The sequence below is a fragment of the Streptomyces sp. NPDC048636 genome (genome assembly GCF_040650655.1).
Classification (GTDB): Bacteria; Actinomycetota; Actinomycetes; order Streptomycetales; family Streptomycetaceae; genus Streptomyces.
Genome location: NZ_JBEZHR010000020.1, coordinates 57,672 through 115,342, shown reverse-complemented (window position 1 = coordinate 115,342; position 57,671 = coordinate 57,672). Strand labels below are relative to the sequence as shown.

Here is a 57,671-nt window from a genome sequence, read left to right as displayed (position 1 = left end):
CAAGGTGGCCGACTCGGTGACCGCGCACGAGGGCTGGGGCCTGGGCAGCTACTGCTACTACAACGTGGATCCCGCCATCCGCCAGGACCACGGCTTCGCCGCCCCGCGCCGGACCGGGGTGACCTTCCACCATCTGCTGGTGGTCTCGCTCGGCGGCAAGGGCCAGTACGAGCACGTCATCAACGACACCGGAGCCGCCACCTCGGGGTCCGCCACGGTGCCGTCGACCGTGGTGGCCTACCCCTGAGCCGCGGCGCCGTAGCCGCTCTCCGCGGCCGGGGCCGGGGCCGGGGCCGGGGCCGGGGCCGGGGCCGGGGCCGACAACCGTGAGGCCCGCCACAGTGATCAGAGCGCATGCGCCGGTGCCCGCCGGGTAGCGAAAGCCGAGCAGCGTCAGATCCTGATCAAGAAAGACTACCAACCATGACAACCGCGAACACATCCGGCCTCGTGCCCATTTACGACAGCATGGTCGCCGAGCACGGGGATGTGCCCACCGAGACCCGCCAGGCCGCGGAGGAGATCCAGCGGGAGGCCGCGGAGGTCCTGGACTGGAACCGGTTCCGCCCCGGCGATTGACGCCCGGCCCTCCCGCGTGCGGGGCGGTGGCACTGCCGCCCCCACGCGAACCCGGCATTCCCGGCCCTCTTCTTGGATAAGATCGCGACGACACACCGCACTTGATGTCGTTCGCCGCTTATCTCACGAGGGGAATCAGTGACTACAGGGATCGAAACCTTCGAGTTTCAGGTCGAGGCCCGCCAGCTGCTCCAGTTGATGATCCATTCGATTTACTCGAACAAGGACGTCTTTCTGCGGGAGCTCGTCTCCAACGCCTCCGACGCGTTGGACAAGCTGCGGCTGGAGTCGCTCCGCGACGGAAACCTGGAGGCGGACACCTCTGATCTCCACATCGCCATCGAGGTCGACAAGGAGCAGCGCACCCTGACGGTGCGCGACAACGGCATCGGCATGTCGTATGACGAGGTGGTGGGGCTGATCGGCACCATCGCCAACTCGGGTACCGCCACATTCCTCAAGGAATTGCGGGAGTCGAAGGACGCGGCGGCCTCGCAGGACCTCATCGGCCAGTTCGGCGTCGGCTTCTACTCCAGCTTCATGGTGGCCGACGGGGTCACCCTGCTGACCCGGCGCGCCGGGGAGGCCCAGGGCACCCGCTGGGAGTCCGGCGGCGAGGGCACCTACACCATCGCACCGGCAGACGACGCCCCGCAGGGCACCTCGGTCACCCTGCGGCTGAAGCCGGAGGACACCGAGGACGCCCTCTACGACTACGCCTCGCCCTGGAAGATCCGGGAGATCGTCAAGCGGTACTCGGACTTCATCACCTGGCCGATCCGGATGGTGGTCGAGACACCGCCGAAGGCCGCGGCGGACGCCGCGGAGGACGGCGAGGACGCTGGGGAGGACGCCGCCGCACAGGCCGCGCCGGAGGTCGAGACGGTCAACTCGATGAAGGCGCTGTGGGCACGCTCGAAGGGCGAGGTGACCGACGACGAGTACCACGAGTTCTACAAGCACATCAGCCACGACTGGAACAACCCGCTCGAGACCATCCGCATGCAGGCGGAGGGCACCTTCGAATACCAGTCGCTGCTGTTCATCCCGTCCCACGCCCCGCAGGACCTGTACATGCGGGACCGCAAGCGGGGCGTTCAGCTCTATGTGAAGCGCGTCTTCATCATGGACGACTGCGAAGCGCTCATGCCGGAGTATCTGCGCTTCGTGAAGGGTGTTGTCGACGCGGCGGACCTGTCGCTGAACGTCTCACGGGAAGCCCTCCAGCAGGACCGCCAGATTCAGCTGATGCGCCGGCGCCTGGTCAAGAAGGTGCTGTCGACGGTGAAGGACATGATGTCCGGCGCCCCGGAGCGGTACACCACGTTCTGGAAGGAGTTCGGCCCCGTCCTCAAGGAGGGTCTGCCCGGGGACTTCGAGAACCGCGAGACGATCCTCGAGCTCTGCTCGTTCGCCACCACCAGGGACGCGGAGGAGCCGGTCACGCTGCGCCAGTACGTGGAGCGGATGAAGGAGGGGCAGCAGCACATCTACTTCATGACGGGCGAGTCGCGCTCGATCGTGGAGAGTTCGCCCCATATGGAGGCGTTCCGGGACAAGGGTTTCGAGGTGCTCGTCCTCACCGACCCCATCGACGAGCTGTGGGTGGACGCGGTCCCCGAGTTCGACGGCAAGCAGCTGCGCTCCATCGCCAAGGGCCAGGTGGATCTGGACACCGACGGCGAGAAGGACGAGGAGGCGGAGGCCGAGCGGGAGCGGCGGCAGCAGGACTACGCCGATCTGCTCTCCTGGATGACCACGACGCTGAGCGACAGCGTCAAGGAGGTACGGCTCTCCACACGGCTCACCACCTCCCCGGCGTGTGTCGTGGGCGACACCCATGACATCACCCCGCAGCTCCAGAACATCTACAAGGCGATGGGGCAGGAGCTGCCCGAGGTCAAGCGGACCCTGGAGCTCAACCCCACCCATCCGCTGGTGAGCGGATTGCGCACGGCTTATGGCGAGCGCGAGGACAACACCGGGCTGGCCGAGACGGCGGAGCTGCTCTACGGGATGGCGCTGCTGGCCGAGGGCGGCGAGCTGACCGACCCCGCGCGCTTCATCAAGCTGGTGGCCGGGCGACTGGAGAAAACCCTGTAGGCCACTCGTAAGCCGCTACATCTCTACATTCCGGACATATCGCGAGGGGCGGGCCACGGCGGTCCGCCCCTCGCGGGCGTTCGCGCCTCCGAGGGCCCTCGAGAGGGAAGGGTCATGCGAAAAATATCTCGCACAATGTGTTAACTCTTGCTCGATCTTCTGCTAACAATGTCGTCCGTCAGAGTTCGCGCCGGCTCCCTCCCCGGGCCTGCCCCCACTCCAAGGGACGTACGACATGGCTTCTCCCCCACCCTCCTCCGCACCGCGGTCCTCGCCACCGCTCAGCCGCCGCTCCGTGCTGCGTGGCGGCGCCGGGGCGGGGGCCATGGGGCTGCTGGCCGCCTGCGGCGGCCGGGCGGACGCCGCCTTCCACGCCGACGCCGGGCCGTGGCGCCGGTACGCCGGGACCACGGTGAACTTCATCTCCGAGAACACCGCCCCCACCGCAGCCATCGCCGCCGATCTCAAGCCGTTCACCGAGCTCACCGGCATCCACGTCAATATCGTCACGCTCGAGCTCTCCGCCCTCGCACAGAAGGTCGCCCTCGATCTCGCCTCGGGCAACGGTGAGTACGACGTGGTGTACGCGGACCCGTACCAGGTGCTGGCCCCGTACGCCCCGGCCTTCGCCGACCTCAGGGAGTTCGCGGAGGACCCCGCGCTGCCCCGGCTGCCCGGTGGCTTCGGTGACTTCATCCCCACCCACCTGGACGCGGCGGGCCGCTTCGGCGGCGACGGCAAGGTGCTGGCGCTGCCGTACGACTGCCCGACGATGGTCTGGCAGTACCGTGCCGATCTCTTCACGCGGTACCGCGACCGGATGGCGGACGACCTCGGCTTCGACCCGATGCCCTCCGCGACCACCACATGGGAGCAGTACTACGCCATCGCCCGGTGGTTCAACGACAAGACCGACGCGGTGCGTTACGGCACCGGCCACCAGGCCAAGCAGCATGACGCGCTGATGTGCGACTTCTCCAACCTCCTCTGGGCCTACGGCGGTGACTACTTCGACACCGGAGGGCGGGTCGGCCGCGTCGGCACCCTCGATCCCGGGCCCTGCCGACTGGACGCGGACGCGGCCATCGCGGGCGCCGAGTTCTACCAGCGGCTGCTCAAGGTCGCCGACCCCGGCTCCCGCACCTGGGACTGGGACGGTCTGGGCGCCGCCTTCCGCGCCGGACGCATCGCCATGTGCCCCAACTGGCATGAGTACGCGGCGTCCAACGAGGCCGCCATGCCCGGCAAGGTCGGCTACGCACCGCTGCCGAAGGGCCCGGCCCGCTCGGCCGGAATGTACGGCGGCACCGGTATCGCCGTGTCCAACGTGATCCCCGAGCGGCGGCGACAGGCGGCCTGGCTCTTCGTCAACTGGGCCACCGCGCCCAAGACGCAAGCGGCCAATCTTGCCAGTGAGGTCGGCGGCGGCACACCGACCCGCACCTCCGTCTACGGACTGCCCCGGGTCACCGAGGCCCAGCACCGGCCCTCGAAGATGGCCAACATGCTCTCCGCGGCCGCGGTCAAGAGGACCTGGCGGCCCGACACCATCGGGCTGCGACCGAAGATCCCGATGTGGGCGGAGTGCGACACCGCCGTCTACACCCAGCTGTCCGGCATGCTCGCGGGCGACGCCTCCCCGGAGTCGGCCATGCGTGCCGCCACCGGCCGGATCGACCGTATCGTCGCCCGAGGGTGGGTGAACTGACCATGGCTTCCCCGACAACCGGCCTCCCCCGGGCCGAGCGCTCCTCCGGCCGCCGTTTCCGGCTGCCCCTCCCCGGTTTCCCCGGCCGCATGATGGCTCCCGGTCTGCTGGTGCTCGCCGGTGTCTCCCTGCTGCCGTTCGCGGCGGTGGTGATCATGAGCTTCTCGCGGGTGCACCTGCTCGGCGGGCTGCGGCTGGAGGGTGCCGGAGCGGACAACTGGACACGGCTGTTCACCGACCCCGACATGGCCTGGGCCTGGGCCAGGACCACCGGGTACTTCGTACTCACGGTGGGCGGGGAGATGGTGCTCGGCACCCTGCTGGCCATCTGTCTGTGGCGGCTGCGGCACGGCCGCAACGCGGCGCTGAGCCTGCTGCTGCTCCCGATGTTCGTGGCGCCCGTCATCGTGGGGCTGCTGGGCCGCTTCCTCACCGACTCCACCTTCGGGCTCTACTCCTGGCTGCTGGGCCAGGTCGGATACCACGGCGATCTGATGGGCGACAAGACAACCGCCTTCGCCTCGGTGGCCCTGATGGACATCTGGGAGTGGACACCCCTGGTCACCCTGATCGCACTGGCCGGGCTGACCTCCGTGCCCACCAGCGTGCTGGAGGCGGCGTCGCTCGACGGCGCAGGAATGCCACGCACCCTGCGCCATATCGTGCTGCCCGCCATCGCCCCGGTACTGCTGGTGGCGCTGCTCATCCGGTCGATGGACGCGTTGCGCTACTTCGACATCATCTGGAACACCACGGGAGGAGGGCCCGCCGACGCCACGAAGACGGCGTCCGTCCGGCTCTATGAAACCGCCTTCCGCTTCTTCGACTTCGGCTACGCCGCGGTGACCGGGCTGCTGATGCTGGCCGTCACCACCGTCGTGGCCCGCTACTTCGTCCGTCTCCTCGACCGGAAGGGGCTGGCCCGATGACCGCCTCCACCACCGGTGCCGCGCCGCTGGAGCGTGGCAGCCGCGGCTCACGCGCCCTGGTGCGCGTCCTCGTCCTGACGGCGCTGATATGGACGCTGGTCCCGCTGGTCTGGATGCTGCTGTCGTCCTTCAAGCCCACGGGCGAGGTCACCGCGGCCACCCCCGAGGTGTGGTTCGGCCCCACCCTGGACAACTACCGGAACCTGTTCACCGGCGGCAACAACCTGTGGCCGTATCTGCGCAACAGCGTGGTGGCCGCGGGCTGTTCGGCCCTGCTGGCCACCGCCCTCGGCGCGCTGGCGGGCTACGGGCTGGCCCGTACCACGGCGCGCGGTAAGCACCATCTGTCGTTCTGGATCATCTCCACCCGGATGGCGCCGATCGCCGCCGTGGTGCTGCCGATCTTCCTGATCTTCCGGATGCTGGGGCTGATCGACACCCTGCCCGGTCTGGTGCTCGCCTACCTCAGCTTCAATCTGCCGTTCGCGATCTGGCTGCTGAACGCCTTCTTCGCCCAACTCCCCCCGGCGCTGGAGGAGTCGGCCCAGGTGGCCGGGTGCACCGCGTGGCAGGCGTTCCGCCATGTGATCCTGCCGCTGACCCGCCCGGGTCTGGTCACCACCTTCGTCCTGTGCCTGGTCTTCTCCTGGAACGACTACGCCTTCGCCCTGGTCCTCAGCGGACCGCGCACCCAGACCCTGCCCATCGCCGCCAGCCAGCTGGTCACCCAGACCGGTATCGACTGGGGCCAGCTGACCGCCATCGGCACCGTCGTGGTGGTCCCGATGATGCTCGTCGGCCTTGCCGTACGCCGGTGGCTGGTCACCGGCCTGACCATGGGAGCCGTGACCGGAGAATGACCGCCGACGCCCTGCCCTCCGACATCCCCGACACCATGCGCGCCGCGGTGCTCCACGCCCCGAGGCAACTGGAGATCCAGCGGCGCCCGGTGCCCCGCCCCGGCCCCGGCCAGGTCCTGGTCCGCGTCGAAGCGGTCGGCATCTGCGGTTCGGATGTGCACTACTACGAACACGGCAGGATCGGCGACTTCGTCGTCCGCGCCCCCATGGTGCTGGGCCATGAGCCCAGCGGCACCGTGGTCGCCCTCGGCCCCGGGGCCAGGCGCCACGCACCGGGCCAACTGGTGTCCCTGGAACCGGGCGTCCCGTGCGGACGGTGCCCCCAGTGCCGCCACGGCCGCTACAACCTCTGCCCCGAGGTGTCCTTCTACGCGACTCCGCCGGTGGACGGCGCGCTGTGTGAATACGTGGCCGTCGACGAGGACTTCGCCCATCCGGTGCCGGACACCCTCGGCGTCGACGCGGCGGCCCTGCTGGAGCCGCTGTCGGTCGGGGTGTGGGCCTGCCGCAAGGGCCGTGTCGCCGTCGGTTCCCGGGTACTGGTCACCGGTGCCGGGCCGATCGGTCTGATCGCCGCCCAGACGGCGCGGGCGTTCGGCGCCACCGAGGTCGTGGTCACCGATGTGGAACCCCACCGCCTGGCCGCCGCCCGGGAGTTGGGCGCCACCGCCACCGTCGATGTACGCACCACCCCGCTCACCGACACCGGTTTCACCCCCGATGTGCTGGTGGAGTGCTCCGGGGTCCCGGCAGTGGCCGACGAGGCCATCCGCACCGTCGGCCGGGCCGGGCGGGCGGTGCTGGTCGGCATGGGCGGCGACTCCGTGCCGCTGCCGCTGGCGCATGTGCAGAACTTCGAGATCGAGGTCACCGGCACCTTCCGGTACGCCAACACCTGGCCGACCGCCATCGCGCTGGCGGCCTCCGGTGAGGTGCGGCTCGAACCGCTGGCCACCCATCACTACGACCTGGCGGAGGCGGAACGGGCACTGACCGTGGGCGCCCAGGACCCGACGGCGCTCAAGGCCGTGGTGCGTCCGCGGAGGTAGCCGAGCGCAGGTGGTCGGCGACCGCGGCGTCGATCAGCTGGCGCAGCCCGTCCGTATAGACGCGGTCGTCGGTCAGCGCCGGGAGGACCACGTCCAGCTGGCCGGTGAGCACGGGGAAGTCCTCGGGGTCCAGCGCGGCGAGCGCGGTGCGGGCGGTGGCCGCCGCTCGCCGGGTGTCGCGGTGGTCCACGAAGGCGACGGCGCCGAGGGTGAACAGATACAGCCGCCGGTAGGTGGCGATCGCGGCCTTCGGCGCCATCCCGGCGACGAGGCTGTGGGCGAGCTGCGGTTCGACGAGGCGGCCGAGCATCCGCAGGCCGAACCAGGCGTGGCCCGCGCGCAGCGCCGCCAGCCCCGGATGCGCGATGAGCACCTCGTAGAGGCCGTGGAACCGGGTCTCGGTGGCGGTGGCCCAGTCGGTGTCCGTGGCCACTTCGGGCAGCTCGGCGGCGAGCCGGTCCGCGCAGGCGGCCAGCAGTCCGTCCAGATCGCCACAGCGCCGGAAGACGGTGGCGTGGGAGGCGCCGAGGCGCTGGGCCACGGCACGGAAGCTCAGGGCCTCGGGCCCGTCCTCGTCGATGACCGCCAGGGCCGTGTCCGTGATCTCGTCCAGCGTGGGCCGGTCGTCTTCGGCGGGTCTTCTGCGCGCACTCCTCACGGAGACAGCGTAGCGAACACCTGGTACAGCGGAACATACACTGTTCGATACAGTGTTTCGGAGCCATGAGTCATGGGCCATGAGCCAGGAGGTGTTCCGGTGACCGTGACCTACAGGGACGTACGGGCGGCCGCGCGGCAGGTGGCGGGGCAGGTCCGGCCCGTCGTGCTCGCCCCGTTGGACGAGGGGGCCCTCGGCGCGGCCCGGTGCTGGCTGGCGCTGGAGTTCCTCCAGCACACCGGCTCCTTCAAGGCCCGTGGCGCGTTCACCTTCCTCCGTGGCCACGCCGACGCGGGCACCCTGCCGAAGGCGGGTGTGGTGATCGCCTCGGGTGGGAACGCCGGTCTGGCGTGTGCGTGGGCGGCCGCGCGCCACTCGGTGCCCGCCGCGGTGTTCGTACCCGAGACCGCCCCCGCGGTGAAGGTGGACAAGCTGCGCGGGCTGGGCGCGGATGTCCATCAGGTGGGCACCGAGTACGCGGACGCGCTGGACGCCTCGCGGAAGTACGCGGCCGAGACCGGCGCGCTCCCGTCCCATGCCTATGACCATCCGCTGATCGCCGCCGGAGCGGGCACGCTCATGGAGGAGATCCACCAGGCGCTGCCGGAGCTGGACACCGTGGTGGTGTCGGTCGGTGGCGGCGGTCTGTTCACCGGGGTCGCGGTGTCGGCGCTGGAGCACGGGGTCGGGGTGGTCGCGGTGGAGCCGGAGCGCTGCCGGGCGCTCAACGCGGCGCTGGAGGCCGGTGAGGTGGTCGACGTCCCGGTCGACTCGGTCGCGGCGGACTCCCTCGGGGCGCGGCGGGCGTCGGCGACGGCACTGGAATGGGCGCGCGCGGAGAGTGTGCGGTCCGTGCTGGTGCCCGATGAGGCGATCGTCGCGGCGCGGCAGGCGCTGTGGGACGACCGCAGGCTCGCGGTGGAACACGCCGCGGCCACCGCGCTCGCGGCCATCACCTCCGGTGCGTACGTCCCCCGCCCCGGGGAGCGGATCGCCGTGGTGCTGTGCGGCGCCAACACCGACCCGGGCGATCTCGTACACCGGCGCGCGCACTGACGGCACCCGGCTCCGCGCCGGTCTGTTGCCGGACCGACGCGGAGTCGAAAGGAGTGGGGCTAGAGGTGCGGGCCGAACGGGGTGGGCCTTCACGGCTACTCCCCCGCGTACGCCTTCCGCAGGGTGGCGATGTCCAGCTTCTTCATCGAGAGCATGGCCTCGGTGGCGCGCTTGGCCTTCTCCTGATCCTCGTCGGTGATCATGTCGAGCAGGACGGAGGGCACGACCTGCCATGACACTCCGAACTTGTCCCTGAGCCAGCCGCAGGCCACCTCCTCACCGCCGCCCTCGAGGAGCTTGTACCAGTAGTGGTCCACCTCCTCCTGGTCGGCACAGTGGATCTGGAGCGAGATGGCCTCGTTGAAGGTGAACTCGGGACCGCCGTTGAGCCCGACGAACTTCTGGCCGTTCGCCTCGAAGTCAACGGTCACCACCGAACCGGCGGGGCCGGGCCCGGCCTCGGTGTACCGGGCGACCCGGCCGATCCGGGAGTTCTTGAAGATCGAGACGTAGAACTGGGCCGCCTCTTCGGCCTGGCCGTCGAACCACAGGCATGTGGTGAATCCGTCAGTGGCCATGGGTGCCTCCTGCTCGTGGAGTGTTTACCCCTTCCGACCGCCGCCGCCCGGCAAACTCATCGGTCCTCGGACACCTGAGGTTCCGTGAGGTAGTCATGCAGCCGCCCGGAGCCCTCGAGCATGGCCGTGGCGCGCCGGGTCAGCTCCTCGTGGCGCCGGGCGATGGCGGCGCGCAGCGCCTCGCTGCTGCCCGTCCGGCGCAGCCCGTCCAGGACGAGCCGGATCTGGGGCAGCGGGTAGCGGCCCTGCCGCAGCAGGCTGACCATTCGCGCGTCCCGGACGTCGGCCGGGGTGTAGCGGCGGTATGCGGTGATCGGCTCGCGCTGTGGGGTGAGCAGTCCGAAGGACTCCCACACCCGCAGGGCGGAGGTGCGGACACCGAGCCGGGCGGCGACCTCCCCGATGCGCAGACCCGAGCGGGGCACCGACTCCGCGTCCGGGGACTGCCCGGCGATCGTCTCCAGCGCCTCGCCCGCGGCCTGGAGGGAGAGCCGTTGTTCATGGAGGGCGGCGTGGGAGGCGTTGACGAGGGTGAGGGCCCGCGGCAGATCGTCGTCGTGGACCGCGCGCATCACCGCGCGGGCGGTGTCCGTCCCGTACCCCTTCATCAGCGCCCGGTGGGTGAGCAGTGCCCGGCGGTGCCGGGTGTCGAGCCTGCGGTAGCCGGAGTCGGTGCGCCCGGCCGGGGGGAGGATGCCCGCGTCGACGTAGTTGCGGATCTGCTGGGTGGAGATGCCCACCAGACGTGCCAGATCGATCGGGCGCAGTGCGGTGTGCTGAGCGCTCATGGACACGGCCTCCCGGCGCGGCTCGGCTGTCAGGGCTTGATGGCTCGGGCTTCACGGTGAGTTGAAGGTTATCCCGCCACTTCCTTGAGGCGCACTGCGGGATGTACGGCCCCGCAACTGCCCAACCCTCCACGAGTAGTTCAATGAAACACTTGAAGCCATGGAGCTCAGCCACGACCACTCCGTCCCTTCCCCCTGCCCTCGGCCGACAGCGGCCCCGGTGCTCCCCGCCCCGGACCGCACCGACGCCGACAACCATGACCTGATCCAGGTACGCGGCGCCCGGGAGAACAACCTCACCGGTGTCTCCCTCGACCTCCCCAAGCGGCGGCTCACCGTGTTCACCGGGGTCTCCGGATCCGGTAAGTCCTCGCTGGTGTTCGACACCATCGCCGCGGAGTCGCGGCGGCTGATCAATGAGACCTACACGGCGTTCGTCCAGAACTTCATGCCGTCCCAGGCCCGTCCCGATGTGGACGCGCTGCGCAATCTGAGTGCCGCCATCATCGTGGACCAGGAACGGATGGGCGCCAACTCCCGTTCCACCGTGGGCACCGCCACCGACGCCCACACCCTGCTGCGGATCCTGTACAGCCGGATCGGCTCCCCCGCGGTCGGTCCGCCGATGGCCTTCAGCTTCAACACACCCGAGGGGATGTGTCCGGCGTGCGAGGGGCTGGGCCGGGTGTCCGACATCGACATCGCCCAACTGGTCGACCAGGAGCTGTCGTTGAAGGAGGGGGCGATCACCGTCCCCGGGTTCGCGGTGGACAGCTGGTACTGGCAGGTGATGGCACAGTCCGGCCTGTTCGACCCCGACCGCAAGCTCAAGGACTACACCCCCGGGGAATGGGAGGACTTCCTCCATAAGCCCGCCACCAAGATCAAGGCCGGTTCACAACAGCTCACCTACGAGGGCCTGGTCACCAAGGTGCGCAGGCTCTATCTGGCCAAGGACCGGGAGTCGATGCAGCCCCGGACGCGGGCGTTCGCCGACCGGGCGGTCGCGTTCACCGTGTGCCCGGACTGCCACGGCACCCGGCTGAACGAGACGGCCCGGTCCTGTCTGATCGACGGCCGTTCGATCGCGGACTGTTCGGCGCTCCAGATCAGCGATCTGGCCGTGTTCGTCCGGTCCCTCGCGGACACCTCCGTCGGACCGGTTCTGGAGACCCTGCGGGAGACGCTGGACTCCCTGGTGGAAATCGGTCTGGGCTATCTGAGCCTGGACCGGGAGTCCGGCACGCTCTCCGGCGGTGAGGCGCAGCGGGTCCGGATGGTCCGCCATCTCGGTTCCGCCCTCACCGATGTCACCTATGTGTTCGACGAGCCCACGGTGGGGCTGCATCCCCATGACATCGAGCGGATGAACGGGCTGCTGTTGCGGCTGCGCGACAAGGGCAACACGGTGCTCGTGGTGGAGCACAAACCGGAGACCATCCGGATAGCCGACCATGTGGTGGATCTCGGCCCCGGGGCGGGCGCCGCCGGAGGGCGTGTCACCTACGCGGGCGACCTGGCCGGACTGCGCGGCTCGGACACCCTGACCGGGCGCTGCCTGGACCGCCGGGTCCCGCTGCGGGAGAAGGCGCGGCAGCCGGCCGGACACCTCCCGATCCGGGGTGCGCGGACGCACAATCTGCGCGAGGTGAGTGTGGACATCCCGCTGGGGGTGCTCACCGTGGTCACCGGTGTCGCCGGATCCGGTAAGAGCTCGCTCATCCATGGCTCGCTGACCGGGCGCGAGGGCGTGGTCGTGGCGGACCAGTCGGCGATCCGTGGCTCCCGCCGCAGCAACCCTGCCACCTACACCGGGCTGCTGGATCCGGTCCGGGCGGCGTTCGCCAAGGCCAACCGGGTGCGGCCGGGCCTGTTCAGCGCCAACTCCGAGGGTGCGTGCCCCGCTTGCAAGGGCATCGGGCTGATCTACACCGATCTCGGCATGATGGCCGAGGTGGCGTCGGTGTGCGAGGAGTGCGGGGGCAAGCGGTTCCGGCCGGAGGTACTGGCGTACCGGCTGCGCGGGAAGGACATCAGCGAGGTCCTGGCGATGCCGGTGACCGAGGCCCGTGACTTCTTCACCACCGGCCACGCCCGGGTGATCCTGGACCGGCTGCTCGCGGTGGGGCTCGGCTATCTCGGGCTCGGCCAGCCGCTGTCCACCCTGTCCGGCGGCGAACGCCAGCGGCTCAAACTGGCCATCCACATGGCCAGGAACGGGACGACCTACATCCTGGACGAGCCGACCACCGGACTCCATCTGGCCGATGTGGACCAGCTGCTGGAACTGCTGGACCGGCTGGTGGACGACGGCAACACGGTCATCGTGATCGAGCACCACCAGGCCGTGATGGCCCACGCCGACTGGATCGTGGACCTCGGTCCGGGTGCCGGACACGACGGCGGCCAGGTGGTGTTCACCGGTACCCCGGCCGAGCTGGTCGACACCGGGACCACCCTGACCGCGCGCCATCTGCGCGCGTACACCGGGCGCGGCTAGCCACCGGTGGCATCGCCGTAGGCCACAGCGGCACCGAGGTGAAGAACTGCGGCACCGGCCCGATGGTGGCGCTCTGCCCAGAACAACGGTGCCCCCGAGCCGTGGGGGATTCCGCTCGGGGGCACCAGATCATGGAGAGGGCGTCACCTCGCGACGATGCCCTCCATACCGGACTCGCCGAACGCGGGGAGGTCCTTCGCGGTGGTGACCTTGGTGAGGGAGCCCTTCTCGCCCACCCGGAAGCCGTCCACCGTTCCGGAGGTGGCGTTCTGGACGTAGAGGAAGGAGCCGTCGCGGGTCACCGCGAGGTCGATGACACCTTGGGACTTCGCGGACGGCGGGGTGGCGATGCCGACGTCATTGGTGAGTTCGAGCTTGCCCCCGGCGCTCTCGCGGTAGCCGGAGACCGTCGAGTTGCCGGTGTTGCCACCGTAGAAGAACTTTCCCGCGCGCTCCAGCCAGCACAGGGTGTCCTGCCCGTTGGACAGGGGCCGTTGCACGGTCTTCAGGGTGCCGTCCTCACGTACCCGATAGGTGGTGACGGTCGACTTCTCGGCCTCCGCCACCAGCATCCGCCCGCCGGTGCCGAAGGTGAACGCGAACGGGACACCGCTGGCGGAGCGGTTGACCACCGGTTTCCGGCTGGGAACGCCACCGCGCCGCATCGGGAAGACCTCGATGGTGTTCGCGGCCTTGGTGGTGACGACCAGCGCCTTGCCGTCCGGGGTGAATCCGGCCTGCCCCGGGGAGCTGGTGAACAGCGGTACGTCCTCGTTGTCCAGACCCAGCGAACGCTTCGAGCCGTGCAGCGGGGTCAGGCCCCGCGCACCGATCCTGAACCCCTGGACACTGCCCTTCCCGCCCGCGTTCATCACATACGCCAGCCTGCCGGACACCGCGATACCGGACGGGAACTTCCCTCCGGAGCGCACCACCCGCCGGTCCATCAGCTTCTCGCCCTTGACCCGGAAGGACGTCACGGTGCCACTGCCCGCGTTGACCGCGAGCAGCAGTCCGGACCGGTCGTCGTAGACCAGGGAGCCCTGGGAGGCGAGCGAGTCGGTGGGCGCGTCGGTCTGGTTGCCGCCGCGGCCACCGGTGGCGTAGCGGCCCGCCGGGGTCAGGCCGCCGTCGTCGCCGCGCCGGAACACATGGATGGTGTTCCCGTCGAGTTCGTTGCCCTGTACGAAGACGGCGTGGTCGGCCCCGGCCCGTACCGTCCGGCCACTCCCGGACTCCGCCGATTCCCCTGCCGAGGCGATGGACATCGTGGTGGCCACGCCCGCCGTGGCGAGAAGTCCGGCGCCGACCGCCGTCAGCTTCGTCCTGAACCTTGACTTATGCCTGCTCACGCGGGACTCCTCGTTCTGCTCTCCAAGGCCACCGGGGGTAGTGGCACGCCCCGCCAGAGTGGCCGGACGGGGGTGCGGGACGGGGGTGAACGACGGCCATGTCAGGGTCTCGTAAGAACTTTCCGGCGCCTCCGCGCGTCCGGCGCGCCACCCGACCGGGAGCCACCGGACATCAAGGTGTGGACGAGGGCCGCGAGCACCCCGAATCCGGCGGCGGTCAGCAGCGCCCCGGAGAGGGACCGGACGGCGATCGGCCCGGCCAGCCCCGCCCCGAGGGCGAACCCGGTGATCTTCAGACTGGCCCCGGTGGTGACGATCCGGCCGCGCAGCCGCTCCGGCGCCTCCCGGTGGCGCACCGCGAACAGGGCCAGATGACGGCGTCGGGGCGCGGCTGTGTCACGCGGGAGCTCGCGGCGCACCGGCGGTCGCGTGGCTGAGTCCGTTCCGGGCCCGTGGGCAGGAGGTGGCCACCGGTCGCTCGCACCGGTAGTTCTACGGATGCGGTGGCCCCGGCGGTGGCAGAGGCTGATGGCTCTCTGGATAGTTCGAAAGAGGCAGCATGACTTCAGCCGTGCACGTGGCGGCGTCCCCGTTCTCCCCCGCTCCCGCACCCGCACCGGGACCGCTCGGCCCGGTGGTGTCCGGGCGTCCGCCCCTGGCCGGTCGTGAGCGCGAACTCGCCCTGGCACTGGGCGCGTTGAACGGTGCTTCCGGCGGCGGTGTCTGGATCACCGGTGGCCCCGGGGTGGGAAAGACCCGGCTGGCGCAGGAGATCGGCGCGATGGTGCCGGGGGTCGAATGGATCACGGCCGCCGACGCTCCGGACGAGCTGCCGCGGCTGCTGCGCCGGACCGCGCGCGGCCCACGGGTGGTGTGTATCGACGACGCCGCGCAGCTGTCCCGCGACGGGGTGGCCGCGGTGCTCCGGATCGCGGCGCGCGGCACGGTCGGACTGCTGGTCACCGGCGACACCGACCGGGCCGATCCCCGGCTGCACACGCTCTGGAAGGACGGGTGGCTGACCAGGCTGGAGCTGGCCCCGCTGGACGCGGTGGCGACCCGGCGGCTGGCGGCGGCGATGACGGGCGACCGGCTGACCCGGTCCAGTGTGATCCGGTTCGCCGCGATGTCGGCCGGGAATCCGCTGCTGCTGCGGGAGCTGCTGCGGGCCGCGATCGCACAGCGGCTGCTGACGCCGGAGGGCGACCACTGGCAGCTGGCCGAGGACGCGGTCCCGGTCTCCAGCGCCCTGCGCGAGCTGGTGGCCCAGGACCTCGACACCCTGGCCGATGCGCAGCGCGACACCCTTCGGTTGATCGCGCTCGCCGAACCGGCACGGCTGGAGGTCTTGGAGGACGTCGTCGGACTGCACGCCCTGCTCGCACTGGAGGACCGGGGGCTGATCCGGACGGTCGGCGACGGTGGCGGGCAGGCCGTGCGGCCGGTGTCCACGGTGACCGTCCGCCACCCCTATCTGGGCCATGTGCTGCGGCAGGAGGCGGCGCCGCTGCGCAGCGGACACTGGCTGGACATCTGGGCCGCGGCGCTCCAGGAACGCGGCGACGCCCGGCCCGCGGAGTGGGTGACGGTGGCCCGGTGGCAGCTGGACACCGGCCGCGTACCGGTGGAACGGGTGCTGCTGGACGCCGTCCGCCATGCCTCGCGCACCCATGAACTGCCCCTCGCCGCACGGCTGGCGCGCGCCGCGTGGCGCACCTACCGCACCGCGGACGCGGCCGAGTTGCTCGGCCGGGTGCTGCTGGCGGAGGCGGAGTTCGAGGCCCTCCGCCGACTGGGGGCCGAGGCGAAGGGCGGGCCCGGCGGTGAGGAGATCGGGGCCCGGCTGGAGCCGATCGCGGCCCGCGCGCTGATCCTCCAGGGCCGCTACCGCGAGGCCGAGTCGTTGACGGCGCGGCTGCCCGCGGGGCAGCGGGAGGCCGCCGAAGGGATGGCCGCGTACTTCCGGGGCCGGTTCCGCCGTACGCCCACCGCGGTGCCTCCGCACGACCGGCGCTCCCGCGCGCACACCACCGAGGCCGCGCTGCTGGCCATGGCCACGCTGTGCCGCCGGGGCCGCCCGCTGGACGCGCTCGCGCTCCACCACGAACTCTTCGGCGCCGGGACGGCCAAGCGGTGCGACCGTGGCTGGCTGGACGAGATGTACGCCATGGCGCTGCTGTACACGGGGCGTCTGGAGGAGGCCGAGTCCCTGCTCACCACGGCGTATCTGGCGGCGGCCAAGGGACACCAGGTCCGGGTCGACGCCCAGCTCGGACTGGCGCTGGGCTGGGCACTCCACGAGCGCGGCAGACTGCGCGAGGCCCTGCCCTACGTGAGCTTCACCGCCGCGTACCAGGTGGGCTGGCAGGCGTGGCAGGACCAGGCCCGTATCTGTGCCGCGCTGGTGCGTGGCGGTCTGCCCACCGTGCCCGGCCGCTCCGGGCCCGCACCGGCCCAGGACACGCTGTGCGATATGGAGCCGGGCCCGCATGCCAGCGCGCTGGCGCTGGCCCGGGCCCGGCTGGCACACCGCGACGGCGACCAGGTGGCGGCGGCACGGCTGCTGGCGGCCGCCGTCGACGAGGCACTGGCCGAATCCGCCTACGGGGACGCGGTGGTGGCACTGCACGAGAGCGCCCGGCTGGGCGTGGCCGCGCATCCGGCCATCCATGACGACCTTCCGGTGCAGGGTCCGTATCTGCACGCCCGGCTGCACTACGTCCGCGCGGTGTCCGCCGGCGACGAACGGACGCTGGGCCGGGTCTGCCGGGCCCTGGCCGACTGCGGGGCGCAGCTGTACGCGGCCGAGGGGTACGCGGAGCTGGCCCGGCTCCAGCGGCGCGCGGGCCGGGCCCGGGCGGCCACCGCGGCCACCACCGAGGCCCGTGCGCTGCTGCGCGGCTGCGGTGAGGTGATCACTCCCCCGTTGTACTTCCTGGGCGAGGGGCCGACGCTGTCGCCACGGGAGCGCACGGTGGCGGCGCTGGCCGCGCGGGGCCTCACGGACAAGGAGATCGCGGCCCGGCTGGTGGTCTCGCCGCGTACGGTCGGCAACACCCTGTACCGCGTGTATCAGAAGCTGGGGGTCGGCGACCGGCGTGAGCTGAGCACCCTGCTGCCCGCCTGACCCCCGTGGTGTCCGCGGTGTTCCCGGGGCGGAGACGCGATGGAGTAGCCGTTGCTCAGCGCCGCGCACCGCGCATCCCCTAGCGTGTGCTGATCGGCACGGCGGAGCAGGGAGACGGACAGGTATGACGGAGTTGGCGGTCACCTACCGGGGCACGGTGTACCCCTGGCACTGCGACCACATGGGACACATGAATGTCATGTGGTACGTGGGCAAGTTCGACGAGGCCACCTGGCAGTTGATGGCCTCCATCGGTCTGACCCCGGACTATCTGCGCTCCGAGGGCCGTGGCACCGCCGCGGTGGACCAGCGGATCTCCTACCGGCGGGAGCTGCGCGCCGGGGACACCGTGGTGGTCCGCTCGGCGTTCCTGGAGGTGAGGAGCAAGGTGGTGCGGTTCTGCCACCGGATGGAACACGCGGTCACCGGTGAGGTCTGCGCGGTGACCGTGCTGACGGGGGTGCATATGGACACCGTGGCGCGCAAGGCGGTCCCGATGCCGGATCCGCTACTGGAGGCGGCCCGGAAGGCGGTCGTGGACCTGGACCCCTGGGAGTGACGTACACCTTCCGGCGGATGGCCACGATGGAGTAGCGCTCACTCTTCGCCGTGGTGCGGGACGGTGGTCGACTGGACGTGGCGGCCGGGCCGTGGGGACGGAACCCGGGCCGCGAGCCCCGGCGGTGTCAGTCCGGCCAGGGGCATCCCGCTCCGCCCCCGAGCGGGGCCGAAGCGGAGGCTCCCGGGGGCGGACGCGGGTCCACACCGGATCAGCGTGCCGGTCCTTCGGGCCCGGCGCCCGCTCCTGTCGAAAGGCAATCCGCATGGCATCAGCACAACCGGCGCGCGGCGCGCGGACGGAGAAACGGACGGACCGGACATGGACGGCCGACGAGCTCAGGTCGGCCGTCCGCACCGTCGTCTCCGCCCATGACCCGGCCACGACCGACCCGGTGGAGTTCCTGGGCGCGCTGTTCGACGCCGGGCTCGCCTGGGTGCACTTCCCGCCCGGACACGGGGGGCTGAACGCACCGCGCGCCCTCCAGTCCGTGGTGGACGACGAGCTCACGGCCGCGGGCGCGCCGCCGCGTCCCCCGGGGCTGCACACCATCGGTCTCGGCATGGCCGCCCCGGTGCTGCTCGCCTTCGGCGACGAGGCGCAGCGGAAGCGGTTCCTGCGGCCGCTGTTCACCCGCCAGGAGGTGTGGTGTCAGCTCTTCAGCGAGCCGGGCGCCGGTTCCGATCTGGCGGCGCTTGCCACCCGCGCGGAGCGGGACGGGACCGACGGCGACTGGGTGGTCAACGGCCAGAAGGTGTGGACCTCGGTGGCGCATGAGGCGCACTGGGGGCTGCTGGTCGCCAGGACCCAACCCGAACTGCCCAAGCACCAGGGGCTGAGCTATTTCCTGCTCGATATGCGGGCCCCCGGGGTCGAGGTGCGGCCGCTGCGCCAGGCCACCGGTGAGGCGGAGTTCAACGAGGTGTTCCTCACCGATGTACGGATCCCGGACAGCCACCGGGTGGGTGCGGTCGGCGACGGCTGGAAGGTGGCGTCCGGCACGCTGATGAACGAGCGGGTCGCCATCGGCGCCGGGGCGATGCCACGCGAGGGCGGTCTGGCCGGCGGGCTTGCCCGGCTCTGGCGCGAGCGGCCCGAACTGCGCACCTCCGGACTGCACTCCTCGGTGCTGCGCGCCTGGGTGGACGCGGAGGCGCTGCGGCTGACCGCGGAGCGGCTGCGCCAGCAGCTGGCCGCCGGGCAGCCGGGCCCGGAGGGCTCCGCCGCGAAGATCGCGTTCGCCGGTCTCAACCAGCGGATGTCCGGGCTGGCCCTGGACCTCCTCGGGGAGGAGGGGCTCGGCTACGACGACTGGACCTTCCGGCGGCCGGAGCCCGACGACGACTTCTCCACCCGCTCGTTCGGCTTCTTCTATCTGCGGACGAAGGGGAATTCGATCGAGGGCGGCACCACGGAGGTGCTGCGCAATGTGATCGCCGAGCGGGTGCTCGGACTGCCCCCGGAGCCCCGCACCGACAAGACCATCCCGTGGAAGGAGCTCCCCAGGTGAGCACCGAGCCCGCAGCCGATCTGCTGTACAACGAGGTCGAGGACGAGCTGCGGCTGCCGCTGCGCGCCCTGCTCGCCGACCGCTGCCCGACCGATGCGCTGCTCACCCGGGTCGAGGGCGACGAGCCGTACGACACCAAGCTGTGGGGCGCGCTCGGCGCCGAGTTGGGGGTGACGGGGCTGAGCGTGCCCGAGGAGTGCGGCGGCGCGGGCGCGGGCTGGCGGGAGACTGCCGTGGTCCTCGAGGAGCTGGGCCGGGCGGTGGCACCGGTGCCGTACCTCGGCAGCAGTGTGCTGGTGACGGCCGCTCTGATGGCGGCGGACGAGGCCCGGGTGCTGCCCGAGGTGGCCGCGGGCCGGCGGGCCGCGGCACTGGCCGTGCCGTTCTCCACCGGCCCCGGGCTGCCCTTCCCCGACGCGGTGCGGCTCGGCGGTTCCACTCTCGACGGTACGGTGACCAGCGTCGCCGACGCCCTGCCCGCGCGGGTGCTGCTGGTTCCGGCCACCGGTGCGGCGGGCCCCGGTCTGTATCTGGTGGACCTCGCCGCCGCGGGCGACACCGTGGCGCTGACCCCGCGCCGTTCGCTGGACCTCACCCGGCCACTGGCGGATATCGCGCTGCGTTCGGCGCCCGCCACGCCGGTGGCCCTCGGGGACGAGGCGGTACGCGTACTGAAGGTGGCGCTCACCACCGGGGCGGCGCTGCTGGCGTCCGAGCAACTCGGGGTGGCCGAATGGTGTCTGACGACCACGGTGGCGTATGTGAAGGAGCGCCATCAGTTCGGCAGGCCGGTCGGTTCGTTCCAGGCGGTGAAGCACCGGCTGGCCGATCTGTACGGCCTGGTCTCGCAGGCGCGGGCGGTGGCCCGTAACGCGGTCGCCGCGCTGGACGCCGGTTCGCCGACGGTCGCGCTGGAGGCGTCACTGGCGCAGGCGTTCGTCTCGGAGGCGGTGGTGGAGACCGCCGAGGCCGCGCTGCAACTGCACGGCGGGATCGGCTTCACCTGGGAGCACCCGGTGCATCTGTATCTGAAGCGGGCCAAGAGCTCCGCGCTCGCGCTGGGCACGGCGGACCGGCACCGGTCGCTGCTGGCGCCGCTGGTGGATCTGCCGCCCGCCGTCTGAGGGCGAACGGACGACGACGGGCCGCCGCCGGTGAGGCGGCGGCCCGTCGTGGTGTCCGCGCCGGTGTCCCGTCAGTCGAAGAGCATCGGGTCCTCGAAGTACAGCCGGGCCAGATCGGTCCGGGAGGTGATGCCCAGCCGGGGGAAGATCTTGTACAGGTGGTACTCGACGGTCCGGGGGCTCAGGAAGAGCTGGGCGGCGATCTCCTTGTTGGTGCTGCCCTCCGCCGCGAGCCGGGCGATCCGGATCTCCTGCGGGGTGAGCCGCTCCCCGGTGCCGCGGGCGGTGGCGCCCGCGCGGGCGGACTCACCGGTGGCGCGCAGCTCCTGACGGGCGCGCCCGGCCCAGGGGGTGGCGCCGATCCGGTCGAACGTGGCCGCCGCCGAACGCAGATGGGCACGGGCGTCCCGGCGTCTTCGGGCCCGGCGCAGGGTCTCGCCGAAGTACAGCTCGGTACGGGCCTTCTCGATCGGCACAGTGCCGCTGTGCAGGGACAGCGCCTCCTCGAAACAGCCGATCGCGGTGGCGTCGTCGGGGGCCAGCAGCGCCCGGGAGCGCGCCAGCAGCGCCCGGGCCTCGCTGCGTGGGGAACGGGCCTGCCAGCGCTCCAGGGACGCCAGCGCCTCCTGGGCGGCCTGCCGCTCCCCGGAGCGCACGGCGGCCTCGATCCGGTCCGGCAGCGAGAAGAACGCCACGATGGGGTGGCCGGAGCCGGGTTCGGCCACCGCGACCTGTTCCAGCAGCCGCAGCGCCTCGGGGTAGGCACCGCGCATCAGCGCCAGACAGGCGAGGGCGTGCCGGGTGGTGGCGACGGCGAGGCCGATCCTCCGGCGCAGGGCGGTGCCCAGCGCCTCGTCGGCGGCCTCGCGGCAGGCCTGTTCGTCGCCGCGCAGGGCACACATGAAGGCGCGCCGGGCCAGGTGGATGGCGGCCAGGTTCTCCTGCCCGGATTCGCGGGCCAGCCGCAGCCCTTCGTCGGTGAGCGCCTCCGCGTTGGCCATCCGCCCGCTGAACATCTCCAGTTGGGCGGTGAACTCCAGGTTGCCCGGCAACACGCCCACATGGCCCGACGCCCGGGCCACCTCGGCCACCTGCCCGAACAGGGCGAAGGCGGTGGCGGCTTCGCCGAGGTAGAGCGAGCCGACGCCCGCCCAGCCCACCAGCAGCGGATCACCGGACCGCTGAGCGGCGTCGACGCCCGCGGTGATGAGTTCGGTGCCGCGCGCGAAGTCCTGTGCCACCACCCGCTCGATACCGGTCAGCAGCAGCCGGGTGGCCTCGGTCATCGGCGTTCCTCCGGCCAGCCGTTCGGCCGCCGCGGACAGCTCCCGGAAGCGGCCGGGGTCACCGGCGTGGGAGGCGGCCTCCGCCGCCTGGATCAGACAGTGGGCGGCCTCGTCGGGGACGTCCGCGGCGAGTGAGGTCGCCGCCGCGCGCAGTGCCCGGTAGGCGTCGGTGAGCACGCCGCCACGCATCCGGACGGCACCGCGCAGCTGGAGCAGCCGGCCGATGACCACCGGGTGGTCGGCGACGGCCAGGGCGTCGCGCACCAGGTGTTCGGTGCGCGCCGCCTGTCCCGCCTGCCAGGCGGCGCGGGCGGCGTCCAGGAGCCGTTCGGTGCCCCGGGCGGGGTCGGGGGTCAGCCGGGCGGCACGGTCCAACAGGTCCGCGGCGGTGGCGTACTGGGCCCGGGAGCGCGCGTACGCCGCGGCGCGTTGCAGCTCCCCGGCCACCTCCTCGTCCGGGCCGAGCGCGGCCGCCGCGCGGTGCCCGGCCCAGCGGCCGTCCCGCTCGTGCGAGCGCACCGCCTCGGCCAGGGCGAGATGGCAGCGTCGGCGGCGGGCGAGGCCGGCGCCGCTCTGCACGGCGGTCCGCAGCGCGGCGCTGGAGAAGGAGATCTTCCGTCCGACGACGGTGATGAGGCCGGTCTCCTCGGCGGCCTCCAGACAGGACGGTGGCAGCCCGAGGCGGTCGAGGGCCGCGGCCACGGTGGTCAGGTCGCCGGTCTCCTCGGCGGCGGCCACCAGGAGCGCCAGCCGGACCGGCTCGGGCAGGGTGCGCTCGATGCCGAGGAAGGCCCGGCGGGTCCGCGGACCGAGCGGCAGGGGTACGGGCAGGATCTCCTCACCCTGGATCTGACGCTTCGCCAGCAGGGTGCCGAGTTCGGCCAGGGACAGGGCGTTCCCGCCGGTGCGGGCGGTCAATTCGCGGGCGACGGCAGCCGCCGGACGCACTCCCGCGGCCGCGGCCAGCAGGTCGGTGGCGGCGTGTTCGTCGAGTCCTGGCAGCGCGAGCCGGGGCAGCACGGGGTCCTCGAGCACCTCGGGTCCGGGGTCCCGCTGGGCCAGCAGCAGCGCCACCCCGTCCGGGCGCAGTCTGCGGGCGGCGAACAGCAGGGTCTCCAGGGTGGGCCGGTCCACCCACTGGACGTCGTCCAGCAGACACACCAGACCGCGCGGCCCGACCGTGCCGCCCTCGGCCGCGGCCGAGGTGAGCAGGGTCAGGGCGGCCATCGAGACCAGCGCGGGGTCGGCGGGCGGGGCGCCGGTCAGCCGCAGCGCGGACGACAGCGCCTCGGACTGCTCCGCCGGGAGGGCGGGCAGCCGTGGCAGCAGCGGCCGCAGCAGCTGGTGCAGACCCGCGTAGGCGCGGCCGGACTCCTCCACCGCGCCGCACACCCCGAGAAGGACCGCGCCGAGACCGGTCGCTCGCCGCCGGGCGTGGTCCAGCAGGGCGCTCTTGCCGCTGCCCGGCTCGCCGCGCAGCAGGAGCATGCCACCGCGGCCCGCCGTGACGCCGTCGAGAACACGGTCGATCACGGCCAGCTCGGTGTCCCGGCCGTACAGCCCGTGATGCGTGTGGTTGATCCTCATCCTCCGGTCAGCGCGCTGTTCTCATCGTAGAACGTGCTGGTCAGCAGGGCGCGCCGCAGACCGGGTGCGGGTCTGGTCCACACCGCACCCGGTCGGGTCACGCACCCGCGCGGTTACTCGTAGAGCTCACCGCGCCCGGCCCGCTCCACCAGGGAGGCCGGGGGTTCGAACCGCTCGCCGTAGCGCTCCGCGAGCTCGTGGGCGCGGGCGACGAATCCGGCCGGACCGCCCTCGTACTGGTTGATGTACTGGAGCACACCGCCGGTCCAGGCGGGGAAGCCGATACCGAGGATCGAGCCGACGTTGGCGTCCGGCACCGAGCGCAGCACCCCCTCGTCCAGGCACTTGACCGACTCCAGCGCCTCGACGAAGAGCATCCGCTCCACCATGTCGGTCAGCGGGATGTCGGCCGTACCGGCCCCGAAGGCGTCGGCCAGGCCCGGCCACAGCCGCACCCGCTTGCCGTCGGCGTACTCGTGGAAACCGGCCCCGTCGAGACGACCGGGCCGGCCGAACTCGTCCACCATGCGGTCGATGACGTCGTAGGCGGGCTGGTGGGGCAGGGTGCGGCCGTCGGCCGTGAAGGCTTCTATGGCCTCCTTGCGCACCTTCTGCGACAGCTTCATATTGAGCTCGTCGCACAGGGCCAGCGGCGCGGTGGGGTATCCGGCCTGGAGTCCGGCCTGCTCCACGGAGGCCGGGGCGGCGCCCTCCGCGATCAGGTTCAGCGCCTCGTTGAGGAAGGTGCCGATCACCCGGCTGGTGAAGAAGCCACGGCTGTCACCGGCCACGATCGGGGTCTTGCCGAGCTGACGGGCGATGTCGTACGCCTTGGCCAAGGTGGCGTCGGTGGTCTTCTCGCCGACGATGATCTCCAGCAGGGCCATCTTGTCGACCGGGGAGAAGAAGTGCAGCCCGATGAAGTCCTCCGGGCGGCTCACCCCCTGCGCGAGACCGGTGATGGGCAGGGTGGAGGTGTTCGAGCCGAGCACGGCGCCGGCCGCCAGATGCGGTGCGACCTCGGCGAAGACCTTCTTCTTCAGCTCGGCGTCCTCGAAGACCGCCTCGATCACCAGATCGGCCCCGGCGGCGTCCTCGGCCCGGGTGGTGGGGGTGATCCGGCCCAGCACGGCGGTGCGCTCGCTCTCGCCGATCCTGCCCCGCTCCACGGCCTTGTCCAGGATCTTCCGCGAGTAGTCCTTGCCGCGCTCGGCCGCCCCCGGGTCCACGTCCTTGAGGATGACCTCCATCCCGGCCTTGGCACAGGAGTAGGCGATACCCGCGCCCATCATCCCGGCGCCCAGGACCACCACCTTGCGGGCCCGGTGGCGGGGGTGTCCTTCGGGACGGCCGCCGCCCTTGGCGATGTACTCGGAGTCGAAGTGGAAGGCCTTGATCATGTTCGACGAGATCTGGCCGCAGGCCAGCTCGGCGAGATAGCGGGTCTCGATGGCGAGCGCGGTGTCCACGTCCACCTGGATGCCCTCGACCGCCGCGGCCAGGATGTGGTGCGGGGCGTCCATGGGGGTGCCGCGGCCGCGGTTGCGGACGGTGGCCGAGAACGGCACCACGACCTGGTAGAGGAAGGTGTGGGAGGTGGCGGCGCCGCCGGGGATGCGGTAGCCCTTGATGTCCCACGGCTGCGCGGACTCCGGGTGGTCCAGGATCCAGCGGCGGGCCTGACCGAGCATGTCCTCGGGCGAGCCGGCCACCACATCGACCAGACCGTGCCGCTGGGCATCGCGCGGCGAGAACAGACGGCCCGTCAGCACGACATCCGAGAGCGCCTTGTGCAGGCCCAGCATGCGCACCGTACGGGTCAGCCCGCCGGCGCCGGGCAGCAGTCCGAGGGTGATCTCGGGCAGCCCGATCACGCTGCCCTCGGCGTCCAGGGCGATCCGGTGGTGGCAGGCCAGGGCGACTTCCAGACCACCCCCGATGGCCGCGCCGTTGACGGCGGCGACCACCGGCTTGCCGAGCGTCTCCAGCCGTCGCAGCAACCCCTTCAACTCATCGGAGACCCGGGTGAGTTCGGGGGCGAGCTCGGGGGCGGTGCGGCGCAGTACGCCGAGGTCGGCACCGGCGAAGAAGCTCTGCTTGGCGGAGGTGAGGATCACACCCGCCACCGACTCGCGCTCGGTCTCCAGCCGCTCCACGGTGCTCTTCAGCGACGCGGAGAAGGAGTTGTTCATCAGATTCACCGAGTGCGCCGGGTCGTCCATGGTGAGGACGACGACGCCGTCCTCGTCCCGGTCCCAGCGGATCATGGTGGTGGTCGTTTCGGCCCTGTCGGTCATATCGGCCCTGTCGGTCATACGAGAAGTCCTGTTCGTTCGCGGGTCGCGCGGGCGGAGGGAGCAGAGATCGGGAAGGGGCGGGCGGCGGTCACAGCCGCTCGATGACGGTGGCGATGCCCATACCGCCGCCGATGCACAGCGTCACCAGGGCGCGGTGGGCGCCACGGCGCTCCAACTCGTCGACGACGGTGCCGACGAGCATCGCGCCGGTGGCGCCCATGGGGTGGCCCATGGCGATGGCGCCGCCGTTGACGTTGACCTTCTCCATCGGCAGATCGAGCTCCTTGACGAACTTCAGCACCACCGAGGCGAACGCCTCGTTCAGCTCGAAGAGGTCGATGTCGTCCACGGTGAGCCCGGCCAGGTCGAGCGCCTTGCGGGTGGCGGGGGCGGGGCCGGTGAGCATGATGAGCGGGTCGGTGCCGGTGAGGGCGGCGGCCACGATCCGGGCGCGCGGGATCAGTCCGAGCTCGGCGCCGGCCCGTTCGCTGCCGACCAGGACCAGGGAGGCGCCGTCGACGATGCCGGAGGAGTTCCCGGCGGTGTGCACATGGTCGATCCGCTCCACCCAGTGGTAGCGCTGGAGGGCGATCGGGTCGTAGAGGGTGCCGGGCTCGGCGAACGAGGGCCGCAGCTTGCCCAGCCCCTCGAGGGTGGCCTCCGGGCGGACCAGCTCGTCGTGGTCCAGCACCGGGACACCGTGGTCCACCACCGGGACGACCGACTTGGCGAAGTAGCCGCCGGACCAGGCGGCCGCGGCCCGCCGCTGGGACTCGAGCGCGTAGGCGTCGACGTCCTCGCGGCTGAAGCCCTCCAGAGTGGCGATGAGGTCGGCGCTGACGCCCTGGGGGACGAACGCGCCCTTGCGGCTGGTCTCCGGGTCGAACGCCCAGGCGCCGCCGTCGGAGCCCATGGGCACCCGGGACATCGACTCCACTCCCCCGGCCACGATCAGGCGGTCCCAGCCCGAACGCACGCGCGCGGCGGCGGTGTTGACCGCCTCGAGACCCGAGGAGCAGTAGCGGTTGAGCTGCACACCGCAGACCGTGTCGGGCAGACCGGCGGCCAGCGCCGCGGTCTTGGCGATATTGCCGCCCTGGTCGCCGACGGGCATGACCGAGCCCAGGACGATGTCGTCGATCGCGGCCGGGTCGAGACCGGAGTGGCGGCCGAGCAGTTCGCCGATGAGTCCGGTGAGCAGGGTGATGGGCTTGGTGCCGTGGAGCGAGCCGGTCTTCTTGCCACGTCCGCGCGGGGTGCGGATCGCCTCGTAGATGAATGCTTCGGTGGTCACAGCGAGTCCTTCGGCTGGGGTGCGGATGTACTCATGGGTGGTCTGCGAGGGATGCGGCGGTCAGCCCGTACCGTCCGGGGCGGCGACCGCTCCGGTGGCGAGCAGGTCCGCGATCTCCTCGGGGGCGTAGCCGTATGCGGTGAGCACCGCTTCGGTGGCCTCGCCGGGCCGGGCGGCGCGGGTCGGTGGCGCGCAGGGTGTGTCGCCGAACCGGGGCGCGGGCGCGTGCTGGAGCAGCCCCTCGTGGGTGACGAAACTCCCGCGGGCCATGTGGTGCGGGTGGTACGGGACTTCGTCCAGTGTCAGGACGGGGGCGAAGCACGCCTCCACACCGTCGAACACCCGGCACCACTCCTCGCGGGTGCGCTGCCGGATCACCTCGGCGATCCGCTTCTTGTACTCCGGCCACCGGGTGGCGTCGTACGGCTCGGGGAAGTCGGCCGGGTCGAAGCCCAGCGTTTCCAGCAGCGCTTGCTGGAACTGCGGTTCCACGGCGCCGAAGGAGACATGACGGCCGTCGGCGGTCTCGTAGGTGTCGTAGAAGTGCGCACCGCCGTCGAGCCAGTTGGTGCCCGGCCGGGGCGACCAGCCGCCCTGCTGGGCCAGCGCGTAGAAGATGCCCATCAGCTGCGCCACACCGTCGGCCATCGCCGCGTCCACCACCTGGCCGCGGCCGGTGGTGGCGCGCGACTGGAGCGCGGCGAGGACGCCGACGGCCAGCAGCATGCCTCCGCCGCCGAAGTCCGCGAGCAGATTCAGCGGGATCACCGGACCGCTGCCGGGCCGTCCGATGGCCGCCAACGCGCCGGACAGCGCGATGTAGTTGATGTCGTGTCCGGCGGTATGGGCGAGCGGTCCGTCCTGGCCCCAGCCGGTCATCCGGCCGTAGACCAGCCGCGGGTTGTGCTCCAGACAGGCGTCGGGACCGAGGCCGAGGCGCTCCATGACGCCGGGGCGGAAGCCCTCGATGAGCACATCGGCATGGCCGATCAGCCGCATCGCCACCGCGGCGCCCCGCGGATCCTTGAGGTCGACGGCGACCGAGCGGCGGCTGCGGCCCAGGATCACATCGTTGAAGGCTTTGCCCACCAGCGCCGGGCGGTCGATCCGTACGACGTCGGCACCGAGGTCGGCCAGCACCGTCGCACAGAACGGACCGGGCCCCTGGGCACCGATTTCCACCACTTTCAGGCCGGTCAACGGCCCCATGTTCGCCTCCTTGCGCCACACCGCCGGGGCACACCCCACCGAGGTCGGAGGGTGGGGGCCGCGGGGTGCGCGGGACAGTGGATCTCCGTGTCGGCGGGTTCGCGGGGACACGGGTGGGAAGCGACCGCGGTTCCGGAAGGGCCCGGCCGGCCGGGGCGCCGAAGGGCGTACCGACAGCGGTGGGCGTGGTGTCCGGAGGGATTCCGCGGTGGGTGACCGCCCGCTCGGCGGGCGCCGCTGGGCCTCAGTGTGACGAGCCGGTGGCCACGGTGTCCAGCGGTCCGCGGCCCCCCGTTGCCGGACCAGTAGTCCTACGGATTCGCGGCCACGGCGGCGGACGTTGGATGGCGGAAGCGTCGACGGTGCCGCCCAGGGTGACGGCGCCACCGTCGAGGCGACGGGCCCCGGTACACCGGGCCGACAGACCCGCGTACCGGGCCGCACGCACACCGACACGTCGCTCCGCAGCGACCACACCGCTTCGCAGGAGGAACACCATGCCGGACTCCCCCCGCCGCGTCGCCATCGTCACCGGCGCCGCCCGTGGCATCGGCGCCGCCACCGCCAGACGACTGGCCGCCGACGGTATGGCGGTCGCGGTCTGGGACCTGGACGGCACCGCGTGCGCGTCCGTGGCGGACGAGATCACCGAGGCCGGTGGCACGGCCCTGGCGGTGAGCGCGGACGTCTCCGACAGCGCACAGGTGGAGGCGGCCGTCACCCGGGTGGCGACCGAGCTGGGCCCGCCGGTGGTGGCGGTCAACAACGCCGGAGTGCTGCGCGACAATCTGCTGTTCAAGATGTCCGAACCGGACTGGGAGACGGTGATGGATGTCCATCTGCGCGGAGCCTTCCTGGTGACCCGCGCGGCCCAGCGCCATATGACCGAGCAGCGCTGGGGCCGGGTGGTCAACCTGTCCTCGACCTCCGCGCTGGGCAACCGCGGTCAGGCCAACTACTCGGCCGCCAAGGCGGGTCTCCAGGGCTTCACCAAAACCCTCGCCATCGAACTGGGCAAGTTCGGCATCACGGCCAACGCGGTGGCGCCGGGGTTCGTGGAGACCGAGATGACCCGGGCGACCGTGGCCCGGATGGGCATGGACTTCGAGGAGGTGCGGCGGCAGATGTGCGAACAGATCCCGGTGGCCAGGATCGGACGTCCGGAGGACATCGCGCACACCGTGTCGTTCTTGGTGGGTGAGGACGCCGGGTATGTGTCCGGACAGGTCCTCTATGTGTCCGGCGGCCCTCAGGGATGAGAGCACCGGGTACGCGTATCACCGGCCCGCCACGCCGCCGTCCTGCTGAGAGGTGACCGTGAACCATCCGCCGTCCATCGACAACCGCCCGGTCTCCCTCGCCCACTTCTTTCTCGCCCGGGTGCGGACGACCCCCGACGCGGAGGCGTATCGCTTCCCGGTCCCCGCCGCGCCGGGCGACACCGCGCCCGAAGGCACCGCGCCGGGAGAGGAGGAGTGGCATGCGCTGACCTGGGCGCACACCGGAGAGCGCGCGGCGGCGATCGCCGCCGGGCTGATGTCCCTGGGCGTCCGTCCGCAGGAGCGGGTGGCGATCGCCTCCGGGACGCGGGTGGAGTGGATCCTGGCCGATCTGGGGACGATGTGCGCCGGTGCGGCGACCACCACCGTGTACCCCACAACCGACGCCGACGAGACGGCGTACATCCTCGCGGACTCCGGGAGCCGGGTGCTGTTCGCGGAGGACGCCGAACAGCTGGCCAAGGTGGTCCGGCACCGCGCCACGTTGCCCGCGCTCACCGCCGTGGTCACCTTCGAACCGGTGGACGGACCGGCGGAGGGCGGGGCGACGGCCGGGGACGGGCCGGAGGTGCTCTCGCTGGAGGAGCTGGAACGGCGGGGCACGGAGCTCTTGCGTGACCACCCCGACGCGGTCGAGGAGACGGTGGCGAAGATCGACCGGGAGGACCTTGCCACCCTCATCTACACCTCGGGCACCACCGGCCGCCCCAAAGGGGTACGGCTGGCCCATGACTGCTGGTCGTTCCAGGCGCAGACCGCGCTCGGGCTCGGTCTGCTGTCCCAGGAGGACCTGGAGTTCGCCTGGTTGCCGATGGCGCACGCCTTCGGCAAGAACCTGCTGTGCGCGCAGATCGCGGTGGGCTATCCGCTGGCGGTGGACGGCCGTCTGGAACGGCTTCCGGCCAATCTGCGGCTGCTGCGGCCGACGGTGATGGCCGCGGTCCCCCGCGTCTTCGAGAAGATCTACAACTCGCTCGCCGCGGAGGCCCGCCGGATGGGCGGGTCCAGGGAGCGGATCTTCGGCTGGGCGGCGCGGGTGGCCCGGGAGTACGCCCGTGCCGCCCAGACCAAAGGCGCCGAAACCGGGCAGGGCATGGAGAGCGGCAGGACACTGGTGCCGTTCTGGCTCTCGGTCCGGCATGTGATCGCCGACCGGCTGGTCTACGCCGGGGTGCGGGAGGTCTTCGGCGGCCGGATCCGCGGCTGCACCAGTGGCAGCGCACCGCTCGCCCCCGACATCGGGCTGTTCTTCAGCGGTGCGGGCATCCCGATCCTGGAGGGGTACGGGCTCACCGAGTCCTCGTGCGGCGCCTCGATGAGTCTGCTGGAGTACCGCACGGGGGTGGCGGGCCGTCCGCTGCCCGGGGTCGAGGTGCGGATCGCGGACAACGGGGAGATCCTGATGCGCGGTCCGAACATCATGCGCGGCTATCACCATCTCCCGGAGAAGACCGCCGAGGTGCTGGACTCCGACGGCTGGTTCCACACCGGCGATCTGGGCGAGCTGACCGAGGACGGCTATCTGCGGATCACCGGTCGGATCAAGGAGCTGATCAAGACCTCGGGCGGCAAATATGTGGCACCGCTGGAGATCGAGAGCCGGTTGAAGGGCGCCTGTCCCTTCATCAGCAATGTGGTGGTCGTCGGTGACCACCGCCATTACTGCGTCGCGCTCATCACCCTGGACGAACCGACACTCATGGCCTGGGCGCGGGAGCGGGGTCTGACCGGTCTCCCCTACCGCCAGTTGTGCGGTTCGGCGGAGGTGCGGGAGCTGGTGGCGGGCTATGTGGACGGTGTCAACGCGGGGCTCCAGCGCTGGCAGACGGTCAAGCGGTTCACGGTGCTGCCACGCGACTTCGACCAGGCACACGGTGAGGTGACGCCCAGTATGAAGGTCCGCAGGCCCCAGGTGCAGCGCAGCTTCGCCACGGAGATCGACGCCATGTACGACGAATCCCACTGAGCTCTCCGGCCGGACATGACGGTGGCCGTGCGGTTCTCCGCACGGCCACCTTCGTGTCCCGGGCGTGGTTCAGCCCGTGAGGCAGGTGTAGGCGGTGGCCAGCAGCCTCATACAGCGGTCGTCGGCTGCGGCGCCCTCGTCCACCATGCGGTTGGGGACGTAGGAGAACGCCATCCTGGCGTCGAGGTCGACCAGACAGCCGGAGCCGCCCGCGCCGCCCCAGAAACCCGCGCGCGGGTTGGGCGAGAGCGGGAAGGCCTCGGTGGGCAGCGCGAAGCCCAGGCCCCAGCGCACCGGGAACTGGAGGATGAGGTCGAGGCCGTCGGTGCGGGTGCGGAAGACGGAGTCACAGGTGGCCTCGGAGAGCAACCGCACTCCGCGGGCCTCGCCGCCGTTCGCCAGGACGGACTGGATGGCGGCGATCGACTCGGCGTTGCCCTGGCCGCCGAAGGCGGGAAGTTCCGCCTCGCGCCATTCGGGGGTCCACGCGACCTTATGGCCGGTTTCGAATATCGGCGGATTGTTGAGCGCCTGTGCCATGGGGTGATCCATGTCGATTCCACCCGCGATACGCGGTGGTGGAATCACCGGGGAGATCCGGTGGTGCTGTTCCCGCTCCAGTCCGAAGTGGAAGTCCGCGCCGAGCGGCCCGGCCATCTCCTCGGCCAGAAAGCGGCCGATGCTCACCCCGGTGACCCGCCGGACGATCTCGCCGATGAGATGCCCCTGGGTGTAGCCGTGATAGCCGCTGGCGCTGCCGGGCTTCCAGCGCGGGGTCTGCCGGGCCAGCAGCGAGGTCGACTTCTCCCAGTCGTAGACGTCCTCGAACGACACCTTCTCGTCCCAGGCGGGCAGCCCCGCGGAGTGCGCCAGCACATGCTCGACCAGCACATCCTCCTTCCCGGCCCGGGCGAACTCCGGCCAGTAGCGGGCCACCGGGGCGGCCAGGTCCAGCACTCCGCGGTCGACCAGGACCAGCGCGCACAGCACGGAGACCGTCTTGCTGCTGGAGAAGACATTGGTGAGGGTGTGGCGTTCCCAGGGCCGGGTGCGAGCGGCGTCGAAGGAGCCGCCCCACAGATTGATCACGGGCTCGCCGTCCAGGTACATGGCGACGGAGGCGCCCACATCCGTGCCGTTCTCCAGGTTTTCCTGGAACACTTTCTTGACAGCCTCGAAACGCCGGTCGCAAGAGCCATGAATTTCGGTCATGGCGGCCAATGTAGATCCGTCCCACGGCATGAACACCGGCCTCGGCCTGGGAATTCGGAATTGGAGTAGCCGCTACTCACCCTGCGGTCAGCCCGGGTACACCGCGTAGGGCTCAGGTTCCGGTGCGGGCTGTTGCATATGGCGCGGCCGTCGCCCGAACCGGGAGCCCGCCCAGCCGAGGGCGAAGCCCGCGGGGATGGTGAACAGACCCGGGTTGTGCAGCGGGAACCACTGGAAGTCATGGTTCGGGAAGACGGCGAGCGGGGCGCCGGAGACCGAGGGGGAGAAGGTCATGGTGACGAGGGTGAGGACCAGTCCGCCATACATCGACCAGCGTTGTCCGGTGACGGTGAACCCGGACCACATCGTGCCGTAGAACAGCGCGGGCAGCAGGGCCGAGGCGGCGGCCGCGAAGGTGAAGGAGAGCAGCACCTGACGGTTCCAGGACTGCGTCACCACCGCGAGCACGACGGCAAGCACACCGAGGACCACGATCGCCGTACGGGCGGCGGCCAGCTCACGGTCAGGGGAGAGCCGCCCGCGGAAGAACACCTTGGCGAGGCCGTCGTGGGCGACGGAGGCAGCGGCGGCGAGGGTGAGTCCGGCGACCGCCGCCAGGGTGGTGACGATGACCGCGCAGGCCACGACGGAGAAGAGCAGACTGCGGTGGGCCGATTCGGTCCCGGGGTCGAGCGCGCGGGTCAGCACCAGCAGCGTGTCGTTGCCGGTGGGGTCGGCGGTGCGCAGCCCCGCCCCGCCGACGATGGCGGCGGCCCCGGCTCCCACGATCACGATCAGCACCAGCAGGGCGGTGACCGCGCCGACGGCCCAGGTGGTGGCGGCACGGGCGGCCCGCAGACCACGGATCGGATGCAGCCGCATGGTGATGTGGGGCATACAGCAGGCACCCAGGGCGATGGTCAGCTGCACACTGAGCACGTCCAGCCGCCCGGCGGCGGAGTCGCCGTACTGCCGGCCGGACTGCCAGAAGGTGTCACCGAAGCCGCTGGCGTCCGCGGCGGTGCCGAAGAGGCTGACCGGGTTCCAGGAGAACCGTTTGAGCACCAGCACCGCGAGCAGGATGAACGCGGCGAACAGCACGAAGGTCTTCACGATCTGGATGAAGCCGGTGCCCTTCATCCCGCCGAGCGCCGCGTAGCAGACCATCAGCGATCCGATGAAGATGGTGCAGCCGGTGACCGCGGCGCTGCCGGGGATGCCGAGCATCAGGGCCATCATCGACCCCGCGCCGTTCAGCTGGACCAGCAGCAGGGGGAGGATGACCACCACACAGACAACGGCCATGTTGATACGGGCGGGCCGCTCGCTCAGCCGCTCCGAGAGCACATCGCCGAGGGTGAACCGGCCGTGGCCGCACAGCGGACCGGCCATCACCAGCATGAACATCAGGATCGACAACACGGTGGAGGAGGCGATGAGCACCCCGTCGAACCCGGCGAGCGCGATGGTGCCGGTGGTGCCGAGCACAGTGGCGGCGGAGATGTAGTCGCCCGCGATGGCCAGGCCGTTCTGCATCGGGCTGAGCCCGCTGGTGCCGAGGTAGAACTCGGTGGGGTCGTCATTGCCGGTGGCCGCGAGGATGCACAGCAGGAACGACACGGCGATGAAGCAGGCGAAGAGCACGAACGCCAGCGTCCTCGGGTCGAGGAAGCTCATCTGTCCGCCTCCCCGTCGGTGAGGGACTGCCGGCGGGTCCGGGCCAGCACGGTGAGCAGCACGGTCGCGTCCAGCACGACCAGCAGGGCGCCCAGGGTGAACCCACCGCCCTCCCCGATGTCGACCACACCCTCGGCGGCGCAGTTGACCACCACCGCTGCCACATGGCAGGTCAGTGCGGCGCAGGCGGCCCGCGCCGTCCACGGCCACGGCCGCTGCCAGGGCGTCCGCCGCACGGTGCGGAACGCCTTCGGGGGGTGGGTCGGCATCGGGGGGACGGGGGATGCCGAGCCCTCGGCGCGGGCCGGGGGCTCGGCCGGCGTCGGGAACACGGCCGTTGCCGGGGGTTTGGCCGTGATTCCCGACATGGCATAGATGGCGGGCATCGCCTGCCGGGCCGACATCGCCGTCATCGAGGACGGCGGTGGCGTGGCGGGACGTGCTGCCGCCTTACGACCTGCCGAGGCCGCGTGACGTCCGGGAGCAGCCGCGGGGGTGCGCATCGGACGGGGCCTGACGGGCGGCGCCCAGGGCTGATCGTGATCGGACATGTCGTTGGCTCCTCGTGGGGGTCCCGCCCCGGTACCCGGTGGGGCGGGAACGCCACGACAGCAGCTCACCAGGGAGCTCGTACACCCCGGCGCCGAACCGCGTGGCAGGGGCACATGATCCTTGCCGGTGGGTTGTGCACGCCCACATCACCGCCGGTGGCGGGGTGTGGATCAGAGGTTGAGCAGCCGGTGGGCGGAGAGCGCGAGGGACAACTCCACGACGTCGCGCGGGCGGTCCAGTGAGCGCCCGGTCAACTGCTCGTAGCGGCGCAGCCGGTTGAGCACCGTATTGCGGTGGCAGAACAGCAGCTCCCCGGCGCGGCGCGCCGATCCGTCGGCGTCCAGCCAGACGGCCAGGGTGGCCAGCAGTACGTCCCGGTCGGATGGTTCGAGGGCGAGGACGGGGCCGAGCATGCGCGTGGCCAGGGCCGAGCCCAGATCCGGGGTGGAGACCACCAGCGCCGCCGGGTAGTGGTCCTCCAGCAGCGCCGCCTGACCGATGCCCGGGCAGGCGCGCAGGGCCGTATCGGCCAGCCGCCGCGCCGTGTTCACCGCGGCCAGGCCGTGCACCTCGGGGCTGACCCCGGCCCGGCCGCCGGGTGGCACCACCAGCGTCCGGGCCAGCTCGGATGGGGTGGTCTCGTCGTCCAGCAACACGATGGCGTGGGCGGCACCCTCCCGGGTGTGCCACACCGTGCGGCTGCCGCCACGCACCGCGGGCGGTCGCGGCGCACGGGGCGAGGAGTCGCTGCCCTCCAACGCCACGACCACGTAGCGCCCCTGCTCGGGAAGGCCGAGGACGGCCTCCGCCTCCGGGAAGTCGCTCACCCGCGCGGTGCCGTCGAGCAGCGCGGCCACGATGATCCGGTAGCGGTTCTCGCGGTGCCAGGCCAGTTGCCTCCCGACCTCGTGGTACGCCTCGGCGACGAGGGTGCAGTGCTCGTCGACGAAGTTCCAGACGTCGGCCGCGACATGCACCAGCGACGGGGCGCCGAGCGGATCGTCGCGCGAGGCGATGTCCAGAAGGTGTTCCCAGACGACGGTGCAGCCGATGCGGTACGCGTGCAGCAGCGCGTCCAGCGGAAAGCCCTGGGCGGCGCGGTCGGCGCCGATCCGCCAGGACACCGAGCGGGCGTCTTCCCGGGCCTCCTTGGGGTTCAGCAGCGAACGGACGTTGTTGCTCAGCGAGTCATGGACCTCGCGCCACAGCTCATGCGGATCGACGCAGGTGGCCCGGTAGGCCGGCTCCCGCTCCTTCATCAGGGCGACGATCCGGTCCGTCAGCCGGGGCAGTTCATCGACCATCACCAGGGTGGTGCGGTGGAGCAGCGCGATGGTCTCCGCATCGGCCCGGGAGCGGATCGGCGGACGGGCGACAGGCATCCGGGGCAGCGCCCGGACCCGGTCGGTGGACAGGCGGGGAGCGGGGCGTCCCACGGCGGCGACGGAGGGGCGGGAACCGGAGACGGTGACTGGGTGCATGACGTTCCTCCACCTGTGACGTGCAGTGCCGCTCAGCGCGGCATGATGAGGCAGGGACCCGCTCCATGGCCCGAGCCTCACCGCTATTGCACCACCGGCATACCGCCTGGTCGGATTCATCCGCGATTTCGTTACGGGTCCGCCGCCCCACACCCACTATCGATCATGTCCCAGCACAGCGGAGCGCCCCCTCCCCTTAGCCCCCTCCCCTTGGTGAGCCTCCACGTCGGCGCCCCGCCGCTTGGCGAGCCTGTGGACGCGCGACGGCGGGGGCACCGCTCCACGATGCCCCCGCCGCCGGCCCGATGAGAGGCCACCGGGACCGTGAATCACCAGCCCTTGGTGACGCGGTGCGCTGTCAGCGAGCCGCAGTTCGAGCCGTAGGTCCAGGTGGACTGGTTGTCAATGCCCCCGGCCCAGTCGACGCACTTGCCACGCCCGTAGGTGTAGACCGGCCCTGCGTACGAGCGGTACAGGCCACCGTCCTCCACCGACTCGGAGGCGCCCTGTGCGTAGAGGTAGGCGAACATCGAAACCGGTGAGCCCGCCGCGTTGCGCACGGTGACCACGCAGTTCTTGCCCTTGGCGGAGTTGTAGGTGAGGAAGACGGTGCCCTTCGACCCGATCGGCGCCGAGTTGACCACCTTGTAGCCGCTGCCACAGGCCCCGTTGTACGCGGCCTTGGCGGCGGCTGACGCCTGCGGGGCGAGGGCCGCGGTGCCGGCGATGGCGGATGCCAGGACGGCGGTCGCGGCGATGCCTCGAGAAATCTTCATTTATCCCCCTTGTCTCCTAGACGCTTTTTGCGTCTGAAACAAGTGACATGTAGCGGCCGAAGAAGGTTGTACTGCCTTGAACCGCTTCTCCGTTCGACCGTTGGCCCGGTCCCGCCACGGCCCCGTTCCGGAATGAACGCCGGACCCCCGCGCCCCGTACGGAACGGGGAGGCGGGGCCCGCCCCCGCCGTGAACCGGAGCCTGGAGGGCCGTATCGGATGACCTCGTACCGCACCGCCGCCGCGGCCGCCCTGCTCGGGGCCGTCCCCTGTCTGCTGACGGCGCTGGCCGCCGGGCCCGCCGCGGCGCACGGCGCCCCCACGGACCCCGTCAGCCGGACGGTGGCCTGCTCCCCCGAGGGCGGTGCGGACGCGCGGTCGGCCGCGTGCGCGGCGGCGGGCAGGGCCAGCGGTCCGGGCGCGGAACACTGGGACAATCTGCGGGTCGCGGGGGTGAACGGCGAGGACCGGCGGAGGATCCCGGACGGCAAGCTGTGCAGCGCGGGGCTCGACGCCTACCGGGGTCTCGATCTGCCGCGCGACGACTGGCCGTCCACGCGGCTGACGGCCGGGAAGGAGCTCACGCTCACCTACCGGTCGACCATCCCCCACACCGGGACCTTCGAGCTGTACCTCAGCAAGAAGGGCTATGACCCGAAGCAGCCGCTCACCTGGTCGGATCTGGAGGCGAAGCCGTTCGCGAAGGCCACCGACCCGGCGCTGGTGGACAACGCGTACCGGATCAAGGCGAAGCTGCCGTCCGACCGGACGGGCCGTCAGATGCTGTACACGGTCTGGCGCAACACCAGCACACCCGACACCTACTACTCCTGTTCGGACGTGGTGCTGACCGCCCCCTCCGACGGAAAGACCTCCCCGGCACGACAGCCGGAGCGGCCACCGCGGAGCTCACCGGCCGGGCAGACCCCCGCCGCGCGTCACGCGGCCGCCGACGCGAGTCCCGACGCGGGCACCGACGGCGACGACGGGGACTCCACCACCCCGGTGCTGCTGACGAGCGGGGCCGCGGTGCTGGTCCTCGGCGCGGCGGTGGCGGCGACCGTACGACGGCGGCGGCCGAACCGCTGAACCAGAAGCATGGTGCCGCTAGCGGCCCTTGGGCGCCGCCGACCCGGCGCCCAGATCACCGTGGCGCGGCAGCCGGAGCAGGGTGAGGGTGGCCAGCAGCGCCACACATCCGGTGAAGACCAGCCCGGCGGTCCGTACCCCGACGACGACGGACAGCGCTCCGACGCCGATCACCGGGATCGAGATCGCCAGGTACATCAGCACGAAGAGCGCGGAGGTGACCTCGGCGCGCCGCGCGGCCGGGCTGTGCTCGGTCACCGCCCGCACGGCGGCGTAGAACGACAGCCCCTGGCCGGTGCCCGCGACCACCGCCCCGAGCACCAGCAGCGGCAGTGAGGCGGCGGCCAGCGAGCCCGCGATGGCGGCCATCCCCGCCACCAGCACGGCACACCCCGAGGGCAGTGCCCGCCGGATACCGAGGCGTTGGGCCAGCAGCTGGCCGCCGAGGGAGGCGGCGAACACCGAGAACACCACACCACCGGCGACCGCGAGATCCCGTTCGCCCTCCACGTCGAGCAGGAAGGTCGGGGTGACGGAGGTGAACAGCCCCAGGGTGGCGAAGCCCGCGAACCCGGCCATGGCCGCGGCCACGAAGGTGGAGCGCATCTCCCGGGGCACCCGCAGCCGTTCCGGCCGCAGCGGTGAACGGCCGGTGCACCGTACGGTCTCGGGGAGTCCTAGTACCCCGGCGGCGGCGACGGCCACCAGGATGAGGTCCACCACGAACACCAGCCGCAGCGGCGCGGGGGCCCACTGCGCGAGCGTGCCCGCCAGCAGGGAACCCAGGCCCAGCCCGCCCAGATTGGCGACGGTGGCGACGAGGGCGGCCGAATCCCGCAGCCGCGGCGGCGCGAGTTCGATGACGGTCACCGTGGCGGTGCCGGTGACCAGCCCGGCCGAGAGCCCCGACAGCGTACGGCCCGCGAACAGCTCGGGCAGTCCGTCCGCGTCGAGGAAGCACAGGGCGCTGGCGGCCGACAGCACCAGGGCGGCCAGCATGACGGGGCGTCGGCCGATGGCGTCGGACAGATGGCCGAACAGCAGCAGGGCGGCGATGACACCGAGGGCGTAGACGGCGAAGATCACCGTGGCCATGAACGGGGAGAAGCCCAGCCACCGCTGGTAGAGGTCGTAGAGCGGGGTCGGCAGGGTGGTGCCGACCATAGTGGCCACAAAGGCGTAGGCGGCCACGACGAACGGCCAGGTCCGGTCCGCTTCGTACGGCTGAGTCCCCATGCTGCGTCATTTCACCACAAAGGGCCGGGATTCCAACGGCCCTGGCGGGACGCCCGGCCCGGCGCCGGAGAACCCGGGCACCGGGCACGGCCATCGACCGCATGGGGCAGGATGGGCACCTTGGGCCGGGGCCGAACGAATGTGCCCCGGCCCGGCCCGTAGTTCCCGGCTCGAGCAGGTGACAGCGTGACAGAAAAGCACTCCGGACAGCGGTCCGCCCAGGCGGCGGCGGGGGGTGATGGCCGATGAACCGCGCGCTCACCCTGCATGACGTCATCGTGGTCGGCGCGGCGCTGCTCGGCAGCGTGGCGATCGGTCTGCTGCTGCGGGTGACCCTGCGCTGGCTGGGGGTGCGGGCCCGAAGAACCCGGTGGAGCGGCGACGACATCATCGTCGACACCCTGTGCACCCTGGCGCCGTGGGCCGCACTGGCCGCCGGCGCCTCGGCGGCGGCCGCGGCGCTGCCGCTCACCCCGTCGGTGGGCCACGAGGTGAACCAGGTGCTGATCGGGGTGCTGATCCTGGTCACCACGGTCACAGCGGCGCGGGTGGTGGCCGATCTGGTGCGGACGCTGGCGCTGTCCCGTTCAGGGGTGGCCGGAACCGCCACCATCTTCGTCAACATCACCCGGATCGCGGTGCTGGCGATGGGTGTGCTGGTGCTGCTGGAGACGCTGGGCGTCTCGATCGCGCCCTTGCTGACGGCGCTGGGCGTGGGCGGCCTGGCGGTGGCCCTGGCCCTTCAGGACACCCTGGCCAACCTGTTCGCGGGGGTGCACATCCTGGCCTCCAAGACGGTGCAGCCGGGGCACTACATCCAGCTCAGCAGCGGGGAGGAGGGGTATGTCGTGGACATCAACTGGCGGAACACCGCGGTGCGTCAGCTCTCCGACAACCTCGTCATCATCCCCAACGCCAAACTGGGCAATACCATTATGACCAACTATCACCAGCCGGAAGAGCAGATGTCCGTCATGGTGCAGGGCAGGGTCGGCTACGGAAGCGATCTGGCCCATGTGGAGCGGGTGACGCTGGAGGTCGCCGCGAAGGTCATGGCCGCCGTCTCGGGCGGGGTCGCCGACCACGAGACGACCGTACGGTTCCACACCTTCGGGGAGTCGGGGATCGACTTCTCGGTGTTCCTGCGTGCCCTGGAGTTCAGCGACCAGTACCTGATCAGGCATGAGTTCATGAAGGAACTCCACAGCAGGTTCCGCGTGGAGGGCATCGAGATCCCGCTGCCGACCCGCACCCTCATCCTGCCTCAACAGGAACAACCGCTGCCCGGACCGGGGTTCATCTCCTCTTCCTCACTCTGAGTCGCCGCTTCACCTCATACGTACTCCAGATGACTTCCCGTCCGGAGATGAAGTGGTCATGACCGGGTGTACCCGAATGAGCACAGGGTTCCCCTTGTGACGTATTTCATACCGGCATAGAAATGACATAACAGTTCGTAGAGAGTCTCCTACACTTTTGGTGCGTACTGTTGCGTGACGGTTGGAACAATTCATGGAGCACCAGAGGTCACTCATGCAGCCCTTTGCACTGAGCCACGCAATCCCGGTCGACCAATCGCCGGCGATTGTTCCCTACTCGTATAACGTCGCCCTCCAGTTGAATGTCCTTTCTGACGGGCGTCCGGCCATCGCCGACCGTGCGGTGCTACTTGCCACTGGCACAACCACCTCAACGGCTGGTTCGAAGACGCACTTCGACGACTGACCGATAAGAACTTCGATGACAGTACTCATCCTGACCTGCCGCCAGGATGTGACGGCGGACCTGGTGGTGGCGGAGCTGCGCGAACGCGGCGTCCCCCTGGTGCGCTTCGATCCCGCGGACCTGCCCGGTGACGCCGCCATGTCGGCCGATTTCGACCGCGGCGACTTCACCGGCTATCTGTCGACCGGCGGACGGCTGATGAGCATGCACGGCCTGCGCTCCATCTGGGTGCGCAGGCCGGGACAGCCCGCGGCACACGCCAAGGAGCCCTCGGAGTGGCTGACCGCCGAGTGCGGCCAGGCCCTGTACGGGATGCTCTACTCCACGACGGCACGCTGGATGAACCACCCCGGCGCCGCCGTGCTGGCCCGTTGCAAACCCTTCCAGTTAAGGATTGCCCAGCGGAGCGGTTTCGCCGTTCCGGCCACCCTGGTCACCACGTATCCCCGGGCGGCCCATGAGTTCGCGGCCGAGTTCCGCGACATCGTCGTGAAATCCACTTCCGGTCCGCCGAGCGTCGATCCTCCTGTCACCCTCCCGACCACCCGAATCGGGCCCGAAACGGATTTCTCGGACGTCGCTGCGGGGGCCACCCTTCTCCAGCGGTTCATTCCCAAGCAAGCCGACATCCGGCTGATCTGTGTCGGTGACCAGTTGTTCGCAGCGCGTAAGGTCTCCGCCGCCGACCAGGTGGATGGCCGCTTCGGCTCCCATGGACATCTCTGGGAGCCGGTGGAAGTCCCGGACAGAATCGTCCGCTCGGTCTACGAGTACATGTCACTCACCAATCTCGCGTACGGAGCCTTCGACTTCGCCGAGGACGACGAGGGCGTCTGGTGGTTCCTCGAGTGCAATCAAGGTGGCCAGTTCGGCTTTATCGAGCTGGAGACCGGCCAGCCGATCGCGGCGGCCGTGGCGTCCTGGCTCGCCGCGCCCCGCAATAGCGAAGGCCGCTGATCCGCACCGCCGAAGGCCGCTGATCCGTACCGCCGAAGGCCGCCGGTCAGCCGCCGCCGGGGACTGACCCGCGCGGCCCGGCGGCGGCTGATTCGTGGCCCCGGCCGGCCGGTCGTACCCTGAGAAAAAGAGCTCCTGGCCCCTGAAGCGCGGGAGGTCCGGATGACCGCGTTCGAAGGACTCGGCCGCCCCAGCAAGGCGGATGCCCCGCGCTATCTCCCGATCGCCGAGCACGGGCTGATCGGCGACCTGCGGACGGCCGCGCTCGTCGGCACCAACGGCACCATCGACTGGTACTGCGCCGGCAGGTTCGACGCCCCCAGCGTCTTCGCCGCCATCCTGGACGCGGAGCGCGGCGGATCCTTCGAGCTCGCCCCGGACGTGCCGGTGCGCAACAAGCAGTTCTACTTCCCCGACACCAACATCCTGATCAGCCGCTTCTTCGCGGACGACGGGGTCGCCGAGGTCCAGGACTTCATGCCGATCGTGGACGACTCCCGGGAGGCCGACCGGCACCGGCTGATCCGCCGGGTGCTGTGCGTCCGCGGCTCGATGCCGTTCACCGCGCGGGTGGCCCCCCGCTTCGACTACGGCCGGAAGACCCACACCCTGGACATCGGACCCGACCACGCCGTCTTCACCTGCCCCGGCCTCTCGCTCGCGCTGACCTCCAGCGTCACGGTCGAGGCCGACGGCCGGGACGCGGTGTCCACCTTCAAACTGGTCGAGGGCGAGAGCGCGGTCTTCGCGCTGGACCGGATCGGCGACTCGGTCCTGCCCCGGTCCTGTCCGCTGGGCGAGGCCGAGGAGCAGTTCGAAGCCACCGTGCGGTACTGGCGCCGCTGGCTGTCCCAGTCCCGCTACCGCGGCCGCTGGCGCGAGATGGTGCACCGCTCGGCGCTCACCCTCAAGCTGCTCACCTACGCCCCGACCGGCGCCATCGTGGCCGCGCCCACCACCAGCCTGCCGGAGCTGATCGGCGGCACCCGCAACTGGGACTACCGGTACGTCTGGATCCGCGACGCCGCGTTCTGCATCTACGCGATGCTGCGGCTGGGCTTCACCGAGGAGGCCGAGGACTTCGTCCGCTTCCTGTCCGAGAACATCCGCCTCCACGACGGTCCGCGCGGACCACTCCAGATCATGTACGGCATCGACGGCCGCAGCGACCTCGCCGAGGAGGAACTGACCCATCTGGAGGGCTATCTGGGCTCGGCGCCGGTCCGCGTCGGCAACAAGGCCGTGGAACAGCTCCAACTGGACATCTACGGCGCCCTGGTGGACTCCCTCTACCTCTATGACAAATGGGGCCAGCCGCTGTCCAGCGAGCACTGGGACACCATCGGCCACCTGGTCGGCTGGGTCTGCGACCACTGGGACCAGCCGGACCGCGGGATCTGGGAGGCCCGCAGCGGCGACCAGCGGTTCCTGTACTCGCAACTGATGTGCTGGGTCGCGATCGAACGGGCCATGCGGCTGGCCGCCCGCCGCGGACTGCCCGCGGACACCCTCCGCTGGGCGCGCACCCGCGACACCATCTACCGCCGGATCATGCGCGACGGCTGGTCCCCGGAGCGGCGGGCGTTCGTCCAGCACGAGGGCGAGGACGTGCTCGACGCCTCGGTGCTGATGATGCCGCTCGCCAAGTTCATCTCCCCCACCGACCCCAAATGGCTTTCCACTCTGGACGCGCTGGGCGAGGAGCTGGTGTCCGACTCGCTCGTCTACCGCTACGACCCGCAGCGCAGCCCGGACGGGCTGCCCGGCGAGGAGGGCACCTTCTCGATCTGCTCGTTCTGGTACGTGGAGGCACTGGCACGGGCGGGCCGGGTCGACGACGCCCGGCTGGCCTTCGAGAAGATGCTGACGTACGCCAACCACCTCGGGCTGTACGCCGAGGAGATCGGGCGCACCGGTGAACAGAGCGGCAACTTCCCGCAGGCGTTCACCCATCTCGCCCTGATCAGTGCGGCTTTCAACCTCGACCGGGCGCTGGGCTGAGCGGATCGCCTGGACGGTAGGTTTGACCTGTTCATGCGTAAGTCTTTTCAAGGGACGTTCATGTCACAGCCACCACCGTCCGGAAATCCCTATGGCGCGGTCCCCGGTGTCGGATACGGCGCGCCCCAGGCTCCGGCGGCCCCGCAGGTGCAGCAGGCGCCGCCGCAGCCGGTGCCCGGTATCCCGGCCCAGCCGGGTGGGTACGGCCAGCCGGGTCCGTACGGGCAGCCCGGGGGCTTTCCCCAGCCGGGGGCATACCCGCAGCCCGGGGCGTATCCCCAGGCCGGTGTCCAGGGTCAGCACACCTGCCGGATCTGCGGTGGGTTCCCCGCCGCAGATGTCACCCTGCGCAGCCACCAGGGGCTGGTGGTGCTGATGACCTTCCGCAAGGTGCAGGGGCCGTTCTGCCGGACCTGCGGCACCTCGGTGTTCCGCGACATGATGAGCAGGACGCTGTGGCAGGGGTGGTGGAGCCCGTTCTCGGCGGCGCTGTTCAACCCGTTCACGATCGTTGTCGACCTGGTGGCGCGCTCGAAGATCAACAAGCTGCCGGAGCCGGGCCACGACCAGTTCGGCGCGCGTCCGGGCGTCGGTAAGCCCGTTTTCGAGCGCCCTGCCTCGTTCGTGGTCCTCGTGCCGGTGTTGTGGCTGCTGTCCCTGTTCGTGCTCGCCGCGCTCGCCTAGATAGAGTTGGCCGTCATGGGGAACGGGGAGGGGCTCGCCGCCGGGCCGGAACAACACGGCGGTCACGGGACGGCGGCGGGATGGCAGGGACCGAGCCGGGTCGAGCGGGAGCTGTACGAGGCGAAGAGCCGCGGTGACTGGCCCGCGTACTTCGATGTGCTGGCCCGCACCGATCTGTTCGTGGCCGACTCGTACACCCGGCTCCAGGCCCATCCGCGGACCGTGCGTTTCACCCCGTACTGGTACCACCAGGTCCGGGCGGAGTGTCTGCCCGTGTTCACCGAGGGCATGCTCCCCGCTCCCCATCCGGAGACGGTCTTCCTCTCCCAGTCCCTGGGCTGGTTCGCCGACGAGTGGCGGCATGACGATCCGCCGTGGATCGTCATCAACCCCGGCACCCCGTGCGAGACGTTCTTCCCCGCGGGCCCCGCTCAGCGTGGACTGTGGAAGCAGCACGCCGAGAACGCCCCGGGCTGCGGCCACTCCCACCTCGAGCTGCGCGCGCTGGAGTCCGGCGGGGCCTCGGAGGGGCCGGTGGCCCATGGACTGGCCTGCGCCGCGCTGCTGTTCGTGAAGAACGGCGAGCTGTGGAACGCCATGGCCTACCACGGTGGTGGCTACACCAGCGAGCGCAACAGGCTCAAGGAGTGGTGGGGGGTCACCAGCCGCGAGGAGTGGCAGCGCACCCAGGAGGTGTTGCTCGCCGCCGAAATGATCAGCGGTGTCTGGGAGTTCGCGCTCGGTGTCCGCCGCTCGCTCGCCCTGGACTTCGCCGGGCCGGTCGGGGTGGACCAGTGGCGGGCGGTGGCCGAGCGGGTGTTGCGGCGCAATGCCACCGAGGCCGAGTTCCGGATCACCCCCGACGGTGTCACCAAGGCCGAGCCCCGGGGAAACGCGGAGGTCGAGGCACAGGTCGCGGGTGTCCAGCGGCTGATCGGACGGATCGCCCGGTACGAGGCCCGGTTCCGGGCGGACGGACTGCTGGCGGAGGGGAAGTTCATCCGCACCGTGGAGGCCTGGGACTACGGCCGGGCCTCGGGGATGGCCCGCTGGGGGCTGGCCGCGCGGTTCTGCACCCTGCCGGAGGCCGAGCACGCGGTGTTGCGGGCGAGTCGGGCGGCACAGGCCAACTACCGCTCCTGGGAGGAGTTCTCCGCCGCGTACATCCTCGGGCGCTGTCTCCACTTCGACGAGGAGGAGTTCGGCAGCTGGTACGAGGACATGCTCACGGCGCACCGCATCCTGACCACCGACCCGGCCAGCCCCTGGCTGACCCTCCCGTTCACCTAGGACGCCACGCGGGCGGCGGGGGCCAGCGCCGGTACGGCCGGACGGTGGCTACCGGCCCACATCGTCCTCGGTCAGCACCCGGGCCATGGTGCGTTCCGCCAGGGCCGTGATGGTGACGAACGGGTTGACCCCGATGGACCCCGGGACGAGCGAGCCGTCGGTGACGTACAGCCGCTCGTACCCGGCCGCGCGGCCGTAGGTGTCGGTGGCGCGGCCCAGGACACAGCCGCCGAGCGGGTGGTAGCAGAAGTCGTCGGCGAAGGCCCGGGTGTCACCGAAGAGGTCGTACCGGTAGATGGTGACGTTGGCGAGGTTCATCCGGTCGAAGAGGGCCTTGGCGGCGGCCACCGAGGGGGCGCTCTGGCCGCGGCTCCAGTTCAGCACGGCGGTGTCGCGCGTGGCGTCGTAGCTGAAGGTGCCGCGTTCGGGGTTCTTGGTGATGGCCAGGTAGAGGCTGACCCAGGTCTCGAGACCGGCGGGCAGCGGGGCGATCTCGGCGAAAACCGGGTTCTTGCTGTCGGACCAGGCGTCGATCGCCATCACCGGGATGGTGGACTGCTTCGAACCGGTCGGGTTCCAGACGTGGTTGGCGCGGCCGAGCATCACATTGCCGTTGCCGCCCCAACCCCGGCCCACCTCCGCGTTCAGCCGGGGCAGCGTCCCGGTCTCGCGGGCGCGCAGCAGCAGTTCGGTGGTGCCGAGGCTGCCCGCGCCGAGGAAGAGCGAACGACAGGAGATCTCGTCGGTGGCGGTGACGGCGCCGGTGTAATCGATGCGGTCCACGGTGAGGACGTAGGAGCCGTCGGTGTCCTGCCGGATCGCCCTGACGCGGCTGAGGGTTTCGAGGGTGACGTTGCCGGTGCCGAGCGCGGCGGCGAGATAGCTCTTGTCGAGGCTGCGCTTGCCGAAGTTGTTGCCGTAGATGACCTCCTGGCCCAGGGCGGACTTGGTGGCGGTCCCGGCGGCCTCGCGCTGCATGTAGTCGAAGTCGTACACATTGGGCACGAACACGGTCTTCAGCCCCGCGCGCTGTGCCTGGGAGCGCGCGACCCGGGCGTAGGCGTACCACTCGGTGGACTCGAACCAGGCGGACGGGACGGTGGAGGTGCCGAGCATCCGGTTGGCGAGTGGGAAGTAGGTGCCGTACATGGTGTCGGCGTCGACGCCCGGCAGCACCTCCTCGAAGTACGGGCGGGGCGGGGTGACCGCGATTCCGCCGTTGACCAGCGAACCCCCGCCGACCCCGCGCCCGACGTAGACGGACATCCCGGGGTAGCGGACCCGGTCCAGCACACCGGGGTAGGGGGCGATTTCCCGGTTGATGACGTCCAGCCACAGAAAGGTGGACAGGGGTGCCTCGGTGCGGTTCTTGAACCACATGGAGCGCCCGTCGGGGGAGGTCATCGGGCAGTACACCCGGCCGTCCCCACCGGGGGCGTCCCACAGCCGCCCCATCTCGAGGACCAGGGTGCGGATGCCGGCCTCACCGAGCCGCAGCGCGGCGACCGCGGCGCCGTAGCCGGAGCCGATCACCACGGCGGGGACATGGTCGGCCCTCGAGGCGGCTGCCGCCGGGGTGAGGCCGATACGGGTGAGCCCGAGGGCGGCGGCGCTCTGGAGCGCGGCCAGCCCAAGAATGTGACGACGCGTCAGATTCGCTGCCATGGCGGCATGATGAGCGGAGAATCTTGAATAGGCCATGACCGGGCACATGGTCGTTTCCGCCGCTTGTCGCGACGGTCTTCCCGGTACATGGAATAATTGATAATTAATGATAACTAGGGGGGCCGCCCGAAGAAACCACCGGGACCACCGGCGAGAGGGGACGGTGTCCATGAAGATCACCCGCATTGAGACCTTCCTGGCCCCGCCGCGCTGGATGTTCGTCCGGGTGGCCACCGACGAGGGGATCACCGGCTGGGGCGAACCGGTGGTCGAGGGGCGCGCCGAACCGGTCCGGGCCGCCGTCGAGGTGCTGGCCGAGTATCTGACCGGCCGGGATCCGATGCGGATCGAGGACCACTGGCAGGTGATGACCAAGGGCGGCTTCTACCGGGGCGGTCCGGTCCTCTCCAGCGCCGTCGCCGGACTCGACCAGGCGCTGTGGGACATCAAGGGCAAGCACTACGGCGTCCCCGTGTACCAGCTGCTCGGCGGCCCGGTGCGGGACCGGGTCCGGGCCTACTCCTGGGTCGGCGGTGACGAGCCGAGCGAGATCCGGGACGCGGTCGCCGCCCAGCTGGAGGCGGGGTTCACCGCCGTGAAGATGAACGCGTGCGGGCGGATGACACCGGTGGCCACCCGCGCGGAGATCCACGCCGTGGTCCGGCGCGCCGAGACCGCCCGTGAAGTGCTGGGCGACGACCGCGACTTCGGGCTCGACTTCCACGGCAGGGTCTCCCCCGCCAACGCCCGCCGGCTGCTGCCGCCGCTCGCCGAGAGCGCGCCTCTGTTCGTGGAGGAACCGGTGCTCCCCGAGCATATGGACGCGCTGCCCGGTCTGGTGAACGCCTCCGCCATCCCGCTCGCCCTCGGGGAACGCCTCTACGGACGTGGCGCGTTCATGGCTCCGCTGCGTGCCGGGGTGGCGGTGGTCCAGCCGGATGTCTCCCACGCGGGCGGCATCTCCGAGCTGCGCCGGATCGCCGCGCTCGCCGAGGTGTACGGGGCGCAGCTGGCCCCGCACTGCCCGCTCGGGCCGGTGGCGCTGGCCGCGTGCCTCCAGATCGCCTTCACCACGCCCAACTTCCTGATCCAGGAGCAGAGCATCGGCATCCACTACCACCGCGGTGCCGAGCTGCTGGACTACGTGGCCGATCCGGAGCCGTTCCGCTGCACCGCCGGACAGCTGTCGCGCACCACGCTCCCCGGCCTCGGCGTCGAGGTGGACGAGGCCGCGGTGCGCGCCGCGGACCGCCGTGGCCACGCGTGGCGCAATCCCCTCTGGCGCCACCCGGACGGCGCGTTCGCCGAGTGGTGAGCTCCGGCCGTGCCGGGTGTCAGTCCTCGGCCCGCTGGGTGATGGGCGCCCCGGTGCATTCGCCCAGGAACTCGTACCACCGGCGCCGGAGGCAGCCGTAGCGGCTGTCCGCCTCGACCAGGCTGAGGAAGCCGGAGACGGTGTCGGAGAGCCGCTTTTGCAGTCCGGGGTCGGCGAGATCCCCGTTCTCGGCGAACGCCTCGTACGCCTTGGGGAGGCTGAACATATCCGGGTAGACGCGGGTGCCCAAGTGTTCCAGCGGAACCCGCAGCACCCACAGCCCGCGGTTGCCGCCCGCCATCGACGGGGAGGCGGACACCAGCAGCGCGTGTTTGGTCTTGAACGGCTGCGGCCGCACCCGGGAGACCCAGTCGATGGCGTTCTTCAGCACCCCGGGCACCGAGGCGTTGTACTCGGGGGACGAGATCACGAAGCCGTCGCTCGCCGCCAGCCGGTCCCGCAGGGCCACCGCCCCCGGCGGCAGCCCGTGGGCCTCCTCCACATCGCCGTTGTACAGCGGCATGTCGAACTCGTGCAGCGGGGCGAGGTCGGCGGTGGCGCCGGTGTCGTTGATCAGCCGCGCCACCAGCGAGGCCAGCCGGATATTGGTCGACCCCTGCCGCAGCGCGGCGCCGATGACCAGGAGACGCAGCGGGCCGTGGGGTTCGGTGGGCATGGCGGTGTCCTTCCGGCGTCCGGACCCTTCCCTACGGTGTCCGGGCGGGGCCGGACACCCCCGCGGACCAGTCTGGTGCCCGCCCGGCCGTCCCGCCATCGGACCGGCCGGGCGCGGTGCGGGGCTCAGGCCGGATGGCGCGTCGGCGCGGGCGGCTGGCCACCGGCCCCCAGCCGGGCCTCCCGGGAGACGATCATCGTGATCCGCCCGTCCCGGTAGACCGCGGGGTACGCCGGGAGCCCCGCGGGCTCCCGTACCCGCCGCAGCGGCTCGGCCGTACCGGGGCGGGCCCCGGGGGCCACGGGGAGGAGCGGTGCGGTGCGACGGCGCTCGGCCCGGGCACCTGGCCGTCACCGGTCCGGAGCAGCTGGCCACGGCAGGTCAGCGGGGCCAGCAGGTGGTGGACGGAGCGCGGACCGAGGGCGGGGGCGGGCGTGCGCAGTGGTCCTCGCGTGGCGCGGACGACGGCATACCACCGGGGAGGGCCCCGCGCAGCGTGACGGCCGCCACCCATGCGTCTCACATAGCGGCGGGATGTTTCCGGTCGGCTGGGTAGGAGCACGGCATACGTCACGAGAAGTGGATCACACGAGGGCGGCCGGTGTGCAACTCGGCAGTAGTGTCGCCCGCGAGCTCATGCCCGTACCGGGCGGGCTTGTGGTCGTACCGCGCAGGTAGAAGGGATCGGGCATGTTCCGCAAGGTGCTGGTCGCCAACCGTGGAGAAATCGCCATTCGCGCCTTCCGCGCCGGCTATGAGCTGGGGGCGAGGACGGTCGCGGTCTTCCCCCATGAGGATCGCAATTCGCTGCACCGGCTCAAGGCGGACGAGGCGTATGAGATCGGTGAGCCCGGGCATCCGGTGCGCGCCTATCTGTCCGTCGAGGAGATCGTCGCCGCCGCCCGCGAGGCCGGGGCGGACGCGGTCTACCCGGGATACGGCTTCCTCTCCGAGAACCCCGACCTCGCCCGGGCGTGCGAGGAGGCCGGGATCACCTTCGTCGGCCCCAGCGCGGACATCCTCGAGCTGACCGGCAACAAGGCGCGGGCGGTGGCCGCGGCCCGCGCGGCCGGGGTCCCGGTGCTCGGTTCGTCCGAGCCCTCCACCGATGTCGACGAGCTGGTGCGGGCCGCCGATGAGCTCGGCTTCCCGGTCTTCGTCAAGGCGGTGGCCGGTGGCGGCGGGCGCGGTATGCGCCGGGTCGAGGACGCCTCGACGCTGCGCGAGTCCATCGAGGCGGCGTCCCGCGAGGCCGACGCGGCCTTCGGCGACGCCACGGTGTTCCTGGAGAAGGCCGTCGTCGAACCGCGCCATATCGAGGTGCAGATCCTTGCCGACGGCGAGGGCAATGTGATCCACCTCTTCGAGCGCGACTGTTCGGTGCAGCGCCGCCACCAGAAGGTCATCGAGCTCGCGCCCGCGCCCAACCTCGACCCCGATCTGCGCGACCGGATCTGCGCCGACGCGGTGAAGTTCGCCCGGCAGATCGGCTACCGCAACGCGGGCACCGTGGAGTTCCTGCTCGACCGCGACGGCCGGCATGTGTTCATCGAGATGAACCCGCGCATCCAGGTCGAGCACACGGTGACCGAGGAGATCACCGACGTCGATCTGGTCCAGTCACAGCTGCGGATCGCGTCCGGGCAGACCCTGGCCGACCTCGGGCTGGCCCAGGAGTCGGTGTACACCCGCGGCGCCGCCCTCCAGTGCCGGATCACCACCGAGGACCCGGCCAACGGGTTCCGCCCGGACACCGGCATGATCAGCGCCTACCGCTCGCCCGGCGGTTCGGGCATCCGTCTCGACGGCGGCACCGCCCACGCCGGTACCGAGATCAGCGCCCACTTCGACTCGATGCTGGTCAAGCTCTCCTGCCGGGGCCGTGACCTCACCACCGCGATCGGCCGCGCCCGGCGCGCCGTGGCCGAGTTCCGGATCCGCGGGGTGTCCACCAACATCCCGTTCCTCCAGGCGGTGCTGGATGACCCGGACTTCCAGGCCGGGCGGGTGACCACCTCGTTCATCGAGCAGCGGCCGCACCTGCTGACCGCGCGCCACTCCGCCGACCGCGGCACCAAGCTGCTCACCTATCTCGCCGATGTCACGGTGAACAAGCCGCACGGTGAGCGGCCCCGTCTCCTCGACGCCACCGACAAGCTGCCGCGGCCGCCCGCCACCGAGCCGCCCGCCGGGTCCAAGCAGCGGCTCACCGAGCTGGGCCCGGACGGCTTCGCGCGGTGGCTGCGCGAGTCGCCGACGATCGGGGTCACCGACACCACCTTCCGCGACGCCCACCAGTCGTTGCTGGCCACCCGGGTGCGCACCAAGGACCTGCTGGCCGTGGCTCCGGTGGTGGCGCGGACCACGCCCGAGCTGCTGTCCCTGGAGTGCTGGGGCGGCGCCACCTACGACGTGGCGCTGCGCTTCCTGGCCGAGGACCCCTGGGAGCGGCTGGCCGCGCTGCGCGAGGCGGTGCCCAACATCTGTCTCCAGATGCTGCTGCGCGGCCGGAACACGGTGGGATACACGCCCTACCCGACCGAGGTGACCAACGCCTTCGTCCAGGAGGCCACGGCCACCGGTATCGATATCTTCCGCATCTTCGACGCGCTCAACGACGTCGGGCAGATGCGGCCCGCCATCGAAGCCGTACGGGAGACGGGCACCGCGGTGGCCGAGGTCGCGCTCTGCTACACCTCGGACCTGTCCGACCCGTCGGAGCAGCTGTACACGCTGGACTACTACCTCCGGCTGGCCGAGCAGATCGTGGACGCGGGCGCCCATGTGCTGGCCATCAAGGACATGGCGGGGCTGCTGCGCGCCCCGGCCGCGGGGAAGCTGGTGTCCGCGCTGCGCCGGGAGTTCGACCTGCCGGTGCACATCCACACCCATGACACCGCGGGCGGCCAGCTGGCCACCTACCTGGCGGCGGTCCAGGCCGGTGCGGACGCGGTGGACGGGGCGGTGGCGTCGATGGCGGGCACCACCTCGCAGCCGTCGCTGTCGGCGATCGTGGCCGCCACCGACCACTCCGAGCGGCCCACCGGGCTCAGCCTGGAGGCGATCGGCGCGCTGGAGCCGTACTGGGAGGCCGTACGCAAGATCTACGCACCGTTCGAGGCGGGGCTCGCCTCGCCGACCGGGCGGGTGTACCACCACGAGATCCCCGGCGGGCAGCTGTCCAATCTGCGCACCCAGGCCATCGCGCTCGGACTCGGGGACCGCTTCGAGGAGATCGAGGCCATGTACAGCGCCGCGGACCGGATCCTCGGCCATCTGGTGAAGGTCACCCCGTCCTCGAAGGTCGTCGGCGACCTGGCCCTGCACCTGGTCGGCGCTGGGGTGTCGCCGGAGGACTTCGAGGCCGAGCCGAACCGCTTCGACATCCCCGACTCGGTCATCGGATTCCTCCGCGGTGAGCTGGGCAACCCGCCCGGCGGCTGGCCGGAGCCGTTCCGCAGCCGGGCGCTGGAGGGCCGTGGCGCGTCGAAGCCGACGGACGGGGAGCTGTCCGCGGAGGACCGTGAGCGGCTCGCGAAGGAGCCGCGGGCCACGCTCAACCGGCTGCTGTTCCCCGGTCCGACCAAGGAGTTCGAGGCGCACCGCGAGGCGTACGGCGACACCAGCGTGCTGGACAGCAAGGACTTCTTCTACGGGCTGCGCCCGCGGCAGGAGTACACGGTGGACCTCGACCCCGGTGTCCGGCTGCTCATCGAGCTGGAGGCGGTGGGCGACGCCGACGAGCGCGGGATGCGCACGGTGATGTCCACGCTCAACGGCCAGCTCCGTCCGATCCAGGTCCGCGACACCTCGGCGGCGAGCGATGTGCCGGTCACCGAGAAGGCCGACCGGTCCAACCCCGGCCATGTCGCGGCCCCGTTCGCGGGTGTGGTGACGCTGACGGTGTCGGAGGGCGACGAGGTGGAGGCCGGTGCCACGGTGGCGACCATCGAGGCGATGAAGATGGAGGCCACCATCGCCGCGCCGAAGGCCGGAACGGTCTCCCGGATCGCCATCAACACGATCCAGCAGGTGGAGGGCGGAGATCTGCTCGTCGCCCTGGACTGAGACACTTCCTCCGACGGCCAGCCGGACGGAAGGAAGCGGCATCACATGGGGGCACGGAGCAGGCTGCGCGGGATCGGTGACGCGGTGACATCCGCCGCGGGCACGGTGACCTCGGCCGCGGGGACGGCGACGTCCGCCGCGGCCGGGGCGGGCAGAAGTGTGCTGAACCGCGGTGCCGCCGCGGGCCGTTCGGGGATGGCGGCGTCCGGGGACTGGGTGGTCGGTGTGCTCGGCGCGCTGCCCGCCCCGGCCGCTCCGGCCACCGAGGAGTGGGAGTTCTCCCTCGGCGCCCTGGTCTGCCGCCATCCGCGGGTGCCCGCCCTCACCGCGCGGGCCCTGCGGCCCCTCGACTCGATCGGCGCGCTGCGCTTCGGTCCGGAGTCGGTCGGGTTCGACGGGGAGGACATCCCGTGGAAGCAGGTGGTGCGGCTCCAACTGCACGACGCCTTCACCTCGATGACCACGGACGGGTTCGACGCGGAGATCGACCGCGTGCGTGATCTGCTGCCTCCGCTGCCCGGTCGCAAGTGGGCGGTGACCAAGGTGGTCGAGGGGCTGGGCGCGGTGGCCCTCGCCGCGCTGGAGCAGTCCGGGGAGCAGCGGCTGGACACCCGGGAGGTGGCCTGCGAGATCGTCTACCGGGGGGCGTTCGGCCGGGAGAAGTCGCTGACGGCCCAGCTGTTCACCACCGCGCTGCTGGCCCAGCAGCCCCAGGTGGCACACAGTCTGGTCGTGACGGCCGAGTCCATGGGGGTGCCTGTCTTCCCGGCGGAGCCGGGGCGGCTGGAGGTCGAGGCGGCCGAGCGCGTCCGCGCCCTGCGACGCCGTACGGACGCGGTGGCGGCGCAGCTGGGCGCGGCGTCCGAGGACGCGGTGGGGTCCGATGACGCGGTGGGGTCCGATGACGCCCCCGCGCTCCCCCGTACGGATCCGCGGCTGGACACCGGGGTGTAGCCCCTCCCCCGCCGGGCGGGAGGTCCCTTCGGCAGCCCCGGTGGACGGTGTCGCGGCCGACTGCGGCACCCCTGCCATGCGTGGCATCAGCCCTGTGCCAACGGGTCGTCGGGTGAGGCGCCGCCCCCTCGGACGATGCCGCCCCACGCCCGGACACCGGGGCGTGACGACGTCCCCGTCACCCGCACCGTACGGGGCGTCAGCCTCGTAACGCCCGTCCGGTGCGGCGGCTCCCACCAGGGACGACGACGCCTGCCCGCGATCCGGGGCCGGACGCCGAGGGACGTAACGGCGACACCCACGTCACGCGCACGTACGGGCGTCAGCCCCGTGAGGCCCGGGCCGGGGCATCGGCCGCCGCCTCGGGCGATTCCGATGGCTCGGGGGATGGTGCGGCGGTGCGGGCCGGCAGGCGGGTGGCCAGGATGGCGCCGGTGGCGGCCATGGCCGCGAGGGCGGCGAACGTCGGCCACATGGCGGTGAGGAAGGCGTCGGCGGGCAGGTGTGGCCCCGCGCCCCGGCCACCCCCACCCGTGCCCGGCGCGGTCAGCGTCATCAGCGTGGTCGCGACGGCGATGCCCAGCGCCGGGCCGACGTTCATCGCGGTCTGCTGGAGTCCCCCGGCCACCCCGGCGGCCTCCACCGACGCCTGCCGCACGATCACATGGGTCGCGGTGACCATCACCGTGCCGAACCCGGCACCCAGAAGCAGAAAGCAACCGCCGATCGCGACGGGGGTCGAGGACCGGTCGAGGCCGGACATCAGCAGGGTGGCGAGGACCATGAGCGCCATCCCGGCGACCACCGTCCGCCGGGCTCCCTGCCACCGCATCAGCACGGCGGAGGCGGGCGCGCTCAGTACCATCATCACGGCGCCGGGCAACGCCCTCAGCGCGCTGTGGAGCGGGTCCAGCCCGAGGACGTCCTGGAGGAAGTACGTCCCGAGGAACAGCGCCCCGAACATCGCCGCCGACGCGGTCACCAGCACGGCGAGGGCCGAGCTGATCGCGGTCGAGCGCAGCACACCGGGGGCTATCAGCGGACTGGCCGTACGCCGTTCATGCCGTACGAAGACCCCGCCGACCACGACGACGGCGGCGAGCCCCAGCCAGGTGGCGGCCGTCCAGCCGCTGTCCGGCAGCGCGACGAGCGTGTGCACCAGCGACATCAGGGCCACCGCGAGAAGGCAGGCGCCGGGCAGATCGAGCCCCCGCACCCCGTCCGGGGCCCGCTTCGGCTCCGGTATCCGGTCGGTGAGGGCCAGGAAACCCACGGCGAGGGCGGGCACGATGTTGAGGAAGAACACCGCCCGCCAGCCCAGATGGGCGACGAGCGCGCCTCCGACGACCGGTCCGGCCGCGGCCGCCACCCCGATGGCGCTGGTGCGCAGGGCGATGGGCATACCGAGTCGGTCGGGCGGATACGCGGCGCGCAGCATGCCGAGGGTGGCGGGCTGCAACAGCGCGCCGCACACGCCTTGGGCGACACGCAGTCCGATGACCCAGCCGATGCCCTGTGCCAGCCCGATCCCGGCCGAGGTGGCGGCGAAGCCCAGCACTCCGATGGCGAAGATCCGGCGGTGGCCGAAGCGGTCGCCGAGGCGCCCCGCGAACACCAGGAGGCTGGCCACCGCGATGAGATAGCCGGTACTGGTCCACTGGACCTGGGAGAAGGTGGCACCGAGGTCCCGGCCCAGGGTGGGCTGGGCGACCGTCAGCACGGTGCCGTCCAGGGCGACGATCACCGCACCGGTGATGCTGCTGACGAGGGTGAGGCGCCGCTGACGTACGGTGCTCATCAGGCCTCCCGCCCGAGGTGGGCGTCCACGGTGGCGCGCAGCAGCGGCTCGACATCCTCGGTCCCGGTGGCGAGTTGAAGGCTGCCCCATCCCCAGAGCTGGGCGATGCCGTGCAGATTCGCCCACAACGCGCCCGCCACGAAGGCTGGTTCGGCCCCTGAGGGCGACTGGGCGCGGGCCACGAGGTCCACGAACACCCCGAACAGCGGCAGACTGGTGTCCCGCAGCCGGAGCTGTTCGCTCTCCAGCAGGTCGTGACGGTACATCAGCTCGAACATGCCGCGGTCGGTGCGCGCGAAGTCGAGATAGACCCGCCCCAGCGCCAGGATCTGGGCGCGCGGCGACACCTCGGTGTCCGCGATGACCGTGGCGGCGCGGGCGGCCAGAGCGGCGAAGCCCTGGCGCGCGATGGCGGACAGCAGATCCAGATGGGTCGGGAAGTAGCGGCGCGGCGCCCCGTGCGAGACCCCGGCCCGGCGCGCGATCTCGCGCAGGGAGAGGGCCTGCATCCCCTCTTTGGTCACCAAGTCGACACCCACGTCCACCAGTCGGGCCTTGAGCCCGCTCTCCCGTTCATCCATAGACACTGTCTACCAGGCGCGCGTAGACAGTGTCTACCCGCGCCTCTCGAAAACCTGTTGCATCGGGGACCGATAGAGGACATGTTCTGGCCTATATGACCTCTACCGTTCTTCACATCGCACAACGAACCTCCAGCAACTCCCAGCAGAGGACGCCGAGATGAGCGCCGAGATCCGCCCCTTCCGCATCGAGATCCCCCAGGCCGACCTGGACGATCTGAACGACCGCCTGGCCCGTGCCCGCTGGCCCCGGCAGCTGCCCGGTGAGGGCTGGAGCCGCGGTGTTCCCACGACGTACCTCAAGGAGCTGGCCGACTACTGGCGCACCGGCTTCGACTGGCGCCGCCAGGAAGCACGGCTCAATGAGTTCCCGCAGTTCATGACGGAGATCGACGGTCAGGACATCCACTTCCTGCACATCCGCTCCGCCGAACCGGACGCCCTGCCGCTGATGCTGGCGCACGGCTGGCCCAACTCCTTCGTGGAGTTCCTCGACCTCATCGGCCACCTCACCGACCCGCGCGCCCACGGCGGCG

General features: G+C 71.3%; 45 protein-coding genes and 1 pseudogene (2 of these 46 cut by a window edge). 26 read left to right on the top strand and 20 right to left on the bottom strand.

Features of this window, described 5'->3' with window-relative positions; translation table 11 throughout:
* From AB0C66_RS33720 to AB0C66_RS33690, 7 genes are all read left to right on the top strand, one after another.
* Positions 1 to 247, top strand: partial view of a coagulation factor 5/8 type domain-containing protein gene (locus AB0C66_RS33720; protein ID WP_362447568.1) — the 3' end only. Its footprint begins 1,568 nt before the window's first position; only the last 247 of its 1,815 coding nucleotides appear in the window; the start codon falls outside the window, past its left edge; its stop codon occupies positions 245 to 247.
* Positions 248 to 423: 176 nt separating this feature from the next.
* A complete protein-coding gene (locus AB0C66_RS33715) occupies positions 424 to 579 on the top strand; it encodes a hypothetical protein (RefSeq protein WP_362447565.1) in 156 nt (51 codons plus the stop codon).
* Positions 580 to 717: 138 nt separating this feature from the next.
* Positions 718 to 2,682: a molecular chaperone HtpG gene (htpG, locus tag AB0C66_RS33710; protein ID WP_362447562.1), complete on the top strand. Its 1,965-nt coding sequence runs from the start codon at positions 718 to 720 to the stop codon at positions 2,680 to 2,682.
* A 235-nt stretch (positions 2,683 to 2,917) separates the two neighbouring features.
* Positions 2,918 to 4,390 (top strand): extracellular solute-binding protein, encoded by a 1,473-nt coding sequence (locus AB0C66_RS33705; protein WP_362447559.1) that lies wholly within the window; start codon positions 2,918 to 2,920, stop codon positions 4,388 to 4,390.
* Between the two features lie 2 nt (positions 4,391 to 4,392).
* The gene (locus tag AB0C66_RS33700; RefSeq protein WP_362447556.1) at positions 4,393 to 5,319 is read left to right on the top strand and encodes a sugar ABC transporter permease; all 927 of its coding nucleotides are present in this window, start codon (positions 4,393 to 4,395) and stop codon (positions 5,317 to 5,319) included.
* On the top strand, positions 5,316 to 6,179 hold the full coding sequence (locus AB0C66_RS33695) for a carbohydrate ABC transporter permease (RefSeq protein WP_362447553.1): 864 nt from the start codon (positions 5,316 to 5,318) through the stop codon (positions 6,177 to 6,179). The genes AB0C66_RS33700 and AB0C66_RS33695 overlap by 4 nt, the downstream gene beginning before the upstream one ends.
* Positions 6,176 to 7,228: an NAD(P)-dependent alcohol dehydrogenase gene (locus AB0C66_RS33690; protein ID WP_362447550.1), complete on the top strand. Its 1,053-nt coding sequence runs from the start codon at positions 6,176 to 6,178 to the stop codon at positions 7,226 to 7,228. Before AB0C66_RS33695 ends, AB0C66_RS33690 begins: the two co-directional genes overlap by 4 nt.
* On the opposite strand, the gene AB0C66_RS33685 is transcribed toward AB0C66_RS33690, so the two are convergent.
* Positions 7,200 to 7,886, bottom strand: coding sequence for a TetR/AcrR family transcriptional regulator C-terminal domain-containing protein (locus AB0C66_RS33685; RefSeq protein WP_362447547.1), 687 nt, complete (start codon positions 7,884 to 7,886; stop codon positions 7,200 to 7,202). The two genes, AB0C66_RS33690 and AB0C66_RS33685, sit on opposite strands and share 29 nt — an antisense overlap.
* A 72-nt stretch (positions 7,887 to 7,958) precedes the next feature.
* Here AB0C66_RS33685 and AB0C66_RS33680 point away from each other — a divergent pair, with 72 nt between their 5' ends.
* Positions 7,959 to 8,942 (top strand): threonine/serine dehydratase, encoded by a 984-nt coding sequence (locus AB0C66_RS33680; protein ID WP_362447544.1) that lies wholly within the window; start codon positions 7,959 to 7,961, stop codon positions 8,940 to 8,942.
* Between the two features lie 95 nt (positions 8,943 to 9,037).
* Here the strand turns inward: AB0C66_RS33680 and AB0C66_RS33675 are convergent, their stop codons facing one another.
* Both AB0C66_RS33675 and AB0C66_RS33670 read right to left on the bottom strand, forming a co-directional pair.
* Positions 9,038 to 9,520, bottom strand: a complete 483-nt coding sequence (locus AB0C66_RS33675; protein ID WP_362447541.1) for a VOC family protein — start codon at positions 9,518 to 9,520, stop codon at positions 9,038 to 9,040.
* Positions 9,521 to 9,576: 56 nt separating this feature from the next.
* Positions 9,577 to 10,308 carry a MerR family transcriptional regulator gene (locus AB0C66_RS33670; protein ID WP_362447538.1) on the bottom strand — a complete coding sequence of 244 codons (732 nt, stop codon included), beginning with the start codon at positions 10,306 to 10,308 and terminating at the stop codon, positions 9,577 to 9,579.
* Between the two features lie 160 nt (positions 10,309 to 10,468).
* On the opposite strand from AB0C66_RS33670, the gene AB0C66_RS33665 reads away from it, so the two are divergent.
* Positions 10,469 to 12,808 (top strand): excinuclease ABC subunit UvrA, encoded by a 2,340-nt coding sequence (locus AB0C66_RS33665; RefSeq protein ID WP_362447535.1) that lies wholly within the window; start codon positions 10,469 to 10,471, stop codon positions 12,806 to 12,808.
* A 143-nt stretch (positions 12,809 to 12,951) separates the two neighbouring features.
* On the opposite strand, the gene AB0C66_RS33660 is transcribed toward AB0C66_RS33665, so the two are convergent.
* Positions 12,952 to 14,160, bottom strand: coding sequence for a hypothetical protein (locus AB0C66_RS33660; RefSeq protein ID WP_362447532.1), 1,209 nt, complete (start codon positions 14,158 to 14,160; stop codon positions 12,952 to 12,954).
* Between the two features lie 101 nt (positions 14,161 to 14,261).
* Positions 14,262 to 14,528, bottom strand: a pseudogene (locus AB0C66_RS33655) (MFS transporter); the annotation flags it as partial.
* Between the two features lie 191 nt (positions 14,529 to 14,719).
* On the opposite strand from AB0C66_RS33655, the gene AB0C66_RS33650 reads away from it, so the two are divergent.
* The 4 genes from AB0C66_RS33650 to AB0C66_RS33635 all read left to right on the top strand — a co-directional run bounded on the left by AB0C66_RS33650 (position 14,720) and on the right by AB0C66_RS33635 (position 20,480).
* Complete coding sequence (locus AB0C66_RS33650) at positions 14,720 to 17,287, top strand: LuxR C-terminal-related transcriptional regulator (RefSeq protein ID WP_362447529.1); 2,568 nt, start codon at positions 14,720 to 14,722, stop codon at positions 17,285 to 17,287.
* A 124-nt stretch (positions 17,288 to 17,411) separates the two neighbouring features.
* A complete protein-coding gene (locus AB0C66_RS33645) occupies positions 17,412 to 17,846 on the top strand; it encodes a thioesterase family protein (RefSeq protein ID WP_362447526.1) in 435 nt (144 codons plus the stop codon).
* 265 nt (positions 17,847 to 18,111) lie between these two features.
* Positions 18,112 to 19,356 (top strand): acyl-CoA dehydrogenase family protein, encoded by a 1,245-nt coding sequence (locus AB0C66_RS33640; protein WP_362447523.1) that lies wholly within the window; start codon positions 18,112 to 18,114, stop codon positions 19,354 to 19,356.
* Entirely contained in the window at positions 19,353 to 20,480 is a 1,128-nt protein-coding gene (locus tag AB0C66_RS33635; protein WP_362447520.1) for an acyl-CoA dehydrogenase family protein, read from the top strand. The genes AB0C66_RS33640 and AB0C66_RS33635 overlap by 4 nt, the downstream gene beginning before the upstream one ends.
* 71 nt (positions 20,481 to 20,551) lie before the next feature.
* On the opposite strand, the gene AB0C66_RS33630 is transcribed toward AB0C66_RS33635, so the two are convergent.
* The 4 genes from AB0C66_RS33630 to AB0C66_RS33615 form a co-directional block, all read right to left on the bottom strand.
* The gene (locus AB0C66_RS33630; RefSeq protein WP_362447518.1) at positions 20,552 to 23,353 is read right to left on the bottom strand and encodes an AAA family ATPase; all 2,802 of its coding nucleotides are present in this window, start codon (positions 23,351 to 23,353) and stop codon (positions 20,552 to 20,554) included.
* Positions 23,354 to 23,466: 113 nt separating this feature from the next.
* Entirely contained in the window at positions 23,467 to 25,668 is a 2,202-nt protein-coding gene (locus tag AB0C66_RS33625) for a 3-hydroxyacyl-CoA dehydrogenase NAD-binding domain-containing protein (RefSeq protein WP_362447515.1), read from the bottom strand.
* 70 nt (positions 25,669 to 25,738) lie between these two features.
* On the bottom strand, positions 25,739 to 26,944 hold the full coding sequence (locus tag AB0C66_RS33620; RefSeq protein WP_362447512.1) for an acetyl-CoA C-acetyltransferase: 1,206 nt from the start codon (positions 26,942 to 26,944) through the stop codon (positions 25,739 to 25,741).
* Positions 26,945 to 27,004: 60 nt separating this feature from the next.
* Positions 27,005 to 28,153 (bottom strand): CaiB/BaiF CoA-transferase family protein, encoded by a 1,149-nt coding sequence (locus AB0C66_RS33615; protein ID WP_362447509.1) that lies wholly within the window; start codon positions 28,151 to 28,153, stop codon positions 27,005 to 27,007.
* Between the two features lie 497 nt (positions 28,154 to 28,650).
* Between AB0C66_RS33615 and fabG the strand changes: the two genes are divergently transcribed.
* Positions 28,651 to 29,412, top strand: coding sequence for a 3-oxoacyl-ACP reductase FabG (fabG, locus tag AB0C66_RS33610; RefSeq protein ID WP_362447506.1), 762 nt, complete (start codon positions 28,651 to 28,653; stop codon positions 29,410 to 29,412).
* 58 nt (positions 29,413 to 29,470) lie between these two features.
* Positions 29,471 to 31,399, top strand: a complete 1,929-nt coding sequence (locus AB0C66_RS33605) for a long-chain fatty acid--CoA ligase (protein ID WP_362447503.1) — start codon at positions 29,471 to 29,473, stop codon at positions 31,397 to 31,399.
* A 69-nt stretch (positions 31,400 to 31,468) separates the two neighbouring features.
* On the opposite strand, the gene AB0C66_RS33600 is transcribed toward AB0C66_RS33605, so the two are convergent.
* The 5 genes from AB0C66_RS33600 to AB0C66_RS33580 all read right to left on the bottom strand — a co-directional run bounded on the left by AB0C66_RS33600 (position 31,469) and on the right by AB0C66_RS33580 (position 37,097).
* On the bottom strand, positions 31,469 to 32,611 hold the full coding sequence (locus AB0C66_RS33600; protein WP_362447500.1) for a serine hydrolase domain-containing protein: 1,143 nt from the start codon (positions 32,609 to 32,611) through the stop codon (positions 31,469 to 31,471).
* An 87-nt stretch (positions 32,612 to 32,698) separates the two neighbouring features.
* Positions 32,699 to 34,288 (bottom strand): cation acetate symporter, encoded by a 1,590-nt coding sequence (locus tag AB0C66_RS33595; RefSeq protein WP_362447497.1) that lies wholly within the window; start codon positions 34,286 to 34,288, stop codon positions 32,699 to 32,701.
* A complete protein-coding gene (locus AB0C66_RS33590; RefSeq protein WP_362447494.1) occupies positions 34,285 to 34,557 on the bottom strand; it encodes a hypothetical protein in 273 nt (90 codons plus the stop codon). The genes AB0C66_RS33595 and AB0C66_RS33590 overlap by 4 nt, the downstream gene beginning before the upstream one ends.
* A gap of 453 nt (positions 34,558 to 35,010) precedes the next feature.
* Positions 35,011 to 36,321, bottom strand: coding sequence for a helix-turn-helix domain-containing protein (locus AB0C66_RS33585; RefSeq protein ID WP_362447491.1), 1,311 nt, complete (start codon positions 36,319 to 36,321; stop codon positions 35,011 to 35,013).
* A gap of 329 nt (positions 36,322 to 36,650) precedes the next feature.
* The gene (locus tag AB0C66_RS33580; RefSeq protein WP_362447488.1) at positions 36,651 to 37,097 is read right to left on the bottom strand and encodes a spore-associated protein A; all 447 of its coding nucleotides are present in this window, start codon (positions 37,095 to 37,097) and stop codon (positions 36,651 to 36,653) included.
* Positions 37,098 to 37,315: 218 nt separating this feature from the next.
* Here AB0C66_RS33580 and AB0C66_RS33575 point away from each other — a divergent pair, with 218 nt between their 5' ends.
* On the top strand, positions 37,316 to 38,185 hold the full coding sequence (locus tag AB0C66_RS33575) for a lytic polysaccharide monooxygenase (RefSeq protein ID WP_362447485.1): 870 nt from the start codon (positions 37,316 to 37,318) through the stop codon (positions 38,183 to 38,185).
* 18 nt (positions 38,186 to 38,203) lie between these two features.
* On the opposite strand, the gene AB0C66_RS33570 is transcribed toward AB0C66_RS33575, so the two are convergent.
* A complete protein-coding gene (locus AB0C66_RS33570; protein ID WP_362447482.1) occupies positions 38,204 to 39,421 on the bottom strand; it encodes an MFS transporter in 1,218 nt (405 codons plus the stop codon).
* 245 nt (positions 39,422 to 39,666) lie between these two features.
* On the opposite strand from AB0C66_RS33570, the gene AB0C66_RS33565 reads away from it, so the two are divergent.
* The 6 genes from AB0C66_RS33565 (at position 39,667) to AB0C66_RS33540 (ending at position 46,078) form a co-directional block, all read left to right on the top strand.
* Positions 39,667 to 40,740 (top strand): mechanosensitive ion channel family protein, encoded by a 1,074-nt coding sequence (locus tag AB0C66_RS33565; protein ID WP_362447479.1) that lies wholly within the window; start codon positions 39,667 to 39,669, stop codon positions 40,738 to 40,740.
* A 214-nt stretch (positions 40,741 to 40,954) separates the two neighbouring features.
* Complete coding sequence (gene tgmA / locus AB0C66_RS33560) at positions 40,955 to 41,146, top strand: putative ATP-grasp-modified RiPP (RefSeq protein ID WP_362447600.1); 192 nt, start codon at positions 40,955 to 40,957, stop codon at positions 41,144 to 41,146.
* Between the two features lie 15 nt (positions 41,147 to 41,161).
* On the top strand, positions 41,162 to 42,103 hold the full coding sequence (gene tgmB, locus AB0C66_RS33555; protein WP_362447476.1) for an ATP-grasp ribosomal peptide maturase: 942 nt from the start codon (positions 41,162 to 41,164) through the stop codon (positions 42,101 to 42,103).
* Between the two features lie 162 nt (positions 42,104 to 42,265).
* Positions 42,266 to 44,104, top strand: a complete 1,839-nt coding sequence (locus AB0C66_RS33550; protein ID WP_362447473.1) for a glycoside hydrolase family 15 protein — start codon at positions 42,266 to 42,268, stop codon at positions 44,102 to 44,104.
* Positions 44,105 to 44,164: 60 nt separating this feature from the next.
* Positions 44,165 to 44,788: a hypothetical protein gene (locus tag AB0C66_RS33545; RefSeq protein ID WP_362447469.1), complete on the top strand. Its 624-nt coding sequence runs from the start codon at positions 44,165 to 44,167 to the stop codon at positions 44,786 to 44,788.
* A gap of 15 nt (positions 44,789 to 44,803) precedes the next feature.
* Positions 44,804 to 46,078, top strand: coding sequence for a DUF1266 domain-containing protein (locus AB0C66_RS33540; RefSeq protein ID WP_362447466.1), 1,275 nt, complete (start codon positions 44,804 to 44,806; stop codon positions 46,076 to 46,078).
* 48 nt (positions 46,079 to 46,126) lie between these two features.
* Here the strand turns inward: AB0C66_RS33540 and AB0C66_RS33535 are convergent, their stop codons facing one another.
* The gene (locus AB0C66_RS33535) at positions 46,127 to 47,743 is read right to left on the bottom strand and encodes a GMC oxidoreductase (RefSeq protein WP_362447463.1); all 1,617 of its coding nucleotides are present in this window, start codon (positions 47,741 to 47,743) and stop codon (positions 46,127 to 46,129) included.
* A 169-nt stretch (positions 47,744 to 47,912) separates the two neighbouring features.
* On the opposite strand from AB0C66_RS33535, the gene dgoD reads away from it, so the two are divergent.
* A complete protein-coding gene (dgoD, locus tag AB0C66_RS33530) occupies positions 47,913 to 49,058 on the top strand; it encodes a galactonate dehydratase (protein WP_362447460.1) in 1,146 nt (381 codons plus the stop codon).
* A 19-nt stretch (positions 49,059 to 49,077) separates the two neighbouring features.
* Here the strand turns inward: dgoD and AB0C66_RS33525 are convergent, their stop codons facing one another.
* The gene (locus AB0C66_RS33525; protein WP_362447457.1) at positions 49,078 to 49,734 is read right to left on the bottom strand and encodes an NAD(P)H-dependent oxidoreductase; all 657 of its coding nucleotides are present in this window, start codon (positions 49,732 to 49,734) and stop codon (positions 49,078 to 49,080) included.
* Between the two features lie 125 nt (positions 49,735 to 49,859).
* Positions 49,860 to 50,036 carry a hypothetical protein gene (locus tag AB0C66_RS33520; RefSeq protein ID WP_362447454.1) on the bottom strand — a complete coding sequence of 59 codons (177 nt, stop codon included), beginning with the start codon at positions 50,034 to 50,036 and terminating at the stop codon, positions 49,860 to 49,862.
* Positions 50,037 to 50,424: 388 nt separating this feature from the next.
* Between AB0C66_RS33520 and AB0C66_RS33515 the strand changes: the two genes are divergently transcribed.
* Both AB0C66_RS33515 and AB0C66_RS33510 read left to right on the top strand, forming a co-directional pair.
* Positions 50,425 to 53,802: a pyruvate carboxylase gene (locus tag AB0C66_RS33515; RefSeq protein WP_362447451.1), complete on the top strand. Its 3,378-nt coding sequence runs from the start codon at positions 50,425 to 50,427 to the stop codon at positions 53,800 to 53,802.
* 45 nt (positions 53,803 to 53,847) lie between these two features.
* A complete protein-coding gene (locus tag AB0C66_RS33510) occupies positions 53,848 to 54,756 on the top strand; it encodes a hypothetical protein (protein WP_362447448.1) in 909 nt (302 codons plus the stop codon).
* 322 nt (positions 54,757 to 55,078) lie between these two features.
* Here the strand turns inward: AB0C66_RS33510 and AB0C66_RS33505 are convergent, their stop codons facing one another.
* Positions 55,079 to 56,554, bottom strand: a complete 1,476-nt coding sequence (locus tag AB0C66_RS33505) for an MFS transporter (protein WP_362447445.1) — start codon at positions 56,552 to 56,554, stop codon at positions 55,079 to 55,081.
* Positions 56,554 to 57,135, bottom strand: a complete 582-nt coding sequence (locus AB0C66_RS33500) for a TetR/AcrR family transcriptional regulator (protein WP_362447442.1) — start codon at positions 57,133 to 57,135, stop codon at positions 56,554 to 56,556. The genes AB0C66_RS33505 and AB0C66_RS33500 overlap by 1 nt, the downstream gene beginning before the upstream one ends.
* A gap of 160 nt (positions 57,136 to 57,295) precedes the next feature.
* Between AB0C66_RS33500 and AB0C66_RS33495 the strand changes: the two genes are divergently transcribed.
* Positions 57,296 to 57,671: the 5' end (the start) of an epoxide hydrolase gene (locus AB0C66_RS33495; RefSeq protein WP_362447440.1), read on the top strand. Its footprint extends 761 nt past the window's final position; only the first 376 of its 1,137 coding nucleotides appear in the window; the start codon lies at positions 57,296 to 57,298; its stop codon lies beyond the right edge, outside the window.

Bases quoted from the DNA above. Each gene is read 5' to 3' on its own strand.
- AB0C66_RS33515 (WP_362447451.1), top strand. From the start codon at position 50,425: ATGTTCCGCAAGGTGCTGGTCGCCAACCGTGGAGAAATCGCCATTCGC.
- AB0C66_RS33615 (WP_362447509.1), bottom strand. From the start codon at position 28,153: ATGGGGCCGTTGACCGGCCTGAAAGTGGTGGAAATCGGTGCCCAGGGG.
- AB0C66_RS33505 (WP_362447445.1), bottom strand. From the start codon at position 56,554: ATGAGCACCGTACGTCAGCGGCGCCTCACCCTCGTCAGCAGCATCACC.
- fabG (WP_362447506.1), top strand. From the start codon at position 28,651: ATGCCGGACTCCCCCCGCCGCGTCGCCATCGTCACCGGCGCCGCCCGT.
- AB0C66_RS33600 (WP_362447500.1), bottom strand. From the start codon at position 32,611: ATGACCGAAATTCATGGCTCTTGCGACCGGCGTTTCGAGGCTGTCAAG.
- AB0C66_RS33545 (WP_362447469.1), top strand. From the start codon at position 44,165: ATGTCACAGCCACCACCGTCCGGAAATCCCTATGGCGCGGTCCCCGGT.
- tgmB (WP_362447476.1), top strand. From the start codon at position 41,162: ATGACAGTACTCATCCTGACCTGCCGCCAGGATGTGACGGCGGACCTG.
- AB0C66_RS33500 (WP_362447442.1), bottom strand. From the start codon at position 57,135: ATGGATGAACGGGAGAGCGGGCTCAAGGCCCGACTGGTGGACGTGGGT.
- AB0C66_RS33640 (WP_362447523.1), top strand. From the start codon at position 18,112: ATGGCATCAGCACAACCGGCGCGCGGCGCGCGGACGGAGAAACGGACG.
- AB0C66_RS33650 (WP_362447529.1), top strand. From the start codon at position 14,720: ATGACTTCAGCCGTGCACGTGGCGGCGTCCCCGTTCTCCCCCGCTCCC.
- AB0C66_RS33510 (WP_362447448.1), top strand. From the start codon at position 53,848: ATGGGGGCACGGAGCAGGCTGCGCGGGATCGGTGACGCGGTGACATCC.
- AB0C66_RS33535 (WP_362447463.1), bottom strand. From the start codon at position 47,743: ATGGCAGCGAATCTGACGCGTCGTCACATTCTTGGGCTGGCCGCGCTC.
- AB0C66_RS33550 (WP_362447473.1), top strand. From the start codon at position 42,266: ATGACCGCGTTCGAAGGACTCGGCCGCCCCAGCAAGGCGGATGCCCCG.
- AB0C66_RS33695 (WP_362447553.1), top strand. From the start codon at position 5,316: ATGACCGCCTCCACCACCGGTGCCGCGCCGCTGGAGCGTGGCAGCCGC.
- AB0C66_RS33645 (WP_362447526.1), top strand. From the start codon at position 17,412: ATGACGGAGTTGGCGGTCACCTACCGGGGCACGGTGTACCCCTGGCAC.
- AB0C66_RS33675 (WP_362447541.1), bottom strand. From the start codon at position 9,520: ATGGCCACTGACGGATTCACCACATGCCTGTGGTTCGACGGCCAGGCC.
- AB0C66_RS33570 (WP_362447482.1), bottom strand. From the start codon at position 39,421: ATGGGGACTCAGCCGTACGAAGCGGACCGGACCTGGCCGTTCGTCGTG.
- AB0C66_RS33665 (WP_362447535.1), top strand. From the start codon at position 10,469: ATGGAGCTCAGCCACGACCACTCCGTCCCTTCCCCCTGCCCTCGGCCG.
- AB0C66_RS33670 (WP_362447538.1), bottom strand. From the start codon at position 10,308: ATGAGCGCTCAGCACACCGCACTGCGCCCGATCGATCTGGCACGTCTG.
- AB0C66_RS33540 (WP_362447466.1), top strand. From the start codon at position 44,804: ATGGGGAACGGGGAGGGGCTCGCCGCCGGGCCGGAACAACACGGCGGT.
- AB0C66_RS33705 (WP_362447559.1), top strand. From the start codon at position 2,918: ATGGCTTCTCCCCCACCCTCCTCCGCACCGCGGTCCTCGCCACCGCTC.
- AB0C66_RS33680 (WP_362447544.1), top strand. From the start codon at position 7,959: ATGGGCCATGAGCCAGGAGGTGTTCCGGTGACCGTGACCTACAGGGAC.
- dgoD (WP_362447460.1), top strand. From the start codon at position 47,913: ATGAAGATCACCCGCATTGAGACCTTCCTGGCCCCGCCGCGCTGGATG.
- AB0C66_RS33625 (WP_362447515.1), bottom strand. From the start codon at position 25,668: ATGACCGACAGGGCCGATATGACCGACAGGGCCGAAACGACCACCACC.
- AB0C66_RS33595 (WP_362447497.1), bottom strand. From the start codon at position 34,288: ATGAGCTTCCTCGACCCGAGGACGCTGGCGTTCGTGCTCTTCGCCTGC.
- AB0C66_RS33565 (WP_362447479.1), top strand. From the start codon at position 39,667: ATGAACCGCGCGCTCACCCTGCATGACGTCATCGTGGTCGGCGCGGCG.
- AB0C66_RS33585 (WP_362447491.1), bottom strand. From the start codon at position 36,321: ATGCACCCAGTCACCGTCTCCGGTTCCCGCCCCTCCGTCGCCGCCGTG.
- tgmA (WP_362447600.1), top strand. From the start codon at position 40,955: ATGCAGCCCTTTGCACTGAGCCACGCAATCCCGGTCGACCAATCGCCG.
- AB0C66_RS33590 (WP_362447494.1), bottom strand. From the start codon at position 34,557: ATGCCGACCCACCCCCCGAAGGCGTTCCGCACCGTGCGGCGGACGCCC.
- AB0C66_RS33580 (WP_362447488.1), bottom strand. From the start codon at position 37,097: ATGAAGATTTCTCGAGGCATCGCCGCGACCGCCGTCCTGGCATCCGCC.
- AB0C66_RS33715 (WP_362447565.1), top strand. From the start codon at position 424: ATGACAACCGCGAACACATCCGGCCTCGTGCCCATTTACGACAGCATG.
- AB0C66_RS33690 (WP_362447550.1), top strand. From the start codon at position 6,176: ATGACCGCCGACGCCCTGCCCTCCGACATCCCCGACACCATGCGCGCC.
- AB0C66_RS33700 (WP_362447556.1), top strand. From the start codon at position 4,393: ATGGCTTCCCCGACAACCGGCCTCCCCCGGGCCGAGCGCTCCTCCGGC.
- AB0C66_RS33630 (WP_362447518.1), bottom strand. From the start codon at position 23,353: ATGAGGATCAACCACACGCATCACGGGCTGTACGGCCGGGACACCGAG.
- AB0C66_RS33575 (WP_362447485.1), top strand. From the start codon at position 37,316: ATGACCTCGTACCGCACCGCCGCCGCGGCCGCCCTGCTCGGGGCCGTC.
- AB0C66_RS33525 (WP_362447457.1), bottom strand. From the start codon at position 49,734: ATGCCCACCGAACCCCACGGCCCGCTGCGTCTCCTGGTCATCGGCGCC.